56 protein-coding genes and 1 tRNA gene (1 of these 57 running past the window's edge) are annotated in these 56285 nt (G+C 62.8%); 21 read left to right on the forward strand and 36 right to left on the reverse strand.

What is annotated here, in order from left to right; translation table 11 throughout:
* From NCR93_RS08500 to NCR93_RS08520, 5 genes are all read left to right on the forward strand, one after another.
* A partial coding sequence (locus tag NCR93_RS08500; RefSeq protein WP_250532200.1) for a hypothetical protein occupies positions 1-194 on the forward strand: 194 nt, incomplete at its 5' end.
* A gap of 397 nt (positions 195-591) precedes the next feature.
* Positions 592-1806 carry a DUF2863 family protein gene (locus tag NCR93_RS08505; protein ID WP_175983165.1) on the forward strand — a complete coding sequence of 405 codons (1215 nt, stop codon included), beginning with the start codon at positions 592-594 and terminating at the stop codon, positions 1804-1806.
* Between the two features lie 190 nt (positions 1807-1996).
* Positions 1997-2803, forward strand: a complete 807-nt coding sequence (locus NCR93_RS08510; RefSeq protein WP_175983166.1) for a helix-turn-helix transcriptional regulator — start codon at positions 1997-1999, stop codon at positions 2801-2803.
* A gap of 68 nt (positions 2804-2871) precedes the next feature.
* Complete coding sequence (locus NCR93_RS08515) at positions 2872-3546, forward strand: membrane protein (protein ID WP_033535783.1); 675 nt, start codon at positions 2872-2874, stop codon at positions 3544-3546.
* A 147-nt stretch (positions 3547-3693) separates the two neighbouring features.
* Complete coding sequence (locus NCR93_RS08520; RefSeq protein ID WP_175983167.1) at positions 3694-4278, forward strand: BspC domain-containing protein; 585 nt, start codon at positions 3694-3696, stop codon at positions 4276-4278.
* A 93-nt stretch (positions 4279-4371) separates the two neighbouring features.
* Here the strand turns inward: NCR93_RS08520 and NCR93_RS08525 are convergent, their stop codons facing one another.
* A complete protein-coding gene (locus tag NCR93_RS08525) occupies positions 4372-5532 on the reverse strand; it encodes a M14 family metallopeptidase (protein WP_008341683.1) in 1161 nt (386 codons plus the stop codon).
* Positions 5533-5564: 32 nt separating this feature from the next.
* On the reverse strand, positions 5565-6344 hold the full coding sequence (gene yaaA, locus NCR93_RS08530; protein ID WP_008341685.1) for a peroxide stress protein YaaA: 780 nt from the start codon (positions 6342-6344) through the stop codon (positions 5565-5567).
* Positions 6345-6400: 56 nt separating this feature from the next.
* On the opposite strand from yaaA, the gene NCR93_RS08535 reads away from it, so the two are divergent.
* The 7 genes from NCR93_RS08535 to NCR93_RS08565 are packed head-to-tail and all read left to right on the forward strand — an operon-like array spanning position 6401 to position 13559.
* A complete protein-coding gene (locus tag NCR93_RS08535; protein ID WP_175983168.1) occupies positions 6401-6880 on the forward strand; it encodes a putative toxin-antitoxin system toxin component, PIN family in 480 nt (159 codons plus the stop codon).
* Positions 6881-6926: 46 nt separating this feature from the next.
* Positions 6927-8108, forward strand: a complete 1182-nt coding sequence (locus tag NCR93_RS08540; RefSeq protein ID WP_008341690.1) for a pyridoxal phosphate-dependent aminotransferase — start codon at positions 6927-6929, stop codon at positions 8106-8108.
* Between the two features lie 48 nt (positions 8109-8156).
* The gene (locus tag NCR93_RS08545; protein WP_008341692.1) at positions 8157-9698 is read left to right on the forward strand and encodes a 3-hydroxyacyl-CoA dehydrogenase; all 1542 of its coding nucleotides are present in this window, start codon (positions 8157-8159) and stop codon (positions 9696-9698) included.
* On the forward strand, positions 9695-10483 hold the full coding sequence (locus tag NCR93_RS08550; RefSeq protein WP_008341693.1) for an oxepin-CoA hydrolase, alternative type: 789 nt from the start codon (positions 9695-9697) through the stop codon (positions 10481-10483). The genes NCR93_RS08545 and NCR93_RS08550 overlap by 4 nt, the downstream gene beginning before the upstream one ends.
* Positions 10484-10487: 4 nt before the next feature.
* Positions 10488-11213: a histidine phosphatase family protein gene (locus NCR93_RS08555; protein WP_008341696.1), complete on the forward strand. Its 726-nt coding sequence runs from the start codon at positions 10488-10490 to the stop codon at positions 11211-11213.
* A gap of 22 nt (positions 11214-11235) precedes the next feature.
* A complete protein-coding gene (locus NCR93_RS08560; protein ID WP_175983169.1) occupies positions 11236-12339 on the forward strand; it encodes a phosphotransferase in 1104 nt (367 codons plus the stop codon).
* Complete coding sequence (locus tag NCR93_RS08565) at positions 12336-13559, forward strand: acyl-CoA dehydrogenase family protein (RefSeq protein ID WP_175983170.1); 1224 nt, start codon at positions 12336-12338, stop codon at positions 13557-13559. The genes NCR93_RS08560 and NCR93_RS08565 overlap by 4 nt, the downstream gene beginning before the upstream one ends.
* Here NCR93_RS08565 and NCR93_RS08570 read toward each other — a convergent pair.
* The 25 genes from NCR93_RS08570 to NCR93_RS08690 all read right to left on the reverse strand — a co-directional run bounded on the left by NCR93_RS08570 (position 13548) and on the right by NCR93_RS08690 (position 38038).
* Positions 13548-14018, reverse strand: coding sequence for a MaoC family dehydratase (locus NCR93_RS08570; protein WP_175983171.1), 471 nt, complete (start codon positions 14016-14018; stop codon positions 13548-13550). The two genes, NCR93_RS08565 and NCR93_RS08570, sit on opposite strands and share 12 nt — an antisense overlap.
* Before the next feature lie 154 nt (positions 14019-14172).
* Positions 14173-14622, reverse strand: a complete 450-nt coding sequence (locus NCR93_RS08575) for a DUF1178 family protein (protein WP_175983172.1) — start codon at positions 14620-14622, stop codon at positions 14173-14175.
* A gap of 198 nt (positions 14623-14820) precedes the next feature.
* Positions 14821-15420, reverse strand: coding sequence for an NUDIX domain-containing protein (locus NCR93_RS08580; RefSeq protein ID WP_008341708.1), 600 nt, complete (start codon positions 15418-15420; stop codon positions 14821-14823).
* 50 nt (positions 15421-15470) lie between these two features.
* Positions 15471-15791 carry a DUF2818 family protein gene (locus NCR93_RS08585; RefSeq protein WP_175983173.1) on the reverse strand — a complete coding sequence of 107 codons (321 nt, stop codon included), beginning with the start codon at positions 15789-15791 and terminating at the stop codon, positions 15471-15473.
* Positions 15791-17263 (reverse strand): NADH-quinone oxidoreductase subunit NuoN, encoded by a 1473-nt coding sequence (nuoN, locus tag NCR93_RS08590; protein WP_175983174.1) that lies wholly within the window; start codon positions 17261-17263, stop codon positions 15791-15793. Before nuoN ends, NCR93_RS08585 begins: the two co-directional genes overlap by 1 nt.
* A 25-nt stretch (positions 17264-17288) precedes the next feature.
* A complete protein-coding gene (locus NCR93_RS08595) occupies positions 17289-18788 on the reverse strand; it encodes an NADH-quinone oxidoreductase subunit M (protein ID WP_008341712.1) in 1500 nt (499 codons plus the stop codon).
* 13 nt (positions 18789-18801) lie between these two features.
* A complete protein-coding gene (nuoL, locus tag NCR93_RS08600) occupies positions 18802-20871 on the reverse strand; it encodes an NADH-quinone oxidoreductase subunit L (protein WP_008341714.1) in 2070 nt (689 codons plus the stop codon).
* A gap of 17 nt (positions 20872-20888) precedes the next feature.
* Positions 20889-21194 (reverse strand): NADH-quinone oxidoreductase subunit NuoK, encoded by a 306-nt coding sequence (gene nuoK / locus NCR93_RS08605; protein ID WP_007588140.1) that lies wholly within the window; start codon positions 21192-21194, stop codon positions 20889-20891.
* Between the two features lie 20 nt (positions 21195-21214).
* Positions 21215-21892, reverse strand: a complete 678-nt coding sequence (locus tag NCR93_RS08610; protein ID WP_008341733.1) for an NADH-quinone oxidoreductase subunit J — start codon at positions 21890-21892, stop codon at positions 21215-21217.
* 154 nt (positions 21893-22046) lie between these two features.
* Positions 22047-22535 carry an NADH-quinone oxidoreductase subunit NuoI gene (gene nuoI, locus NCR93_RS08615; protein WP_008341734.1) on the reverse strand — a complete coding sequence of 163 codons (489 nt, stop codon included), beginning with the start codon at positions 22533-22535 and terminating at the stop codon, positions 22047-22049.
* A gap of 21 nt (positions 22536-22556) precedes the next feature.
* On the reverse strand, positions 22557-23621 hold the full coding sequence (nuoH, locus tag NCR93_RS08620; protein ID WP_008341736.1) for an NADH-quinone oxidoreductase subunit NuoH: 1065 nt from the start codon (positions 23619-23621) through the stop codon (positions 22557-22559).
* Between the two features lie 2 nt (positions 23622-23623).
* A complete protein-coding gene (gene nuoG / locus NCR93_RS08625; protein ID WP_175983175.1) occupies positions 23624-25963 on the reverse strand; it encodes an NADH-quinone oxidoreductase subunit NuoG in 2340 nt (779 codons plus the stop codon).
* A gap of 59 nt (positions 25964-26022) precedes the next feature.
* Positions 26023-27345, reverse strand: a complete 1323-nt coding sequence (gene nuoF / locus NCR93_RS08630) for an NADH-quinone oxidoreductase subunit NuoF (protein ID WP_008341740.1) — start codon at positions 27343-27345, stop codon at positions 26023-26025.
* Entirely contained in the window at positions 27342-27827 is a 486-nt protein-coding gene (gene nuoE, locus NCR93_RS08635; protein ID WP_008341741.1) for an NADH-quinone oxidoreductase subunit NuoE, read from the reverse strand. Before nuoE ends, nuoF begins: the two co-directional genes overlap by 4 nt.
* A gap of 150 nt (positions 27828-27977) precedes the next feature.
* Positions 27978-29231, reverse strand: a complete 1254-nt coding sequence (locus NCR93_RS08640; RefSeq protein ID WP_008341742.1) for an NADH-quinone oxidoreductase subunit D — start codon at positions 29229-29231, stop codon at positions 27978-27980.
* 9 nt (positions 29232-29240) lie between these two features.
* A complete protein-coding gene (locus tag NCR93_RS08645; RefSeq protein ID WP_008341743.1) occupies positions 29241-29843 on the reverse strand; it encodes an NADH-quinone oxidoreductase subunit C in 603 nt (200 codons plus the stop codon).
* A gap of 21 nt (positions 29844-29864) precedes the next feature.
* A complete protein-coding gene (locus tag NCR93_RS08650) occupies positions 29865-30344 on the reverse strand; it encodes a NuoB/complex I 20 kDa subunit family protein (protein WP_006052903.1) in 480 nt (159 codons plus the stop codon).
* A gap of 61 nt (positions 30345-30405) precedes the next feature.
* Positions 30406-30765: an NADH-quinone oxidoreductase subunit A gene (locus NCR93_RS08655; RefSeq protein WP_008341784.1), complete on the reverse strand. Its 360-nt coding sequence runs from the start codon at positions 30763-30765 to the stop codon at positions 30406-30408.
* Between the two features lie 215 nt (positions 30766-30980).
* Positions 30981-31065, reverse strand: a tRNA-Leu gene (locus NCR93_RS08660).
* Positions 31066-31192: 127 nt separating this feature from the next.
* A complete protein-coding gene (secG, locus tag NCR93_RS08665; RefSeq protein ID WP_175983176.1) occupies positions 31193-31570 on the reverse strand; it encodes a preprotein translocase subunit SecG in 378 nt (125 codons plus the stop codon).
* Positions 31571-31658: 88 nt separating this feature from the next.
* Positions 31659-32432 (reverse strand): triose-phosphate isomerase, encoded by a 774-nt coding sequence (tpiA, locus tag NCR93_RS08670; protein ID WP_008341786.1) that lies wholly within the window; start codon positions 32430-32432, stop codon positions 31659-31661.
* Positions 32433-32609: 177 nt separating this feature from the next.
* Positions 32610-33626, reverse strand: coding sequence for an NAD(P)H-quinone oxidoreductase (locus tag NCR93_RS08675; protein ID WP_175983177.1), 1017 nt, complete (start codon positions 33624-33626; stop codon positions 32610-32612).
* Positions 33627-33816: 190 nt separating this feature from the next.
* The gene (gene pnp / locus NCR93_RS08680) at positions 33817-35955 is read right to left on the reverse strand and encodes a polyribonucleotide nucleotidyltransferase (protein WP_008341788.1); all 2139 of its coding nucleotides are present in this window, start codon (positions 35953-35955) and stop codon (positions 33817-33819) included.
* Between the two features lie 363 nt (positions 35956-36318).
* Positions 36319-36588 carry a 30S ribosomal protein S15 gene (gene rpsO, locus NCR93_RS08685; RefSeq protein WP_008341789.1) on the reverse strand — a complete coding sequence of 90 codons (270 nt, stop codon included), beginning with the start codon at positions 36586-36588 and terminating at the stop codon, positions 36319-36321.
* Between the two features lie 160 nt (positions 36589-36748).
* Positions 36749-38038, reverse strand: a complete 1290-nt coding sequence (locus tag NCR93_RS08690; protein ID WP_175983178.1) for a branched-chain amino acid ABC transporter substrate-binding protein — start codon at positions 38036-38038, stop codon at positions 36749-36751.
* A 195-nt stretch (positions 38039-38233) separates the two neighbouring features.
* Between NCR93_RS08690 and NCR93_RS08695 the strand changes: the two genes are divergently transcribed.
* Complete coding sequence (locus NCR93_RS08695; RefSeq protein WP_175983179.1) at positions 38234-38749, forward strand: hypothetical protein; 516 nt, start codon at positions 38234-38236, stop codon at positions 38747-38749.
* Positions 38750-38812: 63 nt separating this feature from the next.
* Here NCR93_RS08695 and NCR93_RS08700 read toward each other — a convergent pair whose 3' ends face one another.
* The 6 genes from NCR93_RS08700 to NCR93_RS08725 form a co-directional block, all read right to left on the reverse strand.
* Complete coding sequence (locus tag NCR93_RS08700) at positions 38813-40357, reverse strand: 2-isopropylmalate synthase (RefSeq protein WP_008341793.1); 1545 nt, start codon at positions 40355-40357, stop codon at positions 38813-38815.
* Positions 40358-40714: 357 nt separating this feature from the next.
* Complete coding sequence (locus NCR93_RS08705) at positions 40715-41371, reverse strand: C40 family peptidase (protein ID WP_008341795.1); 657 nt, start codon at positions 41369-41371, stop codon at positions 40715-40717.
* A gap of 147 nt (positions 41372-41518) precedes the next feature.
* Positions 41519-43117: an ABC transporter ATP-binding protein gene (locus NCR93_RS08710; RefSeq protein WP_175982685.1), complete on the reverse strand. Its 1599-nt coding sequence runs from the start codon at positions 43115-43117 to the stop codon at positions 41519-41521.
* Positions 43114-44235 (reverse strand): ABC transporter permease, encoded by a 1122-nt coding sequence (locus tag NCR93_RS08715; protein ID WP_372492617.1) that lies wholly within the window; start codon positions 44233-44235, stop codon positions 43114-43116. Before NCR93_RS08715 ends, NCR93_RS08710 begins: the two co-directional genes overlap by 4 nt.
* Position 44236: 1 nt before the next feature.
* Positions 44237-45277 (reverse strand): microcin C ABC transporter permease YejB, encoded by a 1041-nt coding sequence (locus NCR93_RS08720; protein ID WP_008341800.1) that lies wholly within the window; start codon positions 45275-45277, stop codon positions 44237-44239.
* A 12-nt stretch (positions 45278-45289) separates the two neighbouring features.
* A complete protein-coding gene (locus NCR93_RS08725) occupies positions 45290-47155 on the reverse strand; it encodes an extracellular solute-binding protein (protein ID WP_175982686.1) in 1866 nt (621 codons plus the stop codon).
* A 240-nt stretch (positions 47156-47395) separates the two neighbouring features.
* Between NCR93_RS08725 and fabI the strand changes: the two genes are divergently transcribed.
* Positions 47396-48193, forward strand: coding sequence for an enoyl-ACP reductase FabI (gene fabI, locus NCR93_RS08730; protein WP_008341802.1), 798 nt, complete (start codon positions 47396-47398; stop codon positions 48191-48193).
* A gap of 84 nt (positions 48194-48277) precedes the next feature.
* Here fabI and NCR93_RS08735 read toward each other — a convergent pair whose 3' ends face one another.
* The 3 genes from NCR93_RS08735 to NCR93_RS08745 all read right to left on the reverse strand — a co-directional run bounded on the left by NCR93_RS08735 (position 48278) and on the right by NCR93_RS08745 (position 50791).
* Positions 48278-48673: a hypothetical protein gene (locus NCR93_RS08735; protein WP_175982687.1), complete on the reverse strand. Its 396-nt coding sequence runs from the start codon at positions 48671-48673 to the stop codon at positions 48278-48280.
* A gap of 265 nt (positions 48674-48938) precedes the next feature.
* Entirely contained in the window at positions 48939-49289 is a 351-nt protein-coding gene (locus tag NCR93_RS08740; RefSeq protein ID WP_008341804.1) for a hypothetical protein, read from the reverse strand.
* Between the two features lie 188 nt (positions 49290-49477).
* Positions 49478-50791 carry an MFS transporter gene (locus tag NCR93_RS08745; RefSeq protein WP_175982688.1) on the reverse strand — a complete coding sequence of 438 codons (1314 nt, stop codon included), beginning with the start codon at positions 50789-50791 and terminating at the stop codon, positions 49478-49480.
* 142 nt (positions 50792-50933) lie between these two features.
* Between NCR93_RS08745 and NCR93_RS08750 the strand changes: the two genes are divergently transcribed.
* The 7 genes in view from NCR93_RS08750 to NCR93_RS08780 are tightly spaced (at most 13 nt apart) and all read left to right on the forward strand, a layout consistent with a single transcriptional unit that may run on beyond the window.
* A complete protein-coding gene (locus tag NCR93_RS08750; RefSeq protein ID WP_175982689.1) occupies positions 50934-51707 on the forward strand; it encodes a GntR family transcriptional regulator in 774 nt (257 codons plus the stop codon).
* On the forward strand, positions 51704-53365 hold the full coding sequence (gene mdcA / locus NCR93_RS08755; RefSeq protein WP_175982690.1) for a malonate decarboxylase subunit alpha: 1662 nt from the start codon (positions 51704-51706) through the stop codon (positions 53363-53365). The genes NCR93_RS08750 and mdcA overlap by 4 nt, the downstream gene beginning before the upstream one ends.
* Positions 53365-54222 carry a triphosphoribosyl-dephospho-CoA synthase gene (locus tag NCR93_RS08760; RefSeq protein WP_250532201.1) on the forward strand — a complete coding sequence of 286 codons (858 nt, stop codon included), beginning with the start codon at positions 53365-53367 and terminating at the stop codon, positions 54220-54222. The genes mdcA and NCR93_RS08760 overlap by 1 nt, the downstream gene beginning before the upstream one ends.
* A gap of 13 nt (positions 54223-54235) precedes the next feature.
* A complete protein-coding gene (locus NCR93_RS08765) occupies positions 54236-54544 on the forward strand; it encodes a malonate decarboxylase subunit delta (protein WP_008341815.1) in 309 nt (102 codons plus the stop codon).
* Entirely contained in the window at positions 54541-55383 is an 843-nt protein-coding gene (locus tag NCR93_RS08770; protein WP_175982692.1) for a biotin-independent malonate decarboxylase subunit beta, read from the forward strand. The genes NCR93_RS08765 and NCR93_RS08770 overlap by 4 nt, the downstream gene beginning before the upstream one ends.
* Positions 55380-56195, forward strand: coding sequence for a biotin-independent malonate decarboxylase subunit gamma (gene mdcE / locus NCR93_RS08775; protein ID WP_175982693.1), 816 nt, complete (start codon positions 55380-55382; stop codon positions 56193-56195). Before NCR93_RS08770 ends, mdcE begins: the two co-directional genes overlap by 4 nt.
* Positions 56195-56285 carry the beginning of a malonate decarboxylase holo-ACP synthase gene (locus NCR93_RS08780; protein ID WP_175982694.1) on the forward strand. Its footprint extends 551 nt past the window's final position, so the window shows 91 of its 642 coding nt (coding positions 1-91); the start codon lies at positions 56195-56197; the stop codon falls past the right edge of the window. Before mdcE ends, NCR93_RS08780 begins: the two co-directional genes overlap by 1 nt.

Genomic DNA, 56285 nt, shown 5'->3' on the forward strand with positions numbered 1-56285 from the left:
ACCTGTTACTGTTTTCTATTCTTCCGAATAGGTCGCTCACTCAACGTACTGACGATGATTTATTCCATCCAAAGATGAACAAACCTTCCTCTGATACTTCGTGTGAGACTCTTGATACCTTTGCTATTGCCGATTCCGAAGAACCAGCCGCACTCGCCATCAAGCGCCCACACTTATCGGCTGTTAGTTTTTAAAGAGCACATCGCAAGACAAGCCTTACTTCAACTTCCATCTTGCGTCGCTGCATCAGCAGCAGAGAAACGAGATTATGAAGAACGTTTGGGTTTGTGTCAACAAGAATTCGAAGTTTCTTTTTCTTGCCGATCCGCGCCCGGAGCCTTCTACAACCTACCCCCGAGCACACCGCCGATACCGCCCTCTCCCGCTTCCTTCGCGTTCATCGAATCGCGAAGGAACGAAATTCTAGTGAGCGAATCCCGACTCCGCAAGGGGGATGCAAAGAAATTATCGTGGCGCTCCAAGTCACGCTGCACTCTCCTCCGATCGACGTGTTGCAACGCCGCACGATAAAAGCATCGCCCGAGCGACTACAATCAAAGGTTCACCGCACTAATTCACTCTAGTATCTATATGCGCTCGCGAATCGCAAAACGTATTCCCCCAGATGCAGACAAGCTCGTCAGCCTCTCCCTCGCGCTTTTCGCGTCCGGCAGCCGTGTCGAGGACCGCTTCTGGGAAGCTCGCCTCGACACGCTCATCGCCAAACTCGTGCGCAACGGCAATCAGACGACGCTCGACGCCGCGCTCGACCATCTGCAGCAGAATCATCCGGACGCCTACGGCGCGCTCGCCGATATGGCCGAGACGCACAGCGAGTCGTTCAGATTCGACATCGAAGGCGCACCGCATGAAGCCTTGCTCATTGCCGCGCCGGTGCTCGCGTGGACGCGCTACGCGATTCCATCGGGCTCGCTCAAGGGCGATGCCGTCGACGCACTGCGCACGCAGATGCAGGCTCATGTGCTCGCAGCCGATGCCCGGGTAGCCGTCGCGCCCTATCTGTACAGCATCGATCAGTTGCCACGCCACCATGTGGATACGTCGCGCCTCGCGCAACAGTTGCTGCAGACGGTGACGAGCGGCAGCGTCGCACGTCTGAATCTGTCGGACCTCCCGGAAACCTCGCCGATTCTCGCGGACCCGCGATTTCTATTGGCGCTGGTCGTCGTACCGGCCGGTGCGGCGTTCTTTCGCTGGCAGGAAGACGAAAACGGCAGCCGCGTGGAGCGCGGTCAATGCCTCGAACAGTGGGCCGCGCAAGGCGGACCGAGCTTCGCGGCAATTCTGCCGGGTTGCGAGTTCGAGTGCTTGCTTCCTGACGCCTACTACTCCGCCTGCCGCGACGCCGACGAGCAGGTGCGTCCGCACACCGTACGTACCGCCGTCCGATATCTGTTCGATACGCTCGGCACCGCGCCCCAGGACTTGCGCGCGGTCATCGCGGGCTTCGGCGAGCGGCGCATCGACGAATACCGCATCGGCTTTACACGTCGCGGCAGCAACGATGTGATCTACGGCGTCGTGTGGCCGCTCTACGGCCGCGAGAACGGGGAACTCGGAATGGACGAGGATCCGGTCGATCTCGAGGGCGCCAATGGACCGGTGGAAGAAATCGTCGAGTTGCTGAAGAAGACAGGTGTCTCTGACGTACGCCGCCATGCGGGACGCTTCGAACCGGAGTTCTGCGACGACTGCGGCGTGCCGCTCTATGCCGATCCGCTCGGCGAGATCGTCCACGCTGAAATGCCGGAAGACGCTGATCCTGCGCAGCCACATTTCCATTAACGATGCTCGATAGCAGCTATTTACGCCAAAAAGAACCCCGCCGCGTGCGGGGTTTTGTGTATTTATGCCTATGCCATTCGGATAGGGGGCCAAATCACCTTAAATTTGTCAACATACCGACTGGCGCCGATGCAAACCGGCGCCGAGTTCCGAAGCCGGTAGGCGACGGTGTATTGACAAGAGGTGAAGCATGATAATCAACATCATTGGTTCCGACGCAGAACGCCGGGCGGGCCTTAAAACATTGCTGCGCCGCGTTGCGCGCCAAGCGCAATTCATCGAGGCGAAGGATTGGAGACAAGCCCGTTCCGCCTTGAAGCGCTCCTCCCCTGACATGATCGTGATCGACTGGGCGCCCGAACTGCGCACCGGCGACCTGCAGATCCTGCTCGACGACGCCCCAGATGTGCCAGCGGCCATCATGGTCGACCGTTGCGGCGCCGCGCTGGTCTACGCGCTGATGAGCGTCGGCGCAATGGGCGTGATCCCGCGCACCCTCGATCCCATCCTGATACTCCGCGCGCTGGAGATGGTCCTCGTCGGTGGACATTACATTCCGCCCGACGTGGTCGACCCGGAACTGACGCTTGAGCTCACCACCCGCCGCATTCGAAACAGTGCCAAGCTGCCGAAGATTCGCCATCATCCGACGCTGTCACCGCGACAACAGCAGATCATGCGCTGCGTGCACATGGGCAGCACGAACAAGATGATCGCGAAGACGCTCGGTATCAGCGAAGGCACGGTGAAAATCCACCTTGCAAGTATCTTCCAGCAGCTGGGCGCGACAAATCGCGCGGCCGCGGTCGCGATCTACAACGGCGTGCAGAATTCGCATCTCGAGATTCTGCGCAGCGGAGGCGAGAAACCGGTGCGCGTCGTATCGGGCCAGCCAGGCGTGATTCCGCTGCGCCGGCCGCGGACGCGCTATCCGTCGCTTCTCGACAACGATGCGGCCGCGCTGCCGATGGCCGCCGAGCCTGAATCAACGTTCTAGCAACAAACGAGGCAAACGGGTCCGTCCTTTGCGCACACGTTTTACGCGCAACGAGTAATATGCAAGGCATGGGGTTCTTCTACACACCGCTACCGCTTTGGCTAACCGTCGGCAGCTGGATCGCCGCCGCGGGGCTGCTCGCGCTCGCAATGCTGCAGCGTCCGTTCGCTCGCCTGCAGGACGCCACGCTGCAAAACGTGTGGCTTGGCGTCATCGTCGCGATCTCGGTGCTATGGGCATGCAACGCATGGTTCGATGACGGACCCGTCATCCATCTATTGGGCGCAACGTTGATGGTCACGCTGTTCGACTGGCGGCTCGCGCTCATCGGCACGGCCGCGACCACGGGTCTCGCGGCCGTCGTGCTCGATGCATCGTGGCTGTCGGTCGCGACCACCTATCTTCTCTTCGGCGCAGTGCCCGTCGCTGTGTCGACATTGCTGCAGCGCTTGAGCAACCTATGCTTGCCGCGCAATCTCTTTACCTTCATCGCCGGACACGGGTTCATCACGTCGGCGGTTGCGGTGGCCGCCGCTTGTGGCGCGACCGTCGGGCTCGAGATGGCGCTTGCCGGCGGCCCGGTCATCGTGCCTCCGGCATTCACGCGCGGCTCGCTGCTGCTGGGCGCCGGCGAGGCGCTCTTCACGGGCCTGCTCACCATATTGATCACGGTGTACAAGCCCGCCTGGATCACCACCTATGACGTGCGCCGCTATCGCCTGGACCGCGGCCCGCGCGTCTAGGTTGCGCGAAACGTATCAATTCACTGCTACTGGCGGAGTCGGATATCGGACTCCGGGCGATGGGTACGCGCACAAAGTACGATAAGATTGAACTCCCTCCCCACACGGCGCATCTTACTTGCCCGTGTCTTCTTAGCGCCAGACTTGATGGAAAGTAACTTCGCACCGCGCCGGCTCCTGCGGCTCGTCGGCCGGTTGGCGGTATGTGCATCGTTGGCATGCGCCGTGTCCGCTTTTGCCGATTCGCTCGACGAGCGCAACGAACTGATTCACCACTTCGTCACCGATTTCAAAGCCAACCCGCTCGTCGCGGATTGCGCTGCACATGGCAACTTCATCGCCAGCACGTCGTCGGCGTTCGATCACGTCGAATTTCCGCCTGCCTCGTTCGATGCCTCGCATTCCGCGATCGAGCCGTGGAACGATTCGTTCGACGAGAAGAAGCAGCGAATCAAAGTGGACAATGTCGTGACCGTCGAAGGTCAAGGCATGCCGAAGGACGGCGGGAACGATCCCACTCCGCTCAAGTTCCGCTGCGGTTATGTCGGCAGTCAGATGCTCGCTTTCGGCTGGAACGATCCGGTCCCGCCATTGCGCGCGCGCTCTGAACCTCGCTCGACGCACGCCACGAAGGGCAAGCACGGCGCGAAGACGAAGGCGTCGTCGGGTAAGTCGAAGAGCACGTCGAAGTCCTCGACCAAGTCGACAAAAAAGAGCACCAAGAAGCACTAGCTCCCTTCGTCCTGCGACGAAGACACGACAAAAAAGGGCGTGGCTGCATGAAGCGGCCACGCCCTTTTCACATCGGCGGCAAGTCGGCGGCGCTCAGGCGCCGAACGCCTGCAGATGCCACAGAATGGCTTGCAGCATCGATGCGCCGAGCGCCGCGCTGCGCGCGCCGTTCCAGCCGACGCTCTCGTCGGGCAGATTCGCGTTGTCCTTGAACGGCATCTCGAGCGTAAGCGACAGGCATTTATACTCGTTGCCGATGTACTTCGACGCGAGCTTGAGCGCATCTGTCTGATACTTGCTCGACTCGTAGCCGTGGACGTCCTGGAAATCCGGGCTCGCCTGCTTGAAGAAATCGACGAACGCCTTCTGCTCCTTCGCCTGCTGCTCGGTGAAGCCCGGCAGCATCTCCGAGCCCGCGACGAACACGTACGGAATGGCTTCGTCGCCGTGGATATCGAAGAACAGGTCGCAGCCCGTCTCCTCGATCGCCTCGCGCACGACCAGCACTTCCGGACTGCGTTGCGCGCTCGGCTCCATCCATTCGCGGTTGAGGTTCGCGCCCGCCGCGTTGGTGCGCAGGTTGCCGAGCACGCTGCCGTCCGGATTCATGTTCGGCACGATATGGAAAATGGCCCGCTCGAAGAGCGCGCGCGCCACCGGATCGCCCGCCCAGTCGCCGAAACCGGCGAGACGCTTCACGAGTCCTTCGACGAACCATTCCGCCATCGTCTCGCCCGGATGCTGACGCGCGATGATCCAGACTTTCTTCTTCGGCTCGGCGTCGCCGAAATCCGGGATGCCGAGCGACAGCACCGATATCGGGCGGCCCTGAACCGTGCTGCCGAGCTCGGTCAGCGTCGCGAGCGGCATCTGCTGGACCGCGCCGAGAAACTCCGAGTGGCGCTCTTCGCTGTACGGCTCGAAGTACGCGTAATAGATGCGATCGAAGTCAGGCGTGTGATCGATCTTCATCACCTGCCCGTCGTACTCCGTCGACACGCGGAACCAGTTCACGCGGTCGTAGCTGGCGACCGCTTCATAGTCGCGCCAGCCCTCGGGAAACGCGCACTGCGCCGCGTTCTCGAAGGTCATCACGAGACGCTCGCCGCGCGCGCCCGACACGCGGAAATAGAACCATTGCGCGAAATCCGCGTGCGAATCGGGACGAATGCGCAGGCGAATGTCGGCGGGATCGTCGGCGTTGAGGACTTCGATCGCGCCCGCGTCGAAGTTGCTTGAGATAGAGAGAGTCATCTGCGTTTCCTTGCGTGCTTGCCGCGTGGATCTCAGTCCGCGACGCGGCGACGAAATACATAGGTCGTGTCGTTCGATGCTTTTGCATCGAATTTGTAGCCTTCGCTGTCGAAGCCCTTGAGCGCTTCCGGTTCGTCGATGCGGTTCTCGACCGCATAACGCGCCATCATCCCGCGCGCGCGCTTCGCATGAAAGCTGATGATCTTGTAGCGCCCGCCCTTCCAGTCCTCGAACACGGGCGAGATGACCGGAGCCGCCAGCAGCTTCGGCTTGACCGACTTGAAATATTCCTCCGACGCGCAATTCACGAGCACCCGCGCGCCGCGCTGCCTCTGCAACTGCTCGTTGAGCGCCGCCGTAATGCGCTCGCCCCAGAAAGCGTAGAGGTCTTTGCCGCGCGCATTCGGAAACTTCGTGCCCATTTCGAGCCGATACGGCTGCAGCAAATCGAGCGGCCGCAACAAACCATACAGCCCCGACAGCACGCGCACATGATTTTGCGCGAAATCGAGATCGCCGGCAGACAGCGACTTCGCGGCAAAGCCTTCGTACACGTCGCCGTTGAACGCGAGCACCGCCTGCTTGGAATTGTTCGTGTCGAAGGTCTTCGACCAGTCCGCGTAACGCTGGAAGTTCAGCGCCGCGAGCGGGTCCGAAATGCTCATCATGCCGCCGATCTGCTGCGGCGAAAGTTCGCGCAGTCCGTCGATCAGTTCCGCGGCGTCATCGACGAATTGCGGCAGCGTGTGCTTCTTGATATGGGCAGGCGTCTCGTAGTCGAGCGATTTGGCGGGCGAGAGAACGATTATCATGGAGGCTCGCCGGCACGCCGCCGGCGATCATTGGCATAAACCCCTGATTGTATCGAATGGACAATTCCGCCGCGCCGCAGCCTGGCTCCCCGCGCGTGGTGCTCGATTCGAATGTGTGGATCGACATCCTCGTATTCGACGACCCCGCCACGCGTCCGATTCACGCCGCACTCGTTGCCCGCACGCTCGAAGCGCTCATCGACGAGCGCTGTCTCAGGGAACTCACGCGCGTGCTCGACTATCCGCAATTCGTGCGAATGGACGTCGACAAGACCGCCGCGCTCGCGAGCGTCGCGCGCCTCTCGACGCTCGTGGCCGCGACCATCGACGAAAACGAGCGTCCGCTGCCCCAATGCAAGGACCGCGACGACCAGAAGTTTCTCGAACTCGCGCACGCATCGGGCGCACAGTGGCTCGTATCGAAAGACCGCGCGGTGCTGAAGCTCGCGCGGCGCGTCGCGCGCGATTTCGCGTTTCGCATCGCCGAGCCGAAGCCGTTCGTCATCGAATTCGAGGCACAGGCGGCCATCGGCTGACGGTGTCTTAAAATAGTCGCGAGCCAAATTCAACGCCCATCCGACCATGAACACGACGCACGAATTGCCGCCGACACCGCCCGAACTTTACTTCCCGTCGCGTCTGCCCAACGTGGGCACGACCATCTTCACCGTGATGAGCGCGCTCGCCACGCAAAAAGGCGCGGTGAATCTCGGCCAGGGCTTCCCCGATTTCGATTGCGACGCCCGCATCGTCGATGCCGTCGCGGCCGCCATGCGCGACGGCCACAATCAATATCCGCCGATGGCGGGCGCCGCGCCGTTGCGCCAGGCGATCGCGCGCAAGATCGACGCGCTCTACGGCCGCGCGTATAACCCCGACACCGACATCACCGTGACCGCCGGCGCGACGCAGGCGCTGCTCACGGCGATCCTGTGCTGCGTGCATCCGGGCGATGAAGTCATCGTCATCGAGCCGATGTACGACAGCTATGTGCCGTCGATCGAACTCGCGGGTGGCAAGCCGGTGTTCGTGTCGCTCGAAGCGCCCGACTACGCGCTGCCCTTCGACAAGATCGCCGCCGCGATCACGCCGAGGACGCGCCTCATCATGATCAACACGCCGCACAATCCGACCGGCCGCGTGTGGCGCGCGGAGGACATGAAGAAGCTCGAAGAGATCGTGCGCGACACCAATGTGCTGATCGTCTCCGACGAAGTCTACGAGCACATGGTCTACGACGGCGCGCCGCACGAAAGCGTGTCGCGCTATCCGGAGCTGGCGAAACGCAGCTTCGTCGTGTCGAGCTTCGGCAAGACGTTTCATGTGACCGGCTGGAAAGTCGGCTATGTGGCCGCGCCCGCCGCGTTGACGGCCGAATTCCGCAAGGTGCATCAGTTCAACGTGTTCACCGTGAACACGCCGATGCAGATCGGTCTCGCGCATTATCTCGAAGACCCGAAGCCGTATCTCGAACTGCCCGCGTTCTATCAGAAGAAGCGCGATTTCTTCCGCGAAGGTCTCGCGAAGACGCGCTTCTCGCTGTTGCCGTCCGAAGGCACTTACTTCCAGTGCGTCGATTATTCGAAGATCAGCGACATGCCCGAAGCCGAGTTCTCGCAATGGCTCACGAGCGAGATCGGCGTCGCGGCGATTCCCGTTTCGGCGTTCTATCACGAGAGCCATGAATCGGGCGTCGTGCGCTTCTGCTTCGCGAAGAAGGAAGAAACGCTCGCACTCGCGCTGGAACGTCTCGCGAAGCTTTGAACCGCGGCGCACGCGCCATAACCGCCACAACGAGGAGTCGAACGGAACATGAGTACGCAAGACTTCAAGATCGAAACGCTCGGCATCGTCGGCAGCGGCGCGATGGGGCGCGGCATCGCGCAGATCGCGGCGCTCGGCGGGCTCAGCGTGCGCATCTACGATACGAATCCGAAAGCGCTCGCTGCGGCGCGCGAGTATCTGTCGGACACGTTCGCGAAGCTCATCGCAAAAGGCAAGCTCAAGGAAGCCGACGCGCACGCGGCGCTCGCGCGCATCCGCGATGCGGGCGACACGGGCGAGCTCTCCGATTGCGACGCCATCGTCGAGGCGATCGTCGAGAACCTCGACCTCAAGCGCGAACTGTTTCGCGAGCTCGAAGCCGTGGTCGGCGAGCGCTGCATTCTGGCGTCGAACACGTCGTCGCTTTCGATCACCGCGATCGCCGCCGGATGCGCGCATCCCGAGCGCGTCGCGGGCTTTCACTTCTTCAACCCGGTGCCGTTGATGCGCGTCGTCGAAGTCATCGACGGACTGCGCGGCGACCCGCGCGCAGGCGACGCATTGATGGACCTCGCGCGCCGCATGGGTCATACGCCCGTGCGCGCGAAGGACATGCCGGGCTTCATCGTCAATCACGCCGGGCGCGGCATGAACACCGAAGGCCTGCGCGTGGCGAGCGAAGGCGTCGCGAGCTTCGCGGAAATCGACCGCATCATGCGCGAGCAGGCAGGCTTTCGGCTCGGACCGTTCGAGCTGCTCGATCTCACCGCGCTCGATGTATCGCATCCGGTGATGGAGTCGATCTATCACCAGTTCTATGAGGAGCCGCGCTTCAAGCCGTCGCCGATCACGGGCACGCGGCTCGCGGGCGGGCTCATCGGGCGCAAGGCAGGCGAAGGTTTTTATCGCTATGTCGATGGCAAGCAGGACGTGCCGCCCGAACCCGCCGCGCCGACCGAACTGCCGACGCGCGTGTGGATCAGCCGCGCATCGCACGAAGGACGCGAGCAAGTGCTGAAGCTGATCGCCAAATGCGATTGCTCGGTGCACATCGACGCGGGCCACACGCCGGAGCCGGATTCGCTCATCATCGTGACGCCGCTCGGTTTCGATGCGACCACCGCCGCGGTCAACGAGCATCTCGATGCGACGCGCGTCGTCGCCGTCGATACGCTCTTCCCGCTCGATACGGTCGCGCGCCGCACGATCATGACGACGCCCGCGACCTCGCCCGAGATGCGCGACGCCGCGCACGCCCTCCTCGCTTTCGACGGCGTGCCGGTCTCCGTGATCCGCGATTCGACCGGCTTCGTCGCGCAACGCGTCGTCGCGACGATCGTCAATATCGGCTGCGATATCGCGCAGCAAGGCATCGCGACGCCCGAGGACATCGATCTCGCCGTGATGCTCGGCCTGGGCTATCCGCAAGGTCCGCTCGCGCTCGGCGATACGCTCGGCGCGACGACGATCCTCACGATCCTGCGTAACATTTGCACCGCGCTCGGCGATCCGCGCTACCGGCCCTCGCCGTGGCTCACGCGGCGCGCGCAGCTCGGACTTTCGCTTACCCATACCGAGGAGCTCAGATGAGCGCCGAACTTCTGACAGACCGTCCCGCGGGCAGCGACACCACGCTCGTGCTCAAGTTGTCCAATCCCGGCGCGCGCAACGCGCTGCATCCGGACATGTACGCGGCCGGCATCGAGGCGTTGAACACGGCGGAGCGCGACAACAGCGTGCGCGCGATCGTGCTGACCGGCGCGGACAACTTCTTCTGCGCGGGCGGCAATCTGAATCGCCTGCTGGAAAACCGCGCGAAGGATCCGTCGGTGCAAGGCGAAAGCATCGATCTGCTGGCGGAATGGATCAGCGCGTTGCGCTCATCGACGAAACCGGTCATTGCCGCCGTCGAAGGCGCGGCGGCCGGCGCGGGTTTCTCGCTCGCGCTCGCGTGCGATCTGATCGTCGCCGCCGATGACGCCCGATTCGTCATGTCGTATGCACGCGTCGGCCTGACGCCCGATGGCGGCGCATCGTGGTTTCTGTCACGCACGCTGCCGCGCACGCTCGCGAGCGAAGTGCTGCTCGAAGCGAAGCCGATCGGCGCGGCGCGGCTGCATGAAGTCGGCGTCGTGAACCGGCTGACGAAGAAAGGCATCGCGCTCGATGCGGCTATCGCGTGGGCCGACGATCTCGGCAGCGTGTCGCCGAAAGCGATGGCGCGCATCAAGTCGCTCATCAACGCCGCCGAACTGCAGCCGCTCGCCGCGCATCTCGACATGGAGCGCGACAGTTTCGTCGATGCGCTGCATCACGGCGACGCGCTCGAAGGCATCACCGCGTTCCTCGAAAAGCGCCAGCCGAACTATCGCTAAGCTCATGGCTCACTACGAATTGCCGAAGCGCCGGCGCATCTTTCTGATGCGTCATGGAGACGTCACCTATTTCGACGACAGCGGCCGCGCGATCGATCCCGAAAGCGTGCCGCTCAACGAGCGCGGACGCGAGGAAGCCAGCGCCGCGGGCCGCGAGTTCGCCGCGCAGAACGTGCGCTTCGATCGCGTGATCGCGAGCGGATTGCCGCGCACGATCGAAACCGCGCAACGCGTGCTCGACGCGACGGGGCAAAGCATCGACATCGAAGTGTGGCCCGAGTGGCAGGAAATTCGCGGCGGCAAGCTGAAGGATCTGACGGTGTCGGACATCGAGCGCGCGTTTCTCTCGGTGTTCGATGGCGTCGTGCCGGAAGAGACGCAATTCCTCGGCGGCGAAACCATCGGCGAATTGCTCGACCGCGTGCTGCCTGCGGTCGCGCGTCTGCGTGAAGATCGATCGTGGGACACGGCGCTGCTCGTGCTGCACGGTGGCGTCAATCGCGCGCTGCTCTCGCACGCGATCACCGCGGGCGGGCGCGCGTTCTTCGGGCATCTGTCGCAGGCGACGGGCTGCATCAACGCGCTCGATGTCGGCGACAAGCCGGCCGACTGGGTCGTGCACGCGATCAATCATTCGCCGCCCTCGCCGCTGCACGCCGACGTGCGCAATACGACGATGGAACTGCTCTACGCCCAATTCGTTCGCTACAAGGCCGGCGACATGAACTGAAAACCGCAGTCCGGAGGAGACGATGCAGAACAACGAGACGCAAAAGCAGTCCGATTTCTCCGCGTTCGAAGGAACGCGGCCCGTGCAGGACAAACAGCGTTTCGATACCGATGCGCTCGTAGCGTGGCTCGCGGCGAACGTCGATGGCTTCGACGGCCCGTTGACCATCGAACAATTTGCCGGCGGCCAGTCGAATCCGACATTCAAGCTCGTCACGCCCGCGCGCAGTTACGTGATGCGCGCGAAGCCCGGACCCGCGGCGAAACTCTTGCCGTCTGCGCATGCGATCGAGCGCGAGTATCGCGTGATGCACGCGCTCGCCGCCACCGACGTTCCCGTCGCGCGCATGCTCGCGTTATGCGAGGACGAAAGCGTGATCGGCCGCGCGTTCTATGTGATGGAGTTCGTCCAGGGCCGCGTGCTGTGGGATCAGTCGTTGCCCGGCATGACGCCCGTCGAGCGCGCCGCGATCTATGAGGAAACGAATCGCGTGATCGCAGCGCTCCATACCGTCGATGTCGAGGCCGCCGGGTTATCGGGCTACGGCAAGCCGGGCAATTATTTCGAGCGGCAGATCGGACGCTGGAGCAAGCAATACGTCGCGTCCGAAACCGAGAAGATCGACGCGATGAATCGCCTGATCGACTGGTTGCCGCGGCATATTCCCGCGTCCCGCGAACCGAAAGTCAGCGTCGTGCACGGCGACTTCCGGCTCGACAATCTCATCTTTCATCCGGCCGAGCCGCGCGTGCTCGCCGTGCTCGACTGGGAACTGTCGACGCTCGGCGATCCGCTCGCCGACTTCGCGTATCACTGCATGGCGTGGCATGTCGACCCATCGCAGTTTCGCGGCATCGCCGGACTCGACTGGGCGGCGCTCGGCATTCCCGGCGAAGCCGCGTACGTGAAGCGCTATTGCGAGCGCACCGGCTTCGCAATCGAAGGCGACTGGAACTTCTATCTCGCCTACAACATGTTCCGCATCGCCGCGATCCTGCAGGGCATCATGAAGCGCGTCGTCGATGGCACCGCCGCAAGCGCGCAAGCCGTCGATGCGGGCAAGCGCGCGCGGCCGATGGCCGAACTCGCGTGGACATACGCACAAAAAGTGGGGACAAGCGCATGAACTTCGACTACACGCCCAAGGTGCACGCGTTGCGCGAGAAGCTGCTCGCTTTCTTCGACGCGCACATCTATCCCAACGAAGGCGCTTACGCCGATGAAATCGCGGCGAATCGCGCGGCTGGCAACGCGTGGATTCCGACGCGCCTCATCGAAGGCTTGAAGGAGCAAGCGCGCGCCGAGGGACTGTGGAATCTCTTCCTGCCCGCATCGGCGCGCGGCGCGGGGCTGACGAATCTCGAATACGCGCCCTTGTGCGAAATCATGGGCCGCGTGCCGTGGGCGCCCGAAGTCTTCAATTGCAGCGCGCCCGATACGGGCAACATGGAAACCATCGAACGCTACGGCACCGATGCGCAAAAAGCCCAATGGCTCGAGCCGCTGTTGCGCGGCGAAGTCCGCTCGGCGTTTTTGATGACGGAGCCGGAAGTTGCGTCATCGGATGCGACGAACATCCGCTGCAGCATCGCGCGCGACGGCGACAGCTACGTGATCGACGGCCACAAATGGTGGTCGTCGGGCGCGGGCGATCCGCGCTGCAAGGTGTATATCGTGATGGGCAAGACCGACGCCGACGCGCCGAAACACGCGCAGCAATCGATGATTCTCGTGCCCGCCGATGCGAGCGGCATCACGGTGCATCGGCCGTTGAACGTCTTCGGCTACGACGACGCGCCGCACGGCCATATGGACATCACGCTCGACAACGTGCGCGTGCCCGCGACGAACATGCTGTTAGGCGAAGGACGCGGCTTCGAAATCGCGCAGGGACGGCTCGGGCCCGGGCGCATCCATCATTGCATGCGTCTGATCGGACTCGCCGAACGCGCGCTCGAGTTGATGACGAGACGCACACTCGCGCGTGTCGCGTTCGGCAAGCCGATCGCGCAGCATGGCGTGACGCAGGAGCGTATCGCCGAGGCGCGCATCATGATCGAGCAGGCGCGGCTTCTGACGCTCAAGGCCGCGTACATGATGGACACCGTCGGCAACAAGGGCGCGCGCGGCGAAATCGCGATGATCAAGGTCGTCGCGCCGAACGTCGCGTGCCAGGTCATCGACTGGGCGATCCAGGCACACGGCGCGGGAGGCGTCTGCGACGACTTTCCGCTTGCTTATGCATATGCATCGGCGCGCACGCTGCGTTTAGCCGACGGCCCCGACGAAGTGCATCGAAATGCGATCGCGAAGCTCGAACTCGGGAAATACGCGTCAGGCGGCTGAAGCGCCTGAATCGACAGGATTGCGCAGGCCGAAAAGCGCGGCGGAATCGACGGTCAGCACGAGCTCGCCGTTCTGGTTGTGCGCTTCCCAGCGCGTCTGCACGATGCCGCGATCCGGCTTGCTCTTCGACACGCGCTTGTCGAGCACGCGCACGGTGAGGCGCACGCTATCGCCGACGCGCACCGGCTTGATCCAGCGGACGTTGTCGAGACCGGGCGAGCCCATCGAGGTCGAACCGCGCAACATGTCGCGCACGAGGATGCCCATCATCGCGGAACAGGTGTTCCAGCCGCTCGCGACGAGCCCGCCGAAATGCGACGCCTCGCCCGCCGCCTCCGAGAGATGAAACGGTTGCGGATCGTAACGCTCCGCAAATCCGACGATCTCCTCTCTCGTGAACGTGTGCGCGCCCAGCGTCACGGCGCTGCCGATTTCGAAATCCTCAAAAGCGTAGGTCATGCGTTCTCCTTTACGTGGCGGCAAATTCTGACAACGGAGAACACGGTCGCGCAGAACGCGCGGAGGACTGGCGTCGGTGAGAAAAACTGAGGTCCATGCGCAGTGTCTCCTTCACGGCCCCTTCCGGAGCCCGAAAATACACCGCGCAAGAACGTTACTGCAGCGGCTCTTTCAGCGCGTCCGGAACAGGCAACGGCATCACGTCGATCCCTTCTTCGAGCAGCGCGTGCGTCTCTTCGGGCGTCGTGACGCCGCGTATGTTGCGCGCCGGCGCCTCGTTGTAATGAATGCGCCGCGCCTCGTCGGCAAACCGGTCGCCCACGTTTTCGGTCTTCTCGATCAGCTCGCGCATGAATTGCAGCGCGCGCGCCTGCAATGCCGCCGCTTCAGGCGCGGCTTGCGCCTGCGCAGGCTGGGAAGCCGCCTCCCCTCGCGCGGACGACAAATTCAAGCGTGGCGCGGACGGCATACGACTCACATCGGTCGCCGAGCAAACCGGACAAGCAACCAGCTTGCGCGACAATTGCGACTCGAACTCTTCGGTCGAGGCGAACCAGCCTTCGAACCGGTGATCGTGCGAGCACTTTAAATCGAGGACCTTCATGCTGATGGGGCTTCGTTGAAGTTTATCTCAAAAACGCGCTTTATGAACGGTCGTTCGCAAATCTGCAGGAATGTGCAGTGGCCGTCAAACGCTGAACTACTCATTCTAGCCGCTCGGCCCGAAGGGCGCCTTTGACGACGCAAAAACGACAAAAGCGGCCATCGAGGCCGCTTTTGCACGCATCCGTGTGACGAGCGCTCAATCCTCGATCGACTCACCAAGCTTCCACTCACCCGAGCGGATCTTCTCCAGCCAGAACACGCCGATGATCGTCTTCACGTCGCTGATGCTGCCGTCCTTCACCCAGGCCATCAACTGCGCTTCGTCGGCGACGAAAGTCTCGAGGAATTCGCCTTCGTCGAGTTTCGCATCGCCGGCATCGAGGCCGCGCGCAAGATAGATGTCGATGAACTCGGTCGAATACGAAATCACCGGATGGATCCGCGTGAGGAACGTCCATTCACGCGCGGTGTAACCCGTCTCTTCCTGCAACTCGCGTTTCGCGCACGTCAGCTCGTCTTCGTCCGGATCGAGCTTACCCGCCGGAAATTCGAGCAGCACGCGGCCCACCGGATAACGAAATTGGCGTTCGAGCAGCACGCGTCCGTCGTCGAAGACCGGGAGAATCATCACCGCGCCGGGATGCTCGACGAACTCGCGCGTCGCGTGCTTGCCATCGGGCAATTCAACGGTATCGCGTTTCAGCGTGAGGAACTTGCCCTCGTGCAGCGTGACGCTTTCGACCTTCTTTTCGATGAGGCCGTCGTCGTTACCGGGAATCGAGGAATGATCTGCCATCTTGAGCCCTGTGCTGTTGAAGCAAACAAGCCGCTGACAGCACGAAGCGGTCAGCGGCGCTTGACGAGATATTGATACGTGAAGCCCGGAAAGGCGAACACGACGAAGAGACTGAAGGTAATGGCATAGAACTGCCATTCCTGATCGAATCGGTTGCCGGCGCGCGCTTCGAGCATGAAGCCGAGCGCACCGACCACAAAGTAAAGAACGACGAGCTCGCCGATGCGAATCCACGCGCTCTTCTTCGCCGCCTTGCGTCCCGTCGACGCCGGAAGCGGCAACGGGACGATGGCGAAGAGGCGCTGATTCAGGAACGGCACGTTGGCGAGAACGAGCGCCAACAGCACGATGAACCAGCCTGCCGCCGACATTACAGCGGCAGCGTATGCGAGATCGCCGTGAGGCACGCGCTCATCAACGGACCCGGCACCAGACCGAGCACCAGAACGGCCAGGCCGTTGAACGCGAGCAGCGAGCGGTTCAGGCCGCCGGCGAGGATCGGCGATGCGTCCGTCGGCGCATCGAAGTACATCAGCTTGACGACGCGCAGGTAGTAGAACGCGCCCACGAGCGAGGTCATCACGGCGAGGACGGCGAGCCATGTGAGACCGGCGTTCATCGTCGCTTCGAGCACGGCGAGCTTCGCGTAGAAGCCGACCGTCGGCGGGATGCCGGCGAGCGAGAACATCATGATCATCATGACGAACGCGAATACCGGGCTGCGCTGATTCAGGCCCTTGAAGTCTTCGAGCATTTCGGCTTCGAAGTCGCGGCGCGCGAGCAGCATGACCACGCCGAAGGTGCCGAGCGTCGTGACGAGATAGATGATGCTGTAGAACATCGCCGAGCTGTATGCGCCCGCCGCACCCGTCAGCTTGCCGTCGACCACGCCGGCGAGCAGCCCCAGCAGCACGAAGCCCATGTTCGAGATGGCCGAGTAAGCCAACATCCGCTTGATGTTCTTCTGCACGATACCCGTGATATTGCCGACGATCAGCGACAGCGCCGCGAGGATCACGAGCATTTCCTGCCAGTCCACCGCGAGCGGCAAGAGGCCCATCACCAGGAAGCGCAGACCCCACGCGAACGCCGCGACCTTCGGTCCGCCGCCGGTGAGCAGCGTCATCGCGGTCGGCGCGCCCTGGTAGACGTCAGGCACCCACATGTGGAACGGCACCGCGCCCATCTTGAACGCCACGCCCGCAACGATGAAGATCGCGCCGAACAGCAGCACGGCGTCGTTGATGCGGCCCGAAGCGACGGTCTTCAGCACTTCGTTCAGATCGAGCGAGCCGGTCGCGCCGTAGATCATCGAGATGCCGTACAGCAGGAAGCCGGATGCGAGCGCGCCGAGCACGTAGTACTTCATCGCCGACTCGTTCGACTGCGGCACGTCCTTGCGCAGCGCGATCACCGCGTACAGCGACAGCGACATCAGTTCGAGGCCGAGATACAGCGTCAGGAAGTTGTTGCCCGAAATCATCACGCACTGGCCGAGCAGCGAAAACAGGCCGAGCAGGAAGAAGTCGCCGCGGAACAGGTCGCGGTCTTCCAGATACTTCTTCGAGTAGATGATCGACACCGCGTAGCCGAGACACACCACCGCCTTCATCGCGCTCGCGAACGGATCGACGATATACATGCGCGTGAAGAAGAAATGCGGCGTCGGGTCGAGCGCGGTGACGGCGAACCACACGCCGCAGACGATCGTCGACACGAGCGCGATCAGATACGTCGTGCCGCGGCTCTTCGGGCCGAACATCGTGTCGTTGAGCCAGGCCAGAACGACCGACGCCATCAGGACCGCGTCAGGCCAAAGAATACTCATAGAGGCGTTTTGCATGATCTCTTAGTTCCTCCGCACGACGTTACTGAGCCAGCGGCAGCTTGGACTGCGCGACGTGGGAGAGCAGGTTTGCCACGGATTCGTGCATCACGTCGGTAAAGGGCTTCGGATGCAGGCCCATGTACAGCGTGAACAGCGCAAGGATGGCGAGCATCAGGAATTCACGCCCGTTGATGTCCTTGAGCTTCGCGACGTGGTCGTTCGCGACCGCGCCGAAGTACACGCGCTTGTACATCCACAGCGTGTAGGCCGCGCCGAGGATCAGCGTGAACGTCGCGAGGAAAGCGATCCAGAAGTTGTACTTCACCGCTGCCAGAATCACCATGAATTCGCCGACGAAACCCGAGGTACCCGGAAGGCCGCAGTTGGCCATCGCGAAGAGCATCACGAATGCCGCGAACTTGGGCATCGTGTTCACGACGCCGCCGTAATCCGCGATCTGGCGCGAGTGCACGCGGTCGTACAGCACGCCGATCGAAAGGAACATCGCGCCCGATACGAAACCGTGCGAGATCATCTGGATGATCGCGCCTTCGACCGCGAGCTGGCTCGACGCACCGAACATGAAGAAGCCGAGCGTGACGAAGCCCATGTGCGCGATCGACGAATACGCGACGAGCTTCTTCATGTCGGACTGCACCATCGCGACGAGACCGATGTAGATCACCGCGATCAGCGACAGCGTGATGACCACCGGCGCGAGGAAATGGCTCGCGTCCGGCGCGATCGGCAGCGAGAAGCGCAGGAAACCGTACGCGCCGAGCTTCAGCATGATCGCCGCCAGCACGACCGAACCGCCCGTCGGCGCTTCGACGTGCGCGTCCGGCAGCCACGTGTGCACCGGCCACATCGGCACCTTCACGGCGAACGCCAGGAAGAACGCGATGAACAGCAGCACCTGCGGCGTCATGTCGAGCTTCGCGGCTTGCCACGTCGCCAGATCGAACGTGTGCGTCTGCGTGTAGAGGTACAGCAGCGCGACCAGCATCAGCAGCGAGCCGGCCAGCGTGTACAGGAAGAACTTGAACGCCGCATACACGCGGTTGGGGCCGCCCCACACGCCGATGATGATGTACATCGGAATGAGCGTGGCTTCGAAGAACACGTAGAACAGCAGGCCGTCCGCCGTCGAGAACACGCCGATCATGATGCCCGAGAGGATCAGGAACGCGGCCATGTACTGCGACACGCGCTCGGTGATCACTTCCCAGCCGGCGATCACGACGATCACCGTGATGAGCGCGGTCAGCACGACGAACCACATCGAGATGCCGTCGACGCCGAGGTGATACGTGATGTTGAAGCGCTCGATCCAGTTCGACTGTTCGACGAACTGCAGCGCGGCCGTCGACGTATCGAAGCCGGTGATGAGCGGAATCGTGACGATCAGCCCGAGCACCGAGCCGACCAGCGCGACCCAGCGCGCGGGCGCCGGGTTGCGGTCGTTACCAACTGCGAGCACGAGCAGGCCGAAAACGATCGGCAGCCAGATCGCGACACTGAGAATCGGAAAAGAGTGCATAGGATCCCTCGCCTTATTTGCCGCCGAGCGTCACAAACAGGGTCAAGAGCCCCAACATGCCGATAATCATGGCGAACGCGTAGTGATAGATGTAACCGGATTGAAGGAAGCGGATCACACCGGCGAACCAGCCCATGAACCGCGCACTGCCGTTGACGATGCCGTCGATGACGACCACATCGCCCTCTTTCCACAAGCCGCGGCCGATGGCGACAGCGCCCTTCGCGAACACGACCTCGTTGATCTTGTCGCAGTAGTACTTGTTGTCGAGCAGCACGTAGATCGGGCGGAACGTGCGCGCGACAACCGCCGGCAGGTCCGGACGCTTCATGTAGAAGAACCACGCGACGATCACGCCGAGCGCCGCGAGCCACACCGGACCCGGGGTGATGATGCCGTGCAGCGCCATCGCAATCCAGCCGTGGAACTCTTCGGCCATTTCCTTCAGGCCTTCGTGGTTCTCGGCGATGTAGATCACCTTGTCGAACACGACGCCGTGCGAGAAGAAGTCGCCGTAGATCATCGGGCCGATCATGATCGCGCCGATGATGATCGACGGAATCGCGAGCAGCACGAGCGGCAGCGTCACGACCCAAGGCGTTTCGTGCGGGACGTGAGCGTGTCCGTGACCGTGATCGTCGTGATGACCGTGCGAATCATGACCGTGGCCGTGCGCTTCCGCCTGGCCCATCGGCGAGTCGGGATGCTTCGGACCGCGGAAGCGCTCTTCGCCGTGGAACACCATGAAGTACATACGGAACGAGTACAGCGACGTGACGAACACGCTCGCGACCACCGCGAAATACGCGAAGCCCGAGCCCGCCAGATGCGAGTACTTCACGGCTTCGATGATCGAATCCTTCGAGTAGAAGCCCGAGAAGAACGGCGTGCCGATCAGCGCGAGCGAACCGATCAGCGATGTGATCCAGGTGATCGGCATGTACTTGCGCAGGCCGCCCATGTTGCGCATGTCCTGATCGTGGTGCATGCCGATGATGACCGAGCCCGCGCCGAGGAACAGCAGCGCCTTGAAGAACGCGTGCGTGCCGAGGTGGAACACGGCGACCGGATAAGCCGAGACGCCGAGCGCGACCGTCATGTAGCCGAGCTGCGAGAGCGTCGAGTACGCGACCACGCGCTTGATGTCGTTTTGCACGACGCCGAGGAAGCCCATGAACAAGGCCGTGATCGCGCCGATGACCGTCACGAACGAAAGCGCCGCATCCGAATGCTCGAAGAGCGGCGACATGCGCGTCACCATGAAGATGCCGGCCGTCACCATCGTTGCCGCGTGGATCAGCGCGGAAATCGGCGTCGGGCCTTCCATCGAGTCGGGCAGCCAGACGTGCAGCGGGAACTGCGCCGACTTGCCCATCGCGCCGATGAAGAGGCAAATGCACGCGACCGTCAGCAGACCCCATTGCGTGCCGGGGAACGTCATCGTCGCGAGCTTGTCGCCCTGCGCGAACACGTCGCCATAGTTCAGCGAACCGGCGAACGCGAGCAGCAGGCCAATGCCCAGCAGGAAGCCGAAGTCGCCCACGCGGTTCACGATGAACGCCTTCATGTTGGCGTAGATCGCGCTCTCACGCGTGAAGTAGAAGCCGATCAGCAGGTACGACACGAGGCCCACCGCTTCCCAGCCGAAGAACAGCTGCAGGAAGTTGTTGCTCATGACGAGCATCAGCATCGAGAACGTGAAGAGCGAGATGTACGAGAAGAAGCGCTCGTAGCCGACTTCCTCGTCCGCCATGTAGCCGATGGTGTAGATGTGCACCATCAGCGAGACGAAGGTCACGATGACCATCATCATCGCCGTGAGCGAGTCGACCAGGAAGCCGACTTCCATCTTCAGCGTGCCGACGCTCATCCATTCGTAGATGGTCGCGTTGAAGCTCGCGCCGTGCATCACGTCGTTGAAGACGATCGCCGAAAGAATGAACGAGATGAAGACGCCGAGGATCGTGACGCGATGCGCGCCCTTGCGCCCTACCCATTTCGCGAACAGCCCCGCGATCAGACAGCCGGCAAGCGGCGCCAGCGGAACCGCGAGCAGGAGGTTTTCATTGAGTGTCGTGGACATAACAGCCTAGCCTGAAATTAACCTTTGAGCTGATCGAGGTCCTCGACGTTGATCGTGTCGAGGCTACGGAACAGGGTCACGAGAATCGCGAGACCGATCGCGGCTTCAGCGGCGGCGACAGTCAGCACGAAGAACACGAAGATCTGGCCGTGCACGTCGCCCAGATAGTGCGAGAACGCGACGAAATTGGTGTTCACCGCGAGCAGCATCAATTCGATGGCCATCAGGATGATGATGACGTTGCGGCGGTTCAGGAAGATGCCGACGATGCTGATCGCAAAGAGGATCGCACCGAGCACGAGGTAATGGGCAAGACTCAACATATTCGATTTCTCCTTCGCGCTCAGCCCTTGTTGTCGACCGTGCCCGCGCCGATGTTGCCGGTCACGGCAGGTTCCGTGGAGGCGTCGGGCGCCTGCGTTTCGGCCTGCATCTTCACGAGGCGCACGCGGTCTTCGCGGCGCACCTTGACCTGCTGGCTGACGGTTTGGGTCTTCTTGTCCTTCTTGTCGCGGATCGTGAGCGAGATCGCCGCGATGATCGCAACCAGCAGCACGAGGCCGGCGATTTCGAACGCGAAGATGTAGTCGGTGTAGATGACCTTGCCGATCAGTTGCGTGTTCGACATCGCCGCTGCGCCCGTCACCGCCGTCGACGTTTCGGGTGTGATCGTGCCGCCGTAGCCGTGCCAAAGGATCAGCGCGGTCTCGATCACGATGATCGCGCCGACGATGCTCGCGAGCGGCACGAAGCGCCTGAAATCCTTGCGCAGGACATCGATGTTGATGTCGAGCATCATGACCACGAACAGGAACAGCACCATCACGGCGCCGACATATACGAGAACCAGCAGAATCGCGAGGAATTCGGCTTGCAGCAGCATCCAGATCGCGGCCGCGTTGAAGAACGCGAGCACGAGGAAGAGCGCGGACGACACCGGGTTGCGCGAAGTGATCACCTTCAGCGCGGAAACGACCAGCAGCAGCGCGAAGATATAGAACAGTACGGTTGTGAATTCCATGATTACCGGTTCATCGTTAGGCCATCATCAGGCATGGTGTGTCGGCGCTTTCGGACAGGAGCCGCCCTCGGCGCGCGCCGCAGTGTGCCAAACAGCAACAACAAAATCGCTACGGTGCGATGCCGGAACATGAGGCTCGGGCATCGGACGCATATCAACGATAAGGCGCGTCGGCCGCCTTCGATGCGGCGATTTCCGTTTCGTAGCGATCGCCCACCGCAAGCAGCATGTCCTTCGTGAAATACAGGTCGCCGCGCTTTTCGCCGTGATATTCGAGGATGTGCGTTTCGACGATCGAATCGACCGGGCAGCTCTCCTCGCAGAAACCGCAGAAGATGCACTTGGTCAGGTCGATGTCGTAACGCGTGGTGCGACGGGTGTTGTCCGCGCGCGTTTCCGATTCGATCGTGATCGCCATCGCCGGGCACACCGCTTCGCACAGCTTGCAGGCGATGCAGCGCTCTTCGCCGTTCTCATAGCGGCGCAGCGCGTGCAGACCGCGAAAACGCGGCGAGATCGGCGTCTTTTCTTCCGGGAACTGCACCGTGATCTTGCGCTGGAACGTGTAACGTCCCGTCAGCGCAAGACCCTTGAGCAACTCGGTCAGGAAGAAGGTCTTAAAGAAGTTCTGAATAGCATTCATGATGTTTTCGTCCGCGCTCGCTTACTTCCAGATGTTGAGCGGCGACATGATCCAGAAACCGACCACGACCACCCAGATCACCGACACCGGCAGGAACACCTTCCAGCCCAGACGCATGATCTGGTCGTAGCGGTAACGCGGGAATGTCGCGCGCGCCCAGATGAAGACCGACAGCAGCAGGAAAACCTTGAAAACGAACCAGAATACGCCCGGAATGAACGACAGGAAGCCGAACGGTGCATCCCAGCCGCCGAGGAACAGCGTCGCTGCGATCGCCGAGATCACGATCATGTTGATGTACTCGGCGAGGAAGAACAGCGCGAACGCCATGCCCGAGTAATCGATCATGTGACCGGCGACGATTTCCGATTCGCCTTCCACCACGTCGAACGGGTGACGGTTCGTTTCCGCGATGCCCGAGATGAAGTACACGACGAACATCGGCAAAAGTGGCAGCCAGTTCCACGACAGGAAGTTGATGCCCCAGCCCGCGAACATGCCGCGCTGCTGCGAGTGCACGATGTCGGACATGTTCAGCGTGCCCGCGACCATCAGCACCACGACGAGCGCGAAGCCCATCGAGATTTCGTAGGACACCATCTGCGCCGCGGCGCGCATCGCGCCGAGAAACGCGTACTTCGAGTTCGACGCCCAACCCGCCAGAATCACGCCGTATACGCCGATCGACGAAATCGCCATGATGTACAGCAGACCCGCGTTGATGTCGCCGAGCACCGCTTTCGCCTGGAACGGGATCACCGCCCACACGGCGAACGCCGGCACCACGGTCATGATCGGTGCGATCACATAGATCCACTTGCTCGCAGCCGTCGGCTGGATGACTTCCTTGAGCAGAAGCTTCAGCACGTCGGCGATCGGCTGCAGCAAGCCTGCGGGGCCGACGCGGTTCGGGCCGAGACGCACGTGCATCCAGCCGATGAGCTTGCGTTCCCAGAGAATCAGGTAGGCCACGCACAGCAGGATGACCACCGAAACCACCAGGATGCGGACCACCGCCCACACCGTCGGCCATGCGACGCCCAGAAGCTGCGTGCCGCCTGCGTTGATCGTATCGAACAAGCCCATTTTTACGCCTTCTCCACTACCAGTTCACCGAACAGGCCGCCGAGCGCGGCGCCAGCCGTCGTGCCCGCCGACACGCGGACCACCGATTCCGCGAGATTCGCATCGCGGACCGCGGGCAACGTCACCGACAGATTGCCTTGGCGAATACGCACTGCTTCGCCATCCTTCAGACCGAGCTTGTCGAAGAGCGCGGTCGGAAGGCCCGCCACGTTCGCATCGCGTGCGGCTGCCGTCAAATGCAACGAGGGCGCGCGGCGCACGAGCGCATCGGCGTGATAGATCGGTACATCGGCGAGACGCTGCAGGCCGCTGCCGTTCAACACGACGTTCGATGCAGCGCGCTTGGCCTGCACCGTCGTCTTGTTCGACAGACGCGCGGTCAGATCGCCCGTACCCAACGCCGCGACACGCACTTCGTCAGCGGTGTCGAACTCGAAACCCGGCAGGCCGAGGATCGTGCCCAGCACGCGCAACACCTTCCAGCCCGGACGCGTCTCGCCCAGCGCGCGCACGACGCCATTGAACGACTGAGCCGTGCCTTCCGCGTTGACGAACGTACCCGACGTTTCCGTGAACGGCGCGATCGGCAGCAGCACGTCCGCGTAGTCCATGCCGTGCTTGAACGGCGACATCACGACGACCATTTCCGCTGCCTTGAGCGCGGCGATGGCTTGCGCCGGATTGGCCGTATCGAATTCCGGTTCCGCGTTGAAGAGCACGTAGCCCTTGCGCGGCTGCTCGAACACTTCGCGCGCGTTGAGACCGCCCTCGCCCGGCAATGCATCGACGAGATGCGCGCCGACCGAGTTCGCCCCTTCCGTGAGGAAGCCGAGCGTCGCGCCGGTATTGTCGGCGATCCACTGGGCGGCCGCCTGAATCTGCGCGAAATCCGGATGCTGAACCGCGAGGTTGCCGAGCAGCACGACGCGCTGTTCGCCCGCCGACAGCGACGCCGCGACGTCCTTCGCCGCGGCCGACACTTCGCGACCCGCGAATGCGTCCGGCAGCGCGACGCCGCGCGCTTCCGAAACCGCCGCAGCGATGCCCGCAAGCTGATCGAGCCACGCCGACGGCGCCGCGACCAGGCGATGCGCGGTCGGGATCAGCGAGTCGTCGTTGCTTGCGTTGAGGAACGTGAGCTTCGCGCCGTTTTTCGCGGCCTGACGCAGACGCGCGGCAAACAGCGGATGATCGCGACGCAGGAACGAGCCGATGACGAACGCAGTGTCGATAGTCGACAGATTCGCGATCTTCGTGCCGAGCCACGGCGCGCCGACGCCGACCGGCGCCGAGAAATCGTTCTGACGCAGACGGAAATCGACGTTCGGCGTGCCGACGCCTTCAGCCAGCGTCTTCAGCAGATGCAGTTCTTCGACCGTGCTGTGCGGCGTGGCCAAAGCGGCGATGGCATTCGCGCCGTGATCCGCCTTGATGCCCTTCAGGCCCTTCGCGACGTACTCGAGCGCGGTCTGCCAGTCGGTTTCGATCCAGTTGCCGCCCTGCTTCAGCATCGGCGCGGTGAGACGCTCGTCGCTGTTCAGGCCTTCGTACGAGAAGCGGTCCTTGTCGGAGATCCAGCATTCGTTGATGGCTTCGTTCTCCATCGGCAGAACGCGCATCACGCGGTTGTTCTTCACCTGCACCACGAGGTTCGCGCCGACGGAATCGTGCGGGCTCACCGACTTGCGGCGCGACAGTTCCCATGTACGGGCGCTGTAGCGGAACGGCTTGCTCGTCAACGCGCCGACCGGGCACAGGTCGATCATGTTGCCCGACAGCTCCGAATCCACGGTCTTGCCGACGAACGACGTGATTTCCGAATGCTCGCCACGGCCCAGCATGCCGAGCTCCATCACGCCGGCGACTTCCTGGCCGAAGCGCACGCAGCGCGTGCAGTGGATGCAGCGCGACATCTCTTCCATCGAGATGAGCGGACCGACGTTCTTGTGGAACACCACGCGCTTTTCTTCGCTATAGCGCGACTGCGACTTGCCGTAACCGACGGCCAGATCCTGCAATTGGCACTCGCCGCCCTGATCGCAGATCGGGCAATCGAGCGGGTGGTTGATCAGCAGGAATTCCATCACCGACTGTTGGGCCTTCACGGCCTTGTCCGACGTCGTGCGGACGATCATGCCGTTCGATACCGGCGTGGCGCAGGCGGGAACGGCCTTCGGCATCTTTTCGACTTCGACGAGGCACATCCGGCAGTTCGCCGCGATCGACAGTTTCTTGTGATAGCAAAAGTGAGGGATGTACGTATCGACCTTGTGCGCAGCCTGGATCACCATGCTGCCTTCAGGCACCTCGACCGCCTTGCCGTCAATTTCTAGTTCAACCATGATGGATAAAGATCCTCAACCCTTCTCGAGCGTTGTCGCGCATCTGACTGCGCGCCTGATTACGCGGTAAGCGCTTCGGACGGCGCGTGATGCGCGTGCCCGCCGACGAGACAATGCTTGTGCTCGACGTGATATTCGAATTCGTCCCAGAAGTGCTTGAGCATGCCGCGCACGGGCATCGCCGCTGCATCGCCGAGCGCGCAGATCGTACGGCCCATGATGTTCTCGGCGACCGAGTTCAGCAGATCCAGATCTTCCTTGCGGCCGAGACCGTGCTCGATGCGATGCACGACGCGATACAGCCAGCCCGTGCCCTCACGGCACGGCGTGCATTGGCCGCACGACTCTTCATAGTAGAAGTACGACAGGCGCAACAGCGAGCGCACCATGCAGCGCGTTTCGTTCATCACGATGACCGCGCCCGAGCCCAGCATCGAGCCGGCCTTCGCGATCGAGTCGTAGTCCATGTCGGTCGCGAGCATCATGTCGCCCGGCACGACCGGCGCGGATGAGCCGCCCGGAATCACGGCCTTGATCGACTTGCCGCGCACGCCGCCCGCCAGTTCCATCAGCGTCGAAAACGGCGTTCCGAGCGGAATCTCGTAGTTGCCCGGACGGTTCACATCGCCCGAGACGGAGAAAATCTTCGTGCCGCCGTTGTTCGGCTTGCCGATCTCGAGGTAATTCTGCGGGCCGATTTCCAGCAGGAACGGCACCGCCGCGAACGTCTCGGTGTTGTTGATCGTGGTCGGCTTGCCGTACACGCCGAAGCTCGCCGGGAACGGCGGCTTGAAGCGCGGCTGGCCCTTCTTGCCTTCGAGCGATTCGAGCAGCGCGGTTTCTTCACCGCAGATGTACGCGCCGTAACCATGGTGCGCGTACAGCTCGAACGAGAAACCCGAGCCCAGGATGTTCGCGCCCAGATAGCCGGCCTGACGCGCTTCTTCGAGCGCCGCTTCGAACACGCGATAGACTTCGAAAATCTCGCCGTGGATATAGTTGTAGCCGACGGTGATGCCCATTGCATACGCGCCGATGGCCATGCCTTCGATCAGCGCGTGCGGATTCCAGCGCAGGATGTCGCGATCCTTGAACGTGCCCGGCTCGCCTTCGTCCGAATTGCAGACGAGATACTTCTGCCCCGGAAACTGACGCGGCATGAAGCTCCACTTCAGGCCGGTCGGAAAGCCCGCGCCGCCGCGGCCGCGCAGACCCGACGCCTTGACGTCGGCGATCACCTGCTCGGGTGGAATCTTTTCTTCGAGAATGCGGCGCAACTGCTTGTAGCCGCCGCGCGCGACGTAATCTTCGAGATGCCAGTTCTCGCCATTGAGGCCAGCGAGGATCAGCGGCTTGATGTGACGATCGTGGAGTGACGTCATTTCGAAAGTTCCTCGATCAACTGGTCGATCTTCTCGCGGCTCATGAAGCTGCACATGCGATGGTTGTTCACGAGCAGCACAGGTGCGTCGCCGCACGCGCCGAAGCACTCGCCTTCTTTCAGCGTGAACTTGCCGTCGGGCGTGGTCTCGCCGAAATCGATTCCAAGCTTCTGCTTGAGATATTCGGCAGCGCTGTCCGAACCGCCATCCGGGCCGAGCTGGCAGGGCAGATTCGTGCAGAGCGTGATCTTGTGCTTGCCGACCGGCTTCAGCTCGTACATCGTGTAGAACGTGGCGACTTCCTGCACCGCGACCGGCGGCATGCTCAGGTAATCGGCCACGAACTGCATGATTTCGGGCGAGAGCCAACCATGCTCTTCCTGAGCGACAGCGAGCGCCGCCATCACCGCCGATTGCTTTTGCTCGGCGGGATACTTCGCGACCGCGCGATCGATTTCTTTCAGGCCTTCAGCTGAGATCATTTTCAGACACGACTCTTTCAATTCCTACCGAACGAAAACCTGCCGCGCCCTTCGTATTGCGGCAGACCTGGCGTTCCTGCGGGTTCCTGTTATTGCTTTCGCGTTTCTTGCGCAGCGGCTCGGCGAGCCGACCGCGCAGGCGCCGATGAATCAGCGATCGATCTCGCCGAACACGATGTCTTGCGTACCGATGATCGTCACTGCGTCGGCGATCATGTGGCCTCGCGCCATTTCATCGAGCGCTGCGAGGTGTGCATAGCCCGGCGCGCGAATCTTCAGGCGATACGGCTTGTTCGCGCCATCCGAGATCAGGTAGATGCCGAACTCGCCCTTCGGATGCTCGACCGCAGCGTACGTTTCGCCTTCCGGCACATGGAAGCCTTCGGTAAAGAGCTTGAAATGATGAATCAGCTCTTCCATGTTGCTCTTCATGCCGACGCGCGACGGCGGTGCAACCTTGTGATTATCGACCATCACAGGGCCAGGATTCTTGCGCAGCCACGCAATGCACTGTTTGGCGATGCGCGTCGACTGGCGCATTTCTTCCACGCGCACCAGATAGCGGTCGTAGCAGTCGCCGTTCACGCCGACGGGGATGTCGAAGTCGAGCTGATCGTACACTTCGTACGGCTGCTTCTTGCGCAAGTCCCACTCGATGCCCGAGCCGCGCAGCATCGCGCCGCTCAAGCCCATCTGCAACGCGCGCTCCGGGCTCACCACGCCGATGCCCACGAGACGCTGCTTCCAGATGCGGTTGTCGGTGAGCAGCGTTTCGTACTCGTCGACACAGCCCGGGAAACGATTGAAGAAGTCCTCGATGAAGTCGAGCAACGAGCCCTGACGGTTCTCGTTCATCTTGTCGAGCGCCTTCGCGTTGCGGATCTTCGACGCCTTGTATTGCGGCATCGCGTCCGGCAGATCGCGATAGACGCCGCCCGGACGATAGTACGCCGCGTGCATGCGCGCACCCGACACCGCCTCGTAGACGTCCATCAGATCTTCGCGCTCGCGGAACGCGTAAAGGAAGACCGCCATCGCGCCGACGTCGAGCGCGTGCGAGCCGATCCACATCAGATGGTTCAGCACGCGCGTGATTTCGTCGAACAGCACACGGATGTATTTCGCGCGGATCGGCACGTCGATGCCGAGCAGCTTCTCGATAGCGAGTACGTAGCCGTGCTCGTTGACCATCATCGACACATAGTCCAGACGGTCCATGTACGGCACGGACTGCAGGAAGGTCTTGGTCTCGGCGAGCTTCTCGGTCGCGCGATGCAGCAGACCGATGTGCGGGTCGGCGCGCTGGATCACTTCGCCGTCGAGTTCCAGCACGAGGCGCAGCACGCCGTGCGCTGCCGGGTGCTGCGGGCCAAAGTTCAGCGTGTAATTCTTGATCTCTGCCATGGCGTTCTCTTAATGTTTCAGACCGCCATAGCGATCTTCGCGAATCACGCGCGGCGTGATTTCGCGCGGTTCGATCGTCACGGGCTGGTACACCACGCGCTTCTCTTCCGGGTCGTAGCGCATTTCGACGTAGCCGGAAATCGGGAAGTCCTTGCGGAACGGATGGCCGATGAAACCATAGTCCGTGAGAATGCGGCGCAGATCGGGATGGCCTTCGAATACGATGCCATAGAGGTCGAACGCTTCGCGCTCGTACCAGTTCGCCGACGTCCAGATATCGACCACCGAAGCCACGATGGGCACTTCGTCGTCCGGAGCGAATACGCGCACGCGCACGCGCCAGTTGTGCGTGATCGAGAGAAGATGACTGACTGCCGCGAAACGCGGACCGTCGTAGACGCCGTCGCCATACGTCGAATAATCGACGCCGGAGAGGTCCATGAGCTGCTCGAAGCGCAGCGACGGGTCATCGCGCAACTGCTTGCAGACGTCCAGATAGTCGGCCGCCTTGACGACGACCGTCACCTGACCCAGCGACTCGGTAATGCTCTGGAGACGGCCGCCAAACGCCGTCTCGAGGTTCGCTTTGAGGGTCTCGAGTTTGCTTGCCATAGTTTGGGGAGACTCAGGCCCTTACTGACGGGCGATGGTGTTGGTGCGGCGAATCTTCGCCTGCAACTGGATCACGCCGTAGACCAGCGCCTCGGCGGTCGGAGGACAACCGGGAACGTAGACGTCGACCGGGACGATCCGGTCGCAGCCGCGCACGACGGAATACGAATAGTGATAGTAGCCGCCGCCGTTCGCGCACGAGCCCATGGAGATGACCCAGCGCGGCTCGGCCATCTGGTCGTACACCTTACGAAGCGCGGGCGCCATTTTGTTGCAGAGCGTGCCGGCGACGATCATCACGTCCGACTGGCGCGGGCTCGGGCGGAACACCACGCCGAAACGGTCCAGGTCGTAACGGGCGGCGCCCGCGTGCATCATCTCGACCGCGCAGCATGCGAGACCGAACGTCATCGGCCACAGGGAGCCGGTGCGCGTCCAGTTGATGAGCTTGTCAGCCGTGGTGGTGACAAAGCCTTCCTTCAAGACCCCTTCGATACTCATTTGTTTTCCACTCCAGATGAGCAGCCAGCCAAAGCCGCCCATGAATCCGGTGATCTAACTGTCATTCCCAGTCGAGTCCGCCCTTTCTCCAGATGTAGGCGAAACCGAGCAAAAATTCGAGCAGAAAAATCATCATCGCGATGAAACCAGGCCAGCCGATATCGCGCAGGGAAACACCCCACGGGAACAGGAACGCCGTCTCAAGGTCGAAAATGATGAAAAGAATCGCGACGAGATAGTAACGCACATCGAACTTCATACGCGCGTCTTCGAACGCTTCGAAGCCGCACTCGTACGGCGCGTTTTTCTCGGTGTCGGGCTTGTTGGGACCGAGGATCTTGCCAATGCTGACCAACGCTATACCTAAACCAAGGCCCACCAGAAGAAACAAGAAGACGGGGTAATAGGGTGCGAGGTTCAAGGCTATCCTCAGATCGGTAGATGTGGCCTGTAATTGATTGGGGCGCTTCAGCCGGGACGGACCACCCGGCAGGAGATATCACTTGGGACCGCTCACGATATCAGCACAACGTGACAACCGCTTTGATGTTGTCGATGCCGCCGCAAAAACGTAAGCGTACTCCAGAAGTGACAATGCCAGCCGAAGCGATGCAAGCGGCTGGCATTGGATAACTTTGGTGCCGACGGCGAGACTCGAACTCGCACAGCTTTCGCCACTACCCCCTCAAGATAGCGTGTCTACCAATTTCACCACGTCGGCACTGTACTGCAATCCGGGAAAACTACTTCTTAATTGCCGCGAATCGCTTCAAGACTTGAATTATAACTGGACCCTTGGAATTGTTCAACGCACAAAATGCAAAATCCGCGAAAAATCTGTTCCGTCGTTATTTGGGCACGTCAGCACCCGGCGCCGACGATGCAACCGGTGCCGACACAGGCGCAGACGCTCCTGATGCGGCCACGGCCGGAGCCGATGCCGGCACAGGAGCCGCACCGCCCAACACACCCGCGGACGTCTGCGGCTTATAGCTTCCGAGATAGGTCAGCGCCAGCGTCGTCACGAAGAAGATCGCGGCGAGAATGGCCGTGGTACGCGACAGAAAGTTGGCCGAACCCGTCGCACCGAACAGACTGCCCGATGCGCCGCTGCCGAACGCCGCGCCCATGTCCGCGCCCTTGCCGTGCTGGAGCAGCACGAGGCCGATTACACCCAACGCCGACAGCAACTGAACGACGATAATCAATGTCTTCAAATACAGCATTTCAACTCACCCGATTCCTGATGTTTCCGTGACACCTTCGTGTCGCACTATGCTCTTTCGCCTGCCCTGCCCGCTCGCCGTTCGACGCTCAATGCGTCACGGTTTGCGCCGCCCGGCAGATCGCCAGAAAATCTTTCGACTTCAGCGACGCGCCGCCAATCAGCCCGCCGTCGATGTCTTTCTGCCCGAACAGCTCTTCCGCGTTTTCCGGCTTCACGCTGCCGCCATACAAGAGCGGCACGTTCGCAACCGTTGCGCCCTTCTCCAGCAGCTTGTGACGCAGAAACGCATGAACATCCTGCGCCTGCCCCGGCCGCGCGGTCTTGCCCGTACCGATCGCCCAGACCGGTTCGTACGCGACCACGATGCCCGCCGCCTGCTCTTCCGTGAGCGCCTGCAACACGGCTTCGAGCTGCGTGCCGATGATCCGCTCCGTCGTGCCCGCCTCACGTTCTTCCAGCGTCTCGCCGACACAGACGATCGGCGTAAGGCCCGCTTCGATCGCGCGCTGCGCTTTCGACGCGACGAGTTCCGGACTTTCGCGATGATACGCGCGTCGCTCCGAATGCCCGACGATCGCGTACGTGACGCCGAAGTCCGCCGCCATCTCGGCCGCGACTTCGCCGGTGAACGCACCGCCCGTATGCGCCGACACGTCCTGAATGCCCCAGCGCACCACCGAGCCGCTGAGCAGCGCTTGCGATTGCGCGAGATACGGACACGGCACGCACACGCCGACGCTCACGCCCTTCTGCAAAGCCGATGCGCCCGCGGCGACCTCGATCAGCAAGGTCGCATTTTCTCCGATGCGGCCGTGCATCTTCCAGTTGCCCACCACCAGTTTCGCTCGTTCTCTGGACATATGTCTCGTCAGTCGGTGGCGGCTTGTTGCATGCACGTGGTCAGCCGCCCTGTTATAAGAATGAACCGCTACGAACCGCAAACTGCCTGCAAAACAGGCGATTTTACTGTGTTACGACGAAACCGGTCAAACCATCAAAAGCGAGCCGCAACATGAAACGCTCGCTCCCGGCGAATTTCACGCGTCGTCGCGCCAGTCGAGCACGATCTTGCCGACGTGCGTACTGCTTTCCATCAGTGCGTGCGCGGCGGCTGCATCGCGCGCCGGGAACACCTGATGGATCACCGGCTTGATGCGCCCCGCCTCGATTTCCGGCCAGACGCGCTCCTTCAGCTTCGCCGCGAGCTTCGCCTTGAATGCGACGGGACGCGGACGCAGCGTCGAACCCGTGATGACGAGACGCCGGCGCAGCACGTCGTTCAGATTGATCTCCGCCTTCGCGCCGCCGAGCAGCGCAATCACGCAGATGCGCCCGCCGTCGGCAAGCGCCTTGAGCTCGCGCTGGAGATAGTCGCCAGCGACCATATCCAGAATGACGTCGACGCCGCGATCGTTCGTCAGCGACTTCACTACTTCGACGAAATCTTCCGTCTTGTAGTTGATCGCCCGCTCCGCGCCGAGCGCTTCGCACGCGCGGCACTTTTCATCGGTGCCGGCCGTGGCGAACACGCGAAAGCCGAGCGCTTTGGCGATCTGAATCGCCGTCACGCCGATGCCGCTCGACCCGCCCTGCACGAGCAGCGTTTCTTCCTCGCCGTTCTCGCCCGCGCCCAACTGACCGCGTTCGAACACGTTGCTCCACACCGTGAAGAACGTCTCCGGCAAGGATGCCGCCTCGATGTCCGACAGACCCTTCGGCACCGGCAGACACTGTTCGAGCGGGGCCACCGCGTATTCGGCGTATCCGCCGCCCGCGAGCAGCGCGCACACGCGATCGCCTTCTTTCAGACCGAACGGGTTGTGCTTCGGATCGAAATCGCCATCGACGATTTCACCGGCAACCTCCAGCCCCGGGAGATCCGACGCGCCCGGCGGCGGCGCATAAGCGCCCTTGCGCTGGAACACGTCCGGCCGGTTGACGCCGGAAGCGGCCACCTTGATCAACACCTCGCACTTGCCCGGCGCAGGCGTCGGACGCTCGCCGAGTTTGAGAACTTCGGGTGCGCCGAACTCAGTGATTTCGATGGCCTTCATATGCTCTCCCTGTGCCGCCCAGAGTTAGTGTGCATCCGAACCGGATGGCACTGCGCGCGCCTCGAAGCAATCCGCGCTCCACACACTGCCATCGAGTCCGATGACGCGTCGGACAATGCATAGCGTCCCAAGCGTCATACATGAAAACGGCCGGCTCGCTGAAGCGGCCGGCCGTCTACACATTACCGCATTACTGCTGCGGGTGCGTCGGTTCTGCCTGCTGCGCGCCTTCGTTCAGAAGCGCCTTCGCCGACAGACGCACACGACCCTTTTCGTCCGTCTGGATGACCTTGACCTTCACGATCTGGCCTTCCTTCAGATAGTCGTTGATGTCCTTCACGCGCTCGTTGACGATCTCAGAGATGTGCAGCAGACCGTCCTTGCCCGGCAGAATGTTCACGATCGCGCCGAAATCGAGCAGCTTGAGCACCGGGCCTTCGTAGACCTGGCCGACTTCCACTTCCGCCGTGATGTTCTCGATGCGCTTCTTCGCGTCGGCCATGCCTTCCGCGCTCGTGCTCGCGATCGTCACGACGCCGTCGTCCGAAATGTCGATGGTCGTGCCGGTTTCTTCCGTCAGCGCGCGGATCACGGAACCGCCCTTGCCGATCACGTCGCGGATCTTCTCCGGATTGATCTTGATGGTGATCATGCGCGGCGCGTAGTCCGACAGTTCCGTATTCGTCGTCGGAACGGCGGCGGTCATCTTGCCGAGGATGTGCATGCGGCCTTCCTTGGCCTGCGCCAGCGCGACCTGCATGATTTCCTTCGTGATGCCCTGGATCTTGATGTCCATCTGCAGCGCCGTGACGCCCTGCGACGTGCCGGCCACCTTGAAGTCCATGTCGCCGAGGTGATCTTCGTCGCCGAGGATGTCGGTCAGAACCGCGAACTTGTTGCCTTCGAGGATCAGGCCCATCGCGATGCCCGCGACGTGCGCCTTCATCGGCACGCCGGCGTCCATCAGCGCGAGGCAGCCGCCGCAGACGGAAGCCATCGACGACGAACCGTTCGATTCAGTGATTTCCGACACGACGCGAATCGAGTAGCCGAACTCGTCGGCGCTCGGCAGGCACGCGACCAGCGCGCGCTTCGCCAGACGGCCGTGGCCGATTTCGCGGCGCTTCGGCGAACCGACGCGGCCGGTTTCGCCCGTCGCGAACGGCGGCATGTTGTAGTGAAGCATGAAGCGCTCGCGGTATTCGCCTTCGAGTGCGTCGATGCTTTGCTCATCGCCCTTCGTGCCGAGCGTCGCGACGACGAGCGCCTGCGTTTCGCCGCGCGTGAAGAGCGCCGAGCCGTGCGTGCGCGGCAATACGCCCGTACGAATTTCGATCGGACGAACGGTGCGCGTGTCGCGGCCGTCGATGCGCGGCTCGCCGTTCAGGATCTGCGTGCGGACGATCTTCGCTTCGATATCGAACAGGACGTTGCCGACCGTCGCCGCATCGGCCGCGACCGTGCCGCCCGTCGCGGCTTCTTCCGCCAGCTTCGCCGACGTCGCCGCGTAGACTTCCTTCAGCTTGGCCGAGCGCGCCTGCTTGTTGCGCAACTGATAAGCCGCTTCGAGTTCCGGCTTGGCGATTTCCGTGACGCGCGCGATGAGCGCTTCGTTCTTCGGCGCCGGCTGCCAGTCCCACTCGGGCTTGCCGCCTTCGCGCACGAGTTCATGGATCGCGTCGATGGCGGTCTGCATCTGCTCGTGGCCGAAAACGACCGCGCCGAGCATCACTTCTTCGGACAGCTGCTGCGCTTCCGATTCGACCATCAGCACCGCGCGCTCCGTGCCCGCGACGACCAGATCGAGCGCCGATTCCTTCATCTGCGGGCGCGTCGGGTTCAGCACGTACTCGTTGTTGATGTACGCGACACGTGCCGCGCCGACCGGACCGTTGAACGGCAGTCCCGACACGGCGAGCGCGGCGGACGCGCCGATCAGCGCCGGGATGTCGGCCGGAACATCCGGGTTCAGCGACAGGACGTGGATCACGACCTGAACTTCGTTATAGAAGCCTTCCGGGAACAGCGGACGCAGCGGGCGGTCGATCAGACGCGAAATCAGCGTTTCGCCTTCCGACGGACGGCCTTCGCGGCGGAAGAAGCCGCCCGGGATCTTGCCGGCGGCGTAGGTCTTTTCGAGGTAGTCGACGGTCAGCGGGAAGAAGTCCTGGCCCGGCTTGGCGGTCTTCGCGCCGACGACGGTTGCGAGCACGACGGTATCTTCGACATCGACGATCACCGCGCCGCTCGCCTGACGGGCGATTTCACCCGTTTCGAGGCGGACGTTGTGCTGTCCCCACTTGAACTCTTTGACGATCTTATTGAACATTTCGACTCCTTCTACGTTTGCGCCGCGCCGGTCGACTGGCGCGTGCGGGAAGGTCCGGAGCCACGCTTGAGAGGTGTGTTATGCCATTCCAGCGCGATGCGCTTCGATGAACGTCGTCGCGCTGGAATGACACAAAGCTCCGCTGCGAGGCTGGACCGAGTGTCGGACCGGATGGACTCATCCGGGATAAAGCTTATGAACTGCCGAAACTTCCGACTGCGTGGCAACTACGGGCGCCGATTGCCGAAAACACGATCGGGCACCACTTCGCGACCGAAACGCACAAAAACAAAGTGCCTGTATCAGCGGACTGACACAGGCACTTCATTAGGACGTTGGCCGCAAAGCCACGCTTGGCGCCAATTACTTGCGCAGACCCAGCTTTTCGATCAGCGAGCGATAACGATCCGCGTCCTTGCCCTTCAGGTAGTCGAGCAGCTTACGACGACGGCTCACCATGCGCAGCAGACCGCGGCGGCTGTGGTGATCCTTCGAGTGCGACTTGAAGTGGACGGTGAGTTCGTTGATGCGGCTCGTCAGCAGTGCGACTTGCACTTCGGGAGAACCGGTGTCGTTTGCGCCGCGTGCGTATTCAGCGACGATGTCGGATTTCTTGATTTCTGCTACGGACATTTGCTTTTCCTTTGATACAGACAGGCGGTCACGGAAGAAAGGCCGTGCCGTGGATTTACAAAAAGTGAATCGTTTCCGGCAATGCGCCAAAAACGAAGCGCAGAGTATAGCACAGTGCAATGTCTCGCCGAAGCACTTCTGCGCGGGGCGAATCGGCGCCTTAGCGCGGCGGGCGCGACATGCGGCACGTCGTCGGTTGCGCGGTCTTGTCGGCGGGGACGCTCAGAAGCGTGCGGAAGCCGTAGCCCGAGCCTTCGTTATCGAGCGCGACGCCTTTCGTTCCCGCCTTGTCCATTTCCATGACGTAAAGGGGCTGGATCACCTGATGATCTTCGGCACGCACGGTCATCGGGTGGAAGCCTTCGCCGTCGAACTTCATGCCTTCGAGCGTGCGCGCCACCGCGAGCGGGTCCGCGCTTTTTGCGCGCGTCATCGCGGCGGCGAGCATTTCTACCATCAGCGGCATACGCGCGACAAGGTAATCGTCCGCGGCGGCAGGATAGCGGGCTCTGAACGCGCGATAGTACGCCTCCGACGCAGCGCCGCCCGCATTCGGATGCCAGTCCGCCACGGCGATCACGCGCTTCACGCCGGCATCGCCGAGCGCGGCCGGAGCGCCCAGACTGTTGCCGTAGAACGTGTAGAACTTCGTGTCGAGCCCCTGCTCGCGCGCGGCTTTGACGAGAAGCGTCAGATCGTTGCCCCAGTTTCCAGTGATTACCGCGTCCGCTCCACTCGCGCGGATTTTCGCGATGTAAGGCGCGAAATCCTTCACGCGCCCGATCGGATGAAATTCGTCGCCCGCGATCGCGATATCCGGGCGCCGCTCCTTGAGCGCGCGCTGTGCCTCGCGGCTCACATCGTGGCCGAAGCTGTAATCTTGATTGAGCAGATAAACCTTCTTCACCGCGCGATCGTCTTTCAGCGCATCGGCGAGGGCATCCATCCGCATGCCGGCGTGCGCGTCGAAGCGGAAATGCCAGAAACTGCACGCGTCGTTGGTGAGCGCTGGATCGTCGGCGGAATAATTGAGGAACAGCACGCGGCGATCCGGCTCGCGAGCGTTTTGGCGGTCGACAGCCGCTACGAGCGCCGCCGCCACCGCCGAACTATTGCCCTGCATGACGAAGCCGATCTTCTCGTCGATCGCCGCACGCAGCTGCACGAGACTCGCCTCGCTGCTGCCCTTGCCATCGAGCACGACGAGTTGCAGCGGATGCGCGCCGTCCGCGAGCTTCACGCCGCCTTGCGCGTTCACGCGCTCGACGCCGAAACGCAGATTGCGCTCGACCATTGCGCCGGCGTTCGCGAACGGGCCGGACATGCCTTCGATCAGCGCGAGCTTGATGGGTGGCAATTCGGCCGCCCGCGCCGTCATGGACAAGGCAAGACACGCCGATGCCGCGATGCGCAGCCATTGCATCGCGCGCGCGCTGGTTCCGTTCTTCATGAGTTTCCGCCGATCCGCCGAAAGCGCGGATCATAGGCTGCAGCGCGCGCCCCGCGCAAGTCGCGATTGCCGACACATCGGCTTGAATGCCGCGACGTATCGGAGAATGCTTTGCCGCGCGCGCATGTCAAAATCACGGGAAACATCGAACAAACGCTGCTCGCCGCCGCGAGGAGCAAGCACGTGGAGACTTCAATGCTGCACATACTCAACCGCATGCGCGCATCGCTGACATGCGCCGGGGTCGCGCTCCTTCTGTCCGCCTGCGCGCAGCCGTGGCAGAACTATCAGGCTGGCGCGGATGCCTCGACGATCACCGCCCGCCTCGGCCCGCCGCGCGAAATCTACGATCTGCCCAATGGCGGCAAGCGGCTGATGTGGCCGACGCAACCGCTCGGCGAATTCACCACCGCCGCCGATATCGACGCTTCCGGCAAGATCGTCAATGTTCGGCAAGTGCTCGACGAAAACGAGTTCTACAAGGCGCAGATCGGCACCTGGACGAAGCAGGACGTGCTCGTGAACTTCGGGCGGCCCGTGGAGACGTCGTACTTTCCGCTGATGAAGCGCGAAGTCTGGACCTATCGCTACATGGAGGCGAACATCTGGTATCTGATGTACAACTTCTATTTCGACGAGCAGGGCATCTTGCGCATGACGCAGAAAACGCCCGATCCGTTGCACGATCCGGATCGGCGCAATCTGTTCTGAGCGCATCGACGCCATGTAAAAAGCCCTCGCGAAGAGGGCTTTTTTGCGTTTCGACCGATCGAATCAAAGCTGCGGATTGAGCTTTTCGACCTTCGAATGCAGCTTGTTCAACGCGGCGATGTACGCCTTCGCCGACGCCGCGACGATGTCCGGATCCGTGCCCACGCCGTTCACGATGCGACCGCTCTTCGACAGACGCACGGTGACTTCGCCCTGCGCCTGCGTGCCGGTCGTGATCGCGTTGACCGAATACAGCACGAGCTCCGCGCCGCTCTCGACCTTCGATTCGATCGCGTGCAGCGTCGCATCGACCGGACCGTTGCCGCGCGCTTCGCCCGTGACTTCGGTGCCTTCCACCGCGAACACGACCTTCGCTTGCGGCTGCTCGCCGGTTTCCGAATGCTGCTTCATCGACACGAAGCGGAAGTGCTCTTTCGCCTGCGCCTCGGCGGATTCCTCGGAGACGATCTGCATGATGTCTTCGTCGAAGATTTCGGCCTTGCGGTCGGCGAGATCCTTGAAGCGCGCGAATGCCGCGTTCACATCTGCTTCGGATTCGAGCGTCACGCCCAGTTCTTCCAGACGCTGCTTGAACGCATTTCGGCCCGACAGCTTGCCGAGCACGATCTTGTTCGCGCTCCAGCCCACGTCTTCCGCGCGCATGATTTCGTAGGTGTCGCGCGCCTTCAGCACGCCGTCCTGATGGATGCCCGAAGCGTGCGCGAACGCATTGGCCCCGACGACCGCCTTGTTCGGCTGCACGACGAAACCGGTGATCTGCGAGACGAGCTTCGAGGTCGGCACGATCTGCGTCGTGTCGATGCCCAGATCGAGGCCGAAGTAGTCCTTGCGCGTCTTCACCGACATCACGATTTCTTCGAGCGACGTATTGCCCGCGCGCTCGCCCAGACCGTTGATCGTGCATTCGACCTGACGCGCGCCGCCGATCTGCACGCCCGCGAGCGAATTCGCGACCGCCATGCCGAGGTCGTCGTGGCAATGCACCGACCAGATCGCCTTGTCGGAGTTCGGCACGCGCTCGCGCAGCGTCTTGACGAGATTGCCGTAGAGCTCCGGCACGCCGTAGCCGACCGTATCCGCGATATTGATGGTGCGCGCGCCTTCGTCGATCACGGCTTCGAGCACGCGGCAGAGATAATCGATATCCGAGCGGCTGCCGTCTTCCGGCGAGAATTCGACATCATCCGTGAACTTGCGCGCGAAACGCACCGCGAGACGCGCCTGGTCGTAGACCTGCTCCGGCGTCATGCGCAGCTTCTTCTCCATGTGCAGCGCCGAGGTCGCGATGAACGTGTGGATACGGAACTGGCCGGCGGGCTTGAGCGCATCGGCGGCGCGCTGGATGTCCTTGTCGTTCGCGCGGGCGAGCGAGCAGACCGTGCTGTCCTTCACGAGCCCCGCGATGGTGTGGATCGCGTCGAAGTCGCCGTTCGAGCTGGCCGCGAAGCCCGCCTCGATCACGTCGACCTTCATGCGTTCCAGTTGCTTCGCGATGCGGATCTTCTCTTCCTTCGTCATCGACGCGCCGGGGGACTGCTCGCCATCGCGCAAGGTCGTGTCGAAGATGATCAACTTGTCTGCTGCCATGTTGGGCTCCTGTGGGGAGATTTATCGATTGTTGGAGATATCGAGACGAAACTCAAAAGGGAATTCGGGTGTTCGCGCCACCGCTGGCGTCGAAAACCTGAATGGACGAGCAGACGGGAGGCGTGAAGGATCAGCGCGGTAGGCGCGCTAGCAGCGATAGTGCGCGTAGCGACGCACTAGCCGGAAACAACGAGAAGGGGAACGTGAAAAAGTTCATTCAAAAACTATAACGACTTTTGATGACCTGTGCAATGAGGCTTTCCGATTGCGCCGATTGACGCTGCCTCGCGCCCGAACGCAAAATAAAAAAGCCTGCGTCCGCATAGGAGGCAGGCTTTTTTCGATGCCGACAGACGATCAGTAACCGCCGATCGACGCGCTCACGCGCTGGCGCAGTTCCGCGCCGTCGCCGACTTGCGCGTTCTCGATGCGACGCGCGCCCTGAAAACGCTTTTCCCAATAGCCGTCTTCCATGTCGTCGACACGGATCGTGCTGCCGGTCGACGGCGAATGCACGAACTTGTTGTCGCCGATATAGATGCCGACGTGGGAGAACGAGCGGCGCATCGTATTGAAGAATACGAGGTCGCCCGGCTTCAGATCGGAGACGGTCACTTTCTCGCCGACCCGGCTCATTTCCTCGGCGCGGCGCGGCAAGGTCATGCCGAGCGTGTCCTGGAAAACGTAGCGGACAAAGCCGCTGCAATCGAGACCGGAATCCGGCGTGTTGCCGCCCCAGCGATAACGCACGCCGATCATGTTGAGCGCGCCGACGACGACGTCGCCCGCCTTGCTCGCCACGCCCGACAGAAACGACTTCGCGCCGCCCGGATTGCTGGCGGCGTCTGCGCTTGCTGCATCGCTGGATTTGCTGGAGAAAATGCCGTTGTTGGCATTTTGGCTGCTACTGCTGACTTCGTCGGCGAACGCGCCGGAAGTTGTTGTCATCAGAAGGCCGATTAACATGCTCGCGGCGGCGCGCGCACATGTCTGAGTCATCGTTAGTGGCTGCATCGGTCGGTAGGTTTTACAATTAAAAGCTGCTAAATCAGGGAGATACGTGAAAGTTTGGAGGGATACTAGCCATAAAGTATTTAACTGTCAAAAGAAATAGAAAAATACAATTGAGACGCGCACCCAATTGGCGAAAAAGAAAGATTTTTAGGAAACTAGCGATGCTTTCAGAAGCTTTCTTGTGTATTCGTCAGAAGGGTTCGCAAAAATCTTCTCTACTTCCCCCGACTCCACGACAAAACCATTCCGCATGACCGCGACGCGATGAGCCATCGCGCCGATCACCTGCAGGTCGTGACTTATGAAAACGTAACCAAGATTGTGCTTCTTCTGAATATCGGCCAGAAGCGCAAGCACTTGAGTTTGAATGGAAACATCGAGCGCGCTGGTCGGCTCGTCGAGGATCAGGATGCTCGGTTCGAGCACGAGCGCGCGCGCGATCGCAATGCGCTGGCGCTGTCCGCCGGAGAATTCGTGCGGATAGCGATCGAGCGCCGCGCGCTCCATGCCGACTTCGCGCAGCACGGCGATCACTTTCGCCCGTCGAGCGGCGGCATCGAGTTCCGGTCGATGCAGCGCGAGCCCTTCTCCGACGATGCGCTCCACCGTCTGCCGCGGCGAGAGCGAGCTGAACGGGTCCTGAAACACCACTTGCAAGTTCGAGCGCAGCACGGTTTTTTCGCGTCCGCGAAAATCGCCGATTGCGCGCCCCTGGAACTCCACCGCGCCGTTCGAGATGCGCTGCAGGCCGAGTAGCGCCATCGCAAGCGTCGATTTCCCCGACCCCGATTCGCCGACGATGCCGAGCGTCTCGCCCTGGCGCACCGTCAGCGTGACGTCGTCGACGGCCTTGAAGCGGCCGCGCCGGAACCAGCCCGCGAAACCCGGCAGACGCGTCGGGTAATCGACGGACACATCCTTTGCATCGAGCAGCACTGGGGCGATGGGCAGCACCGGCAGCACGCTGCGCTTCGGCTTGCTCTCGATGAGCCGCTTCGTGTACGGATGCTGCGGCGACGCGAAAATGGCCTCCACCGTGCCGCTTTCGACGAGCACGCCCTTCTCCATCACCGCGACGCGCTCGGCGAAACGCCGCACGAGATTCAGGTCGTGCGTGATGAGCAGCACCGCCATGCCGCGCTTTTCGGCTTCATCGCGCTGAAGTTCGAGCAGCAACTCGACGATCTGCGCGCGGATCGTCACATCGAGCGCGGTGGTCGGCTCGTCGGCGAGCAGAAGCCGCGGCCGGCAGGCGAGCGCCATCGCGATCATCACGCGCTGACGCTGTCCGCCCGAAAGCTGATGCGGATAACTGTCCACGCGCCTTTCCGGCTCGGTGATCCCGGTACGCGCGAGCAGCGCAATCGCGCGTTTTCTCGCCTCGCGCGGGCTCGTGCCGTCGTGCAGGCGGATCGTCTCGCCGATCTGGTCCCCGACCGTGTAGAGCGGATTGAGCGCGGTCATCGGCTCCTGAAAGATCATCGCGATGTCGGAACCGCGCAGACCTCGGATCGCGCGCTCGCTTTTCGACAGCAATTCCTCGCCGTTGAAGCGGATCGATCCGCTCACTTCGGCCTCGTGCACGAGGCGCAGCACCGACAGCGCCGTCACGCTCTTGCCCGAGCCCGATTCGCCGACGAGCGCCACACGCTCGCCGGCGCGAATGTCGAGATTGACGCCATCGACCGCGAGCGTGTCGCCGAAGCGCACGCGCAAGTCTTCGATCGAAAGTAGCGGCTCCGTCACTGCCCGCCTCCGGCTTTCACGGCATCGGAAATACGCGTATCGAGCGCGTTGCGCAAGGCGTCGCCCATGAAGGTCAGCAGGAGCAGCGTCGCGACGAGCACGCCGAACGTCGACAGCGAAATCCACCACGCGTCGAGATTGGCCTTGCCCTGCGCGAGCAACTCGCCGAGCGACGGCGTCGGCGACGGCACGCCGAGGCCGAGAAAATCGAGGCTCGTGAGCGCGAGAATCGCTCCGCTCATGCGAAACGGCAGGAACGTGATGACGGGCGTCAGGCTATTGGGCAAGACGTGCCGCCAGATGATCTGCCAGTTCGACAAACCCATCGCGCGCGCGGCGCGGACATAGTCCTGCGTGCGATTGCGCAGAAACTCCGCGCGCACGTAATCCGACAGGCCGATCCATCCGAACAGCGACAGCAGGATGATCAAAAGAATGAGACTCGGCTCGAATATCGACGCGAAGATGATCAGCAGATAAAGCTCCGGCAACGCGCTCCAGATTTCGATCAGGCGTTGCCCGGTGATATCGATCCTGCCGCCGAAGTAGCCCTGCACCGCGCCCGCGACGACACCGAGCACGGTGCCGATCGCCGTCAGCACGAGCGCGAACAGCACCGACACGCGAAAGCCGTAGACGAGGCGCGCGAACACGTCGCGGCCGCGATCGTCGGTGCCGAGCCAGTTCTCGCGCGACGGCGGCGCCGGGTTCGAGCCCTTCGAAAAATAGTTGAGCGTGTCGTAGTAGTAGTGATTCGGCGGATAGATCGCGAAGTTGCCGGGCGCGCTGAAGCGATCGCGCACGAACGGATCGAGATAATCGGCGGGCGTCGGAAAGTCGCCGCCGAAGGTCGTCTCCGCATACGTCTTCACGAGCGGAAAGTAAATGTGGCCCTGATAGCGCACGACGAGCGGCTTGTCGTTCGACCACAGCGGCCCCGCGAGACTGATGACGAACGCCGCGATGAACACGATCAGGCTCCAGTATCCGAGCCTGTTTCGCTTGAAGCGCAGCCATACGCGCCGTCCTGGCGGCACCGATGCCGCGCCGCGCAGCGGTTGCGCATCGCTGCCGTTGGCACCGCGCCGTGACGATTCCGGTGAAGCGGCTCGATTCAAATCAGCGCTCCAGTTGTTCGAATTGAATGCGTGGATCGACCCAGACGTAACAGAGGTCCGAGATGAGCTTCGTCGCGAGGCCGATCAGCGTGAAGAGATAAAGCGTGCCGAGCACGACCGGATAGTCGCGCCGCACGACGGATTCGTACGAGAGCAGTCCGAGGCCGTCGAGCGAAAAGAGCGTCTCGATCAGCAGGCTGCCCGTAAAGAACGCGCCGATGAACGCCGCCGGAAAACCGACGATCAGCGGCAAGAGCGCGTTGCGGAATACGTGCTTCCACAGCACGCGCCGCTCACTCAAGCCTTTGGCGCGCGCGGTCAGCACATATTGCTTGCGGATTTCGTCGAGGAACGCGTTCTTCGTGAGCATCGTGACGACGGCGAAGCTGCCCACCACCGACGCCACGACCGGCAACGTGATGTGCCACAGATAATCGAGAATCTTGCCGCCGAGCGAGAGCGTCGCCCAGTTGTCGGACGTGAGATTGCGCAGCGGAAACAGTTGCCAGAACGTGCCGCCGCCGAACAGCACGAGCAGCAGCACGCCGAGCACGAAGCCCGGAATCGCAAAGCCGACGAGCACGATGAGACTCGTCGCGACATCGAACTTCGAGCCGTTCTTCACGGCTTTGGCGATGCCGAGCGGCACCGATATCAGATACGTGATGAAGAAGGTCCACAAGCCGATGCTGATCGACACCGGCAGCTTCGACACGATCAGCGACCACACGCTCTGATGCCTGAAATAACTCTCGCCGAGATCGAAGCGCGCGAACTTGCCGAGCATCAGAAAGTAGCGTTGCAGCGGCGGTTTGTCGAAGCCGTAGAGCTTCTTCAGTTGCTCGACCTGCTGCGCATCGACGCCCGTATGCGTGCGCAGCCCGAAGCCGCCGCCGCCTTCGGACTGTCCGCGCCGCAAGTCGTGCACCGCCTGTTCGACCGGACCGCCCGGCACGAACTGGATCACGACGAACGTGAGCGTCAACACGCCGATGAGCGTCGGGATCATCAAGAGAATGCGTTTAAGGATGTAGCTCCACATGGCGCGTCCTCGTTACTTCGCCGCGTGCGCGGCGGGCCCGGATTTGGCCCACCACGTCGATATGACCCACTCTTCCGCGCCGTAATACAGCGGCAGCGTCGACGGGTACGCCAGCGTATTCCGATACGCCACGCGATGCGTCGCCGAGTACCAGTGCGGCACCACATAGTAGCCGTTCATCAGCACGCGATCGAGCGCGTGCGTCGCGTCCACCAGTTGCTCGCGCGTCTGCGCGGAGATCACTGTCTGCAGGATCGCATCGACGGCCGGCGACTTCACGCCTGCGAGATTGTCGGAGCCCTGCTCGTCCGCGGACTTGCTGCCGAAGCGCGAAACCTGCTCGGTGCCCGGCACCTGCACGTCGGGCATGCGCACGCTCGTCATGTCGAAGTCGAACGCATCGAGACGTTTCTGGATCAACGCGTAATCGACGGTGCGAAAGTTCATCGTGATGCCGAGCTTCTGCAGATTGCGCCCGAACGCGGCCGCGACCGGCTCCATCGACGCGCCGCCGCCGGTGTCGTCGAGAATCTCGAAGACGAACGGCTCGCCCTTCGCGTTGCGCAGCGCGCCGTCGCGATACGTCCAGCCGGCTCGAGCGAGCAATTCGCGCGCCTTGATGAGATTGGCGCGCAGCGAGCCGGGCGGATCGGTGTCCGGCTGACGCGGCATCTCGCCGAACACGGAAGGATCGAGCTGCTTCTTCAGCGGGTTCAATATCGCGAGTTCGCCTTCGCTCGGCAATCCCTTCGCCTGCAGATCCGTGTTGACGAAAAAGCTGTCGATGCGCCTGTACTGATTGAAGAACAGTTGCCGGTTGAGCCACTCGAAATCGAGCGCGAGATCGAGCGCCTGACGCACGCGCACGTCCTTGAAGAGCGGCTTGCGCGTGTTCATGAAGAAGCCCTGCATGCCGGTGCCGTTGTGGTGCGGGAACTCGCGCTTGATGAGCTCGCCGCTGTCGAAGCGTTTGCCGATATCGCGCCGCACCCAACTGCGCGCGACGTACTCGACCAGCACGTCGTACTCGCCCGCCTTGAACGCTTCGAGGCGCGCGGTCGGATCGCCGTAAAGCTTGTAGTCGATGTGCGCGAAATTGAACGTGCCGACACGCACCGGCAGCGCCGCGCCCCAGTAATCCGGATTGCGCCGGTACGAGATCGTGCGGCCGTTGTCGTAACGATCGATCAGATACGGCCCGCTGCCGATGGGCTTCTGGAACGCGATCTTGTCGAACGGAATGCGCGTGCCGTCCGGCTTCATGCCCCACTTGCGCGAAAACACCGGAATGCCGCCCGCGAGCAGCGGCATCTCGCGCGTCGCGATCTTGAACTCGAAGCGGATCGTCTGCGGATCGACGACCACCGCGCGCGCGATCTGCCCGAAGTACACGGAGAACTGCGGCGCGGCAAGCGGACTCTTGAGCGTCTCGAACGAGAACTTCACGTCTTCCGCCGTGACCGGATCGCCGTTGGAAAAGCGCGCTTTCGGATTGATGTGGAAGGTGGTCGACATGCCATCGGGCGCGACGGAAATGTCATCGGCGAGCAGGCCGTAAGCGGTCGATACTTCGTCGGAACTGCCTGTCGTCAGGCTCTCGAACATCAGCGAAAGACCGGGCGCGGGATTGCCGCGCAACGTGAACGGATTGAACTTGTCGAAGCTCGTCAGCCGGTTCGGGTTCGCGAGGACGAGCGTGCCGTCGCGCGGCGCGTCGGGATTCACGTAATCGAAGTGCTTGAAACCGGCCGGGTATTTCGGATCGCCGTATTGCGCGATGGCATGCACCGCGTAAGCCGGACTCGCGAGCCATGCAGCCGATGCGGCCAGCGACCAGGTCAGGACCAAGCGTGAGGCGCTGCATAAACGGATCGTCATGTGCCTCTGGGCGCGATTTGAGTGTGTGACGCGATGGAGTGACCCGGCCGGAAACCCGAAGCGCGAGCCGCGGGAATCTTAAGGCGAGGCATTGCGATGTGAGAGAATTCTACCCAAAATCACGCACCGCTCGGCCTGCGACCCAAGGGTTGTCGACTGGCCGATCGCGCCACGCACGACCCCGCGCGGCATCGGACAACCGGTGCGCGCCGCGACACTGACATCAAAGAAGGAGCATTCATGGGCTTTCTCGCTGGAAAACGAATTCTGCTGACGGGCCTGCTGTCCAACCGCTCGATCGCTTACGGCATCGCCGCGGCCTGCAAGCGCGAAGGCGCGGAACTGGCGTTCACGTATGTCGGCGAGCGCTTCAAGGAGCGCATCACCGAGTTCGCGACCGAGTTCGGCAGCGACATGGTCTATCCGTGCGACGTCGCCGACGACGCGCAAATCGATGCGCTGTTCGCGTCGCTGAAAGAACGCTGGGACTCGCTCGACGGCCTCGTGCACTCCATCGGCTTCGCGCCGCGCGAGGCGATCGCGGGCGATTTCCTCGACGGCATGACGCGCGAGAACTTCCGCGTTGCGCACGACATCTCCGCCTACAGCTTCCCCGCGCTCGCGAAAGCCGCGCTGCCGATGCTGAAAGACGGCTCGTCGCTGCTCACGCTGTCGTATCTCGGCGCCGAGCGCGCGCTGCCGAACTACAACACGATGGGCCTCGCGAAGGCATCGCTCGAGGCGAGCGTGCGTTACATGGCGGCGTCGCAGTCGCTCGGCGCCAAGGGCGTACGCGTCAACGCCATCTCGGCCGGCCCGATCAAGACGCTCGCGGCGAGCGGCATCAAGAGCTTCGGCAAGATTCTGAACTTCGTCGAACAGAATGCGCCGCTCAAGCGCAATGTGACGATCGAGCAAGTGGGCAATGTCGCCGCGTTCCTGCTGTCGGATCTGTCGAGCGGCATGAGCGCGGAAGTCGTCCACGTCGATGCCGGATTCCATGCGGTCGTCGGCGGAATGGGCGGCGACGCGGAATAAGCGCCCGTTCGCAGCTTCAAAACGAAGCGCCGCTCACTTCAGGTGAGCGGCGCTTTTTATTTGCCGCGATGACCGCGCCCTGCCTCAACGATAGCCGTGCGGGCCGCCATGTCCGTTGCCGTGCCCGTTGCCATGTCCGTAACCGTGCCCCGGCGGCGGACCATGCGGGCGCGGCGGAGGCGGCGGACGGCCGTGCCCGTAATGACGATAGTAGTCGTTGCGGCTCCAATAGCGTCGGCCGTCCCAGTACCGGCTGCCATGCCAGCCGATGACGACCGGCGGCGCGTACATCGGCGCGGGCTGGTAGACGACGGGCGGCGGAGGCGGTGCATAGACCGGCGTCGGCGCAACGTAGACCGGCGCCGGAATGCCGATATTCACGCCGACATGAACATCCGCCGCGCGCGCGATGCCCGTCACGCTCAGCGCCGCCATGGTCAGCACACCGGCCACGATTCGTCCCGAGAACTTCTTTTTCATATGCAACCGGACCTCGCTTCGTACTTGTTCGCTTGCGCCCAAATATAACGAAAACCTTTCGACGCAATATTTCAGCTTTGTAAGTTATTGCCTGCTCGCGCTTTACGTCTGGAGAAACCTTACCTTTTGTTACATCGCGCGGGTGAGAATTCGCGGCGTTGTTGTTTTACTGGGAATTCGCCCTTCCACGTTCAAGCGGCAACAAAAAAGCCACCCGTGACGAACGAGTGGCTTTCGGCGACGGACGCCGGGCGGCGCGGGACGATCAACGCCAGCCGTTGTGACGGCCGTGGTCATGGCCGTCGTGATCGTGGCCGCGGCCATGATCGTAGTGGCGATAGTAATCGTCGCGATCCCAGTAGCGACGGCCATCCCAGTAACGATCGCCATGCCAGCCGACCACGATGGCCGGCTGCACGTAGACCGGCGCCGGAGGCGGCGCGTACACGACGGGCGGCGGAGGCGGCGCATAGACCGGCTCGGGCGCGACGTACACGGGCGCGGGCACCCCGATGTTCACGCCCACGGACACACCCGCATTGGCCGCGCCGGACACCATCAGACCGCCGAACATCACGGCGCCAGCCAGCACGGAAGCCTTCGATACCTTGTTCATGTAAAGCCCCACCCCGATGGGTTGTTTGTTGTGTTGACCGGACTATATCGGACGGATGCCGCATCGAGTGTTCGACTTCGTAACCTGCTATTACTGAGGAAAAACTTACGAAAAGTAAGCTCGTGCAGATGGAAAAACGGCGGCCCTCGCATCGCGAAGATCGCCGTTCGTGAGAGGCGCAGCGAAGATCAGTTCGGCAGTTCCTGGCCTTTCGTTTCCGGCGCGAGCGGGATCACCGCGAGACCGATGAGAAACGCAATCGCGGTAATGGCAATCGGCACGCCGAGCGTCTTCATGTTGAGCACCATCGCGCCGATGCCGAAGTTCACGATCGCGCCGAAGAAGCGCCCGACCGACGTGCAGAACGCGAAGGCCGTCGCACGCACGCGGGTTTCGAACTGCTCGGGCAGCCACAGCGAAAAGAGCGCGAAGTTGCCGCCGAAAAAGCCCAGCACGACGAGCAGCGCGATGAACGGCACCAGCCCGTTCGGCAGATAGAACGCCCAGCCGAACGCGAGCGCGATCGACGCCGCCATGCCGACGAAATACACCGCGAGCGTCTTTCTGCGGCCGATCTTTTCGGCCATCGGCGGCAGCGCGAGACAGCCGACGATCGTGCCGATCGAAAGCAGCCCCGTCGCGATCGACGCCATGCGCGCGGCATCGTGCTTGTCCATGCCCGCCTTCGTCGCGAGCTGAACGACCGCCGACGGTTCATACACCGCGCCCGCCCACAAGCCGATGATCGCCACCGTCAGCAGCACGGCCGCGACGATCGTCCGCTTGCGATATTGCGCATTGAAGATCGCCTTCAGCGAACTCTCGTGCTTGACGTGCGGATGAGCGGTTTCGGCGCGTTCCCACTTGTCGGTTTCCTTCACGCGCAGGAGCACCATGATCGACACGACGACCGGAAACAGGCCGACGAGAAACATCGCGCGCCAGCCGAACGTCGCGCCGATCGTGTAATTGAGCGCGGCGGCGAGGAAGAAGCCCGCGTAGTAGCCGGTCTGCAGATAACCCGCGCCCATCTTCCGGCGGTCTTCCGGCCAGGCTTCCGCGACATACGTGCCCGCGAGCGCCCATTCACCGCCGATCCCCACGCCCGCGCAAAACCGATAGAAGCCGAGCTCCCACACGTTATGCGCGGTCGCCGCGAGGCCGGTGAAGATCGCGAACGTGAAGATGGTCGCCGCGAGCACTTTCGTGCGTCCGAAACGGTCGGCGAGCGGTCCCCAGATGAACGACAGTCCCCATCCGACGAGAAAGAGCGCGAAGAGAATCGAGCCCGCAAGCCCGATGTTCGCCGGCGTCGCATCATAGCCCGAACGCGGCAGCAATTCGGTGAGCGCCGGCGCGAGCACGAGCGCGTAGATGAACGAATCCATTCCGTCGAGCGTCCAGCCGGCCCACGCACCCCAGAAACCGGTGATCTGCGACCGGTTGAGCGGTGTCTTCGTGGCGCGCGTGGCGCTTATCTGTCGATCCAGCGTGCTGGGCATGGCCATGTCTCCAAAGGAATTAGCGACGCGCCGGTTAAAAATGTTTGTTATGGCGTCTAGGGAAAGCACCGAAGTACCGTGTGCGTTTTTATATATAATATTTGAACATCGACACACGACAAGTCCGCACTTTCACCTAGCCATGCCGACAGATCTCTCAGCCGGATCGACTCCGGCCTCATTTCGCGACGCGCAGTTCGAACCGCGCCAGAGCACGTCGCGCTTCATCGCGGATGCGCTGCGCGCCGCCATCGTCGATGGCTCGCTGTTGCCGGGCGAGCCGCTGCGGCAGGACGCGATCGCCCGGCAGTTTTCGGTCAGCGCCATTCCGGTGCGAGAAGCGTTCCGCCAGCTCGAAAGCGAAGGCTGGGTGACAATCGAGCCGAATCGCGGCGCGGCCGTCAGTCTGCAATCGGCCGACGAGGCGCGCGAGATCTACGAGATTCGCGCATCGCTCGAAAGTCTCGCGATCGGCATTGCGATCGCGCATCACACGCCCGCAACGCTTGCCGACGCGAAACGCCTGCTCGAAGCCGCCGAGAACGAGCCCGATCCGACGCTCTACGTCGTGCGCAACGAGCAGTTCCACATGGCGCTCTACGCGCCCGCCGACCGTCCTCGGCTGATGGAGCTGATCGGCCAGATGCATCGGCGCGGCGAACGCTATTTGCGGCTGAAGCTCGGTCTGCCGATCCACAAGGATTCATCCGATGCCGAGCACCGCGCGATCTTCGATGCCCTCGCCGCGCGCGATATCGAACAGGCGCAGACGCTCGTCGCGCGCCATCTGCTCGCGACGGGCGAACTGCTCTACCGCTTTCTCGCCGATGCCCAGGCGCTCGCGCACTCGAGCCACGTCAAGAAGAAGAAACGCCGCGCATCTTCCCGATCGAATTCCGTCAAGGCCGACCAATGAACGACGTCATCGCTAAAACCCGCAACTGGAACACGCGCGCGCAGGAAAAAGCGCGGCGTCTTAAGCTGATCGAGCCGTGGATGAACGGCTCCGTGCTCGATGCCGCGCACATCGTCGATGCGTTGAGTGCGCTCATCGTCACCGGCGACCGTGTCGCGCTCGAAGGCAACAATCAGAAGCAGGCGGACTTTCTCTCGCGCGCATTCGCGAAGCTCGATCCGGATCGCGTGCACGACATCCATCTGCTGATCTCGAGCATCAGCCGTCCCGAGCATCTCGCGCTCTTCGAGCAAGGCATCGCGCACAAGGTCGATTTCGCGTTCGCCGGGCCGCAAAGCCTGCGCGTCGCGCAACTGCTCGAAGACGGCATGCTGGAGATCGGCGCGATCTATACGTACATCGAACTGTATGCGCGCATGTTCATCGACTTGACGCCGCAGGTCGCGCTCGTGTGCGCGGTGCAGGCAGACCGGCACGGCAATCTGTACACGGGCGCCAACACCGAGGACACGCCGACGATCGTCGAAGCCACCGCGTTCCGGCATGGCATCGTGGTCGCGCAGGTGAACGAAATCGTCGACGAACTGCCGCGCGTCGATATTCCCGGCTCGTGGGTCGATGTCGTCGTCGAGGCCGATCGTCCGTTCGCCGTGGAGCCGCTTTTCACGCGCGATCCGCGTCACATCGGCGAATTGCAGATTCTCATGGCGATGATGACGATCCGCGGCATCTACGAGCGCTATGGCGTCAAGGCGCTCAATCACGGCATCGGCTTCGATACGGCCGCGATCGAACTGCTGTTGCCGACATACGGCGAGAAGCTCGGCCTCAAAGGAAAGATCTGCACGAACTGGGCGCTCAATCCGCATCCGACGCTGATTCCCGCGATCGAATCCGGCTGGGTGGACAGCGTGCATTGCTTCGGCAGCGAAGTCGGCATGGAGGACTACATCGCGGCGCGCTCCGATGTGTTCTTCACCGGCCGCGACGGCAGCCTGCGCTCGAATCGCGTGTTCTGCCAGCTCGCGGGGCAATACGGTGTCGATCTCTTCATCGGCTCGACCTTGCAGATGGACGCCGACGCGAATTCGTCGACGGTCACGCTCGGGCGGCTCGCGGGCTTCGGCGGCGCGCCGAACATGGGACACGATCCGCGCGGCCGGCGTCATTCGAGCGAAGCGTGGCTGAAGCTCCTGAAGGACGACGGCCCGAATCCGAAGATCGCGCGCGGCCACAAGCTCGTCGTGCAGACGGCCGAGACGTACAAGAAAGGCGGCGAGCCGACCATCGTCGATGCGCTCGACGCGATTGCCGTCGGCGAGAAAAGCGGCATGCCGATCGCGCCCGTGATGATCTACGGCGACGATGTCACGCACGTCGTGACGGAAGAAGGCATCGCGTATCTGCACGCGGCCGAAGGCGTCGACGAGCGCCGCGCCGCGCTCGCGGCGGTCGCGGGCGTGACGCCGATCGGCATGCGCGCCGATCCCGCGAAGACGGCGGAATTGAGACGGCGCGGCATCGTCGCGTATCCGGAAGATCTGGGCGTGCGGCGCGGCGAAGCCAAGCGCTCGCTGCTCGCGGCGCGCAGCATCGACGATCTCGTCGCGTGGTCGGGCGGCTTGTACGCGCCGCCCGCGCGCTTCCGGAGCTGGTGATGAAGCCGGCTCTTCGCGATCTTGCGCGCGCGGTCGCGTCGCCGTCGCTCATCGCGCAATGCGCCGTCGATGCGCTGATCGCCGAGGCGCGCCTCACGCCGAAGCCCGCGCTCGTCGATGAACGCGGCAGCGGCGCGCATCGCGATCTCGATCTGGACACGATGCTGCGTTCCGCTCGCGCCCTGCATCCGACGTTTCTCGCGATCGCGCGCGCGGCGTCGCACGCGGAGCCGTCGCAGATCTTGCGCGAGCAACTGGCGCGCATCGGCCGCGAAGGCGAATCCGCGATGATGCGCGCAACCGATGGCAGCAACGCGCATCGCGGCGCGATCTGGATCATCGGTTTGCTGTGCGCGGGCGCGGCGATGCAAGCGCCCGACGACAGCGGCGCGATCTGCTTTTCGGCGGCGAAGATCGCCCGTTTCGACGATCGCTACGCGCCGCTAACGGCAACGAAGAGCCACGGTGCGCGCGTCAGCGAACGCTATCGCGTGGCGGGCGCACGCGGCGAAGCGCGCGATGGTTTTCCGCACGCGCGGCTCGTCGGCCTGTCCGCGCTGGACGCCGCGCGCGCACGCGGACTCGCCGAATCCGACGCGCGGCTCGATGCGCTCGTCGCGATCATCGCGTCGCTGGACGATACGTGTCTTCTGCATCGCGGCGGAATGCCCGCGCTCGAAGCAGCGCAACGCGGCGCGCGCGATGTGATCGCTTGCGGCGGAGCGGCGAGCGTCGCGGGCCGTCGCGCGCTCGAGGCGCTTCACGAAGAACTGATGAAGCTGAACGCATCGCCCGGCGGCGCGGCTGACCTGCTCGCGGCGACACTCTTTCTCGACATTCTCAGGCGCTTGCCCTGAAGAGGAACGAACGATGGAAAACATGCGATACGAATATCCGGCCAAACGGCCCGTCACGCGCCGCGCGCACGTGGGCGTCGTCGGCTCGGGCGATCTCGAAGTGCTGCTTTCGCCGTCACAAAGTGCGAACGCGGAAGTGGTGATCCGCACGAGCGTCGATGGCTACGGCCATGTCTGGAAAAGCGTGCTCGACCGCTTCTTCCAGCGCTACGACGGCGCGGCGAAAATCGAACTGAACGATTTCGGCGCGACGCCCGGCGTCGTCATGCTGCGACTCAACGAAGCCGTCGAAGCAAGCGAAAGCGAAGGAGACACGCCATGAACGCGCACGACACGTTTCTCGCGCGGCACAGCTTCATCGAAATGACGGCGCGCGAACGCGCGCACGCGCTGCTCGACCAAGGCACGTTCCGCGAACTGCTCGGCCCGTTCGACCGCATCGAATCGCCGTGGCTCGCGATGCAGAACATCGTCTGCCAGGCGGATGACGGCGCGGTCATCGCACGCGGCATGCTCGGCGGCGAACCGGCGGTGATCGCCGCGATCGAGCCGGCGTTTCAGGGCGGCAGCATCGGCGAAGTATCCGGCGCGAAGATCGCCGCCGCGCTCGAAATGGCCTTGAGCGAATTCGAAGCCGGGCGCGCGATCCGTCCCGTCGTGCTGTTCGAAACCGGCGGCGTGCGTCTGCAGGAAGCGAATCTCGGGCTCGCGGCCATCGCCGAAATTCAGGCGGCGATCGTCGCGCTGCGGGCTCATGTGCCTGTCGTCGGGGTGATCGGCGGGATGGTCGGCTGCTTCGGCGGCATGTCGCTCGCGGCCGCGCTCTGTACCGAGCTGGTGATGACGCGGCAGGCGCGCCTCGGCATGAACGGGCCGGAGGTGATCGAGCAGGAAGCGGGCATCGAGGAACTCGATTCGGGCGACCGGCGCCTCATCTGGTCGATGATCGGCGGCGAGGAACGCGTCGCGGTCGGTCTTGCGGACACGCTCGTCGAAGACGATACCGAGCACGTGCGCGACGCCGTGCTCGCGGCGTTCAGGCGCGGCGTGCCGCCGCGGCATCGCACGGAGAACGTGGATGGCTTCATCGCGCGGCTTGCCGACGTGAACCCCGACGTCATCGATCCCGACACCTTGCGCAAACTGTGGGGCGCATCATGACCGACACACTTTCCCGCGGCGAGCGCTGGCTCGACGCGCTGACTTCTGCGTCGACGCAATCGGAGCGCGGGCCGATCCGCGTGCGCGAAGGCGCTCTCGATGGCGAACGCGCGAGCTTCTTTGCCGTCGTGCCCGATCCGCAGAACCGCTTTCCGCGCGCGACCGATAACGTCGTCGGCCTCGAACAGGGCTGGCTGCTCGCACGCGCCGTGCGCGAAACGATCGACGCCGATCGCGATGCCGGGGTGAAGCGCGCCATCGTCGCCGTCGTCGATGTGAAGAGCCAGGCGTACGGACGTCGCGAAGAACTGCTCGGCATTCATCTCGCGTGCGCCGCCGCCGTCGATGCCTACGCGAGCGCGCGGCTCGCGGGCCATCCGGTGATCGCGCTGATCGTCGGCCCGGCGATGTCGGGCGCGTATCTCGCGCACGGCTATCAGGCGAATCGCATCGTCGCGCTCGACGCGCCCGGCACGGCCGTCCACGCGATGGGCAAGGAAGCTGCGGCGCGCGTTACGCGGCGCAGCGTCGAAAGCCTCGACGCGCTCGGCGACGCGGTCCTGCCGATGTCGTACAAGATGAGCGCCTACGCGAAGCTCGGCTTGCTGCACGAGCTGATCGAAGGCGTCGACGCCGACGCGCCCTCTTCCGCCGACATCGAGCGCGTGAAGGCATCGCTCGCGGCGGCGGTGAAGGATGCGCGCAGCGGTCCGCGCGATCTGTCGAACCGGCTCGCTTCCGCCGATGCGAAACGCACGCGCGCCGCATCGATCGAAGTGCGCAGGCGCATGCGCGAGCAGTGGAGCGTTTGATGGACCGCGTGATGGAGCGCGCGCCGCGTCCGCACGATTTGCTGCGGATCGCGCCCGCGACGCCCGCCTTTGACGACGCGCCCGCGTGGG

The organism is Caballeronia sp. ATUFL_F1_KS39 (genome assembly GCF_023630985.1).
GTDB lineage: Bacteria > Pseudomonadota > Gammaproteobacteria > Burkholderiales > Burkholderiaceae > Caballeronia > Caballeronia zhejiangensis.

What these genes read in the sequence shown, in the direction of transcription:
- tpiA (WP_008341786.1), bottom strand. Translation starts at nt 32,432, where the DNA reads ATGTCCAGAGAACGAGCGAAACTGGTGGTGGGCAACTGGAAGATGCAC.
- nuoL (WP_008341714.1), bottom strand. Translation starts at nt 20,871, where the DNA reads ATGTCCACGACACTCAATGAAAACCTCCTGCTCGCGGTTCCGCTGGCG.
- NCR93_RS08585 (WP_175983173.1), bottom strand. Translation starts at nt 15,791, where the DNA reads ATGTCGGCGGCAGGCTGGTTCATCGTGCTGTTGGCGCTCGTTCTCGCC.
- yaaA (WP_008341685.1), bottom strand. Translation starts at nt 6,344, where the DNA reads ATGATAATCGTTCTCTCGCCCGCCAAATCGCTCGACTACGAGACGCCT.
- NCR93_RS08540 (WP_008341690.1), top strand. Translation starts at nt 6,927, where the DNA reads ATGAACACGACGCACGAATTGCCGCCGACACCGCCCGAACTTTACTTC.
- NCR93_RS08610 (WP_008341733.1), bottom strand. Translation starts at nt 21,892, where the DNA reads ATGGAATTCACAACCGTACTGTTCTATATCTTCGCGCTGCTGCTGGTC.
- NCR93_RS08650 (WP_006052903.1), bottom strand. Translation starts at nt 30,344, where the DNA reads ATGAGTATCGAAGGGGTCTTGAAGGAAGGCTTTGTCACCACCACGGCT.
- rpsO (WP_008341789.1), bottom strand. Translation starts at nt 36,588, where the DNA reads ATGTCCGTAGCAGAAATCAAGAAATCCGACATCGTCGCTGAATACGCA.
- nuoN (WP_175983174.1), bottom strand. Translation starts at nt 17,263, where the DNA reads ATGCAAAACGCCTCTATGAGTATTCTTTGGCCTGACGCGGTCCTGATG.
- NCR93_RS08575 (WP_175983172.1), bottom strand. Translation starts at nt 14,622, where the DNA reads ATGAAGGTCCTCGATTTAAAGTGCTCGCACGATCACCGGTTCGAAGGC.
- NCR93_RS08560 (WP_175983169.1), top strand. Translation starts at nt 11,236, where the DNA reads ATGCAGAACAACGAGACGCAAAAGCAGTCCGATTTCTCCGCGTTCGAA.
- NCR93_RS08505 (WP_175983165.1), top strand. Translation starts at nt 592, where the DNA reads ATGCGCTCGCGAATCGCAAAACGTATTCCCCCAGATGCAGACAAGCTC.
- mdcA (WP_175982690.1), top strand. Translation starts at nt 51,704, where the DNA reads ATGAACGACGTCATCGCTAAAACCCGCAACTGGAACACGCGCGCGCAG.
- nuoF (WP_008341740.1), bottom strand. Translation starts at nt 27,345, where the DNA reads ATGACGTCACTCCACGATCGTCACATCAAGCCGCTGATCCTCGCTGGC.
- NCR93_RS08725 (WP_175982686.1), bottom strand. Translation starts at nt 47,155, where the DNA reads ATGACGATCCGTTTATGCAGCGCCTCACGCTTGGTCCTGACCTGGTCG.
- NCR93_RS08765 (WP_008341815.1), top strand. Translation starts at nt 54,236, where the DNA reads ATGGAAAACATGCGATACGAATATCCGGCCAAACGGCCCGTCACGCGC.
- NCR93_RS08645 (WP_008341743.1), bottom strand. Translation starts at nt 29,843, where the DNA reads ATGGCAAGCAAACTCGAGACCCTCAAAGCGAACCTCGAGACGGCGTTT.
- NCR93_RS08550 (WP_008341693.1), top strand. Translation starts at nt 9,695, where the DNA reads ATGAGCGCCGAACTTCTGACAGACCGTCCCGCGGGCAGCGACACCACG.
- NCR93_RS08675 (WP_175983177.1), bottom strand. Translation starts at nt 33,626, where the DNA reads ATGAAGGCCATCGAAATCACTGAGTTCGGCGCACCCGAAGTTCTCAAA.
- NCR93_RS08570 (WP_175983171.1), bottom strand. Translation starts at nt 14,018, where the DNA reads ATGACCTACGCTTTTGAGGATTTCGAAATCGGCAGCGCCGTGACGCTG.
- NCR93_RS08720 (WP_008341800.1), bottom strand. Translation starts at nt 45,277, where the DNA reads ATGTGGAGCTACATCCTTAAACGCATTCTCTTGATGATCCCGACGCTC.
- NCR93_RS08695 (WP_175983179.1), top strand. Translation starts at nt 38,234, where the DNA reads ATGCTGCACATACTCAACCGCATGCGCGCATCGCTGACATGCGCCGGG.
- NCR93_RS08760 (WP_250532201.1), top strand. Translation starts at nt 53,365, where the DNA reads ATGAAGCCGGCTCTTCGCGATCTTGCGCGCGCGGTCGCGTCGCCGTCG.
- NCR93_RS08520 (WP_175983167.1), top strand. Translation starts at nt 3,694, where the DNA reads ATGGAAAGTAACTTCGCACCGCGCCGGCTCCTGCGGCTCGTCGGCCGG.
- NCR93_RS08535 (WP_175983168.1), top strand. Translation starts at nt 6,401, where the DNA reads ATGGACAATTCCGCCGCGCCGCAGCCTGGCTCCCCGCGCGTGGTGCTC.
- NCR93_RS08565 (WP_175983170.1), top strand. Translation starts at nt 12,336, where the DNA reads ATGAACTTCGACTACACGCCCAAGGTGCACGCGTTGCGCGAGAAGCTG.
- mdcE (WP_175982693.1), top strand. Translation starts at nt 55,380, where the DNA reads ATGACCGACACACTTTCCCGCGGCGAGCGCTGGCTCGACGCGCTGACT.
- NCR93_RS08745 (WP_175982688.1), bottom strand. Translation starts at nt 50,791, where the DNA reads ATGCCCAGCACGCTGGATCGACAGATAAGCGCCACGCGCGCCACGAAG.
- NCR93_RS08515 (WP_033535783.1), top strand. Translation starts at nt 2,872, where the DNA reads ATGGGGTTCTTCTACACACCGCTACCGCTTTGGCTAACCGTCGGCAGC.
- NCR93_RS08595 (WP_008341712.1), bottom strand. Translation starts at nt 18,788, where the DNA reads ATGCACTCTTTTCCGATTCTCAGTGTCGCGATCTGGCTGCCGATCGTT.
- NCR93_RS08525 (WP_008341683.1), bottom strand. Translation starts at nt 5,532, where the DNA reads ATGACTCTCTCTATCTCAAGCAACTTCGACGCGGGCGCGATCGAAGTC.
- NCR93_RS08770 (WP_175982692.1), top strand. Translation starts at nt 54,541, where the DNA reads ATGAACGCGCACGACACGTTTCTCGCGCGGCACAGCTTCATCGAAATG.
- NCR93_RS08545 (WP_008341692.1), top strand. Translation starts at nt 8,157, where the DNA reads ATGAGTACGCAAGACTTCAAGATCGAAACGCTCGGCATCGTCGGCAGC.
- NCR93_RS08580 (WP_008341708.1), bottom strand. Translation starts at nt 15,420, where the DNA reads ATGGCAGATCATTCCTCGATTCCCGGTAACGACGACGGCCTCATCGAA.
- pnp (WP_008341788.1), bottom strand. Translation starts at nt 35,955, where the DNA reads ATGTTCAATAAGATCGTCAAAGAGTTCAAGTGGGGACAGCACAACGTC.
- NCR93_RS08510 (WP_175983166.1), top strand. Translation starts at nt 1,997, where the DNA reads ATGATAATCAACATCATTGGTTCCGACGCAGAACGCCGGGCGGGCCTT.
- NCR93_RS08705 (WP_008341795.1), bottom strand. Translation starts at nt 41,371, where the DNA reads ATGCAGCCACTAACGATGACTCAGACATGTGCGCGCGCCGCCGCGAGC.
- fabI (WP_008341802.1), top strand. Translation starts at nt 47,396, where the DNA reads ATGGGCTTTCTCGCTGGAAAACGAATTCTGCTGACGGGCCTGCTGTCC.
- NCR93_RS08750 (WP_175982689.1), top strand. Translation starts at nt 50,934, where the DNA reads ATGCCGACAGATCTCTCAGCCGGATCGACTCCGGCCTCATTTCGCGAC.
- nuoH (WP_008341736.1), bottom strand. Translation starts at nt 23,621, where the DNA reads ATGGGCTTGTTCGATACGATCAACGCAGGCGGCACGCAGCTTCTGGGC.
- NCR93_RS08555 (WP_008341696.1), top strand. Translation starts at nt 10,488, where the DNA reads ATGGCTCACTACGAATTGCCGAAGCGCCGGCGCATCTTTCTGATGCGT.
- NCR93_RS08690 (WP_175983178.1), bottom strand. Translation starts at nt 38,038, where the DNA reads ATGAAGAACGGAACCAGCGCGCGCGCGATGCAATGGCTGCGCATCGCG.
- nuoI (WP_008341734.1), bottom strand. Translation starts at nt 22,535, where the DNA reads ATGAATGCTATTCAGAACTTCTTTAAGACCTTCTTCCTGACCGAGTTG.
- secG (WP_175983176.1), bottom strand. Translation starts at nt 31,570, where the DNA reads ATGCTGTATTTGAAGACATTGATTATCGTCGTTCAGTTGCTGTCGGCG.
- NCR93_RS08740 (WP_008341804.1), bottom strand. Translation starts at nt 49,289, where the DNA reads ATGAACAAGGTATCGAAGGCTTCCGTGCTGGCTGGCGCCGTGATGTTC.
- NCR93_RS08640 (WP_008341742.1), bottom strand. Translation starts at nt 29,231, where the DNA reads ATGGCAGAGATCAAGAATTACACGCTGAACTTTGGCCCGCAGCACCCG.
- nuoK (WP_007588140.1), bottom strand. Translation starts at nt 21,194, where the DNA reads ATGTTGAGTCTTGCCCATTACCTCGTGCTCGGTGCGATCCTCTTTGCG.
- NCR93_RS08700 (WP_008341793.1), bottom strand. Translation starts at nt 40,357, where the DNA reads ATGGCAGCAGACAAGTTGATCATCTTCGACACGACCTTGCGCGATGGC.
- nuoG (WP_175983175.1), bottom strand. Translation starts at nt 25,963, where the DNA reads ATGGTTGAACTAGAAATTGACGGCAAGGCGGTCGAGGTGCCTGAAGGC.
- NCR93_RS08735 (WP_175982687.1), bottom strand. Translation starts at nt 48,673, where the DNA reads ATGAAAAAGAAGTTCTCGGGACGAATCGTGGCCGGTGTGCTGACCATG.
- nuoE (WP_008341741.1), bottom strand. Translation starts at nt 27,827, where the DNA reads ATGATCTCAGCTGAAGGCCTGAAAGAAATCGATCGCGCGGTCGCGAAG.